Annotated in this window: 56 protein-coding genes, 2 tRNA genes and 1 CRISPR repeat array (1 of these 59 cut by a window edge); of the genes, 40 read left to right on the top strand and 18 right to left on the bottom strand. The window is 57.8% G+C overall.

Annotated elements, in window-relative coordinates:
• The 8 genes in view from B149_RS0104340 to B149_RS0104305 are tightly spaced (at most 43 nt apart) and all read left to right on the top strand, a layout consistent with a single transcriptional unit that may run on beyond the window.
• Positions 1–1,002 carry the 3' portion of a lipoprotein-releasing ABC transporter permease subunit gene (locus B149_RS0104340; protein WP_018123943.1) on the top strand. The gene continues 228 nt to the left of window position 1, outside the view, so the window shows 1,002 of its 1,230 coding nt (coding positions 229–1,230); its start codon lies beyond the left edge, outside the window; its stop codon occupies positions 1,000–1,002.
• Positions 995–1,678 carry an ABC transporter ATP-binding protein gene (locus tag B149_RS0104335; RefSeq protein WP_018123942.1) on the top strand — a complete coding sequence of 228 codons (684 nt, stop codon included), beginning with the start codon at positions 995–997 and terminating at the stop codon, positions 1,676–1,678. The genes B149_RS0104340 and B149_RS0104335 overlap by 8 nt, the downstream gene beginning before the upstream one ends.
• A 43-nt stretch (positions 1,679–1,721) precedes the next feature.
• Entirely contained in the window at positions 1,722–4,388 is a 2,667-nt protein-coding gene (gene bamA / locus B149_RS0104330) for an outer membrane protein assembly factor BamA (protein ID WP_245533189.1), read from the top strand.
• Positions 4,389–4,420: 32 nt separating this feature from the next.
• Positions 4,421–4,948: an OmpH/Skp family outer membrane protein gene (locus B149_RS0104325; RefSeq protein ID WP_018123940.1), complete on the top strand. Its 528-nt coding sequence runs from the start codon at positions 4,421–4,423 to the stop codon at positions 4,946–4,948.
• Positions 4,949–4,952: 4 nt separating this feature from the next.
• On the top strand, positions 4,953–5,993 hold the full coding sequence (gene lpxD / locus B149_RS0104320) for a UDP-3-O-(3-hydroxymyristoyl)glucosamine N-acyltransferase (protein WP_018123939.1): 1,041 nt from the start codon (positions 4,953–4,955) through the stop codon (positions 5,991–5,993).
• On the top strand, positions 5,986–6,447 hold the full coding sequence (gene fabZ / locus B149_RS0104315; protein WP_018123938.1) for a 3-hydroxyacyl-ACP dehydratase FabZ: 462 nt from the start codon (positions 5,986–5,988) through the stop codon (positions 6,445–6,447). The genes lpxD and fabZ overlap by 8 nt, the downstream gene beginning before the upstream one ends.
• Positions 6,448–7,260: an acyl-ACP--UDP-N-acetylglucosamine O-acyltransferase gene (gene lpxA, locus B149_RS0104310; RefSeq protein ID WP_018123937.1), complete on the top strand. Its 813-nt coding sequence runs from the start codon at positions 6,448–6,450 to the stop codon at positions 7,258–7,260.
• Positions 7,261–7,297: 37 nt separating this feature from the next.
• Positions 7,298–8,134 carry an LpxI family protein gene (locus B149_RS0104305; protein ID WP_018123936.1) on the top strand — a complete coding sequence of 279 codons (837 nt, stop codon included), beginning with the start codon at positions 7,298–7,300 and terminating at the stop codon, positions 8,132–8,134.
• A gap of 84 nt (positions 8,135–8,218) precedes the next feature.
• Here the strand turns inward: B149_RS0104305 and B149_RS18965 are convergent, their stop codons facing one another.
• Genes B149_RS18965 through B149_RS16420 form a run of 5 tightly spaced genes read right to left on the bottom strand, consistent with a single transcriptional unit; the run spans position 8,219 to position 10,835 of the window.
• Positions 8,219–8,452, bottom strand: a complete 234-nt coding sequence (locus tag B149_RS18965; RefSeq protein ID WP_083909147.1) for an FmdB family zinc ribbon protein — start codon at positions 8,450–8,452, stop codon at positions 8,219–8,221.
• Positions 8,453–8,463: 11 nt separating this feature from the next.
• Positions 8,464–8,829 (bottom strand): CGGC domain-containing protein, encoded by a 366-nt coding sequence (locus tag B149_RS0104300; RefSeq protein WP_018123935.1) that lies wholly within the window; start codon positions 8,827–8,829, stop codon positions 8,464–8,466.
• A gap of 26 nt (positions 8,830–8,855) precedes the next feature.
• Positions 8,856–9,716 (bottom strand): ATP-binding protein, encoded by an 861-nt coding sequence (locus tag B149_RS0104295; RefSeq protein WP_018123934.1) that lies wholly within the window; start codon positions 9,714–9,716, stop codon positions 8,856–8,858.
• Positions 9,713–10,582: an ATP-binding protein gene (locus tag B149_RS0104290; RefSeq protein ID WP_018123933.1), complete on the bottom strand. Its 870-nt coding sequence runs from the start codon at positions 10,580–10,582 to the stop codon at positions 9,713–9,715. The genes B149_RS0104295 and B149_RS0104290 overlap by 4 nt, the downstream gene beginning before the upstream one ends.
• Complete coding sequence (locus B149_RS16420; RefSeq protein ID WP_018123932.1) at positions 10,557–10,835, bottom strand: hypothetical protein; 279 nt, start codon at positions 10,833–10,835, stop codon at positions 10,557–10,559. The genes B149_RS0104290 and B149_RS16420 overlap by 26 nt, the downstream gene beginning before the upstream one ends.
• 208 nt (positions 10,836–11,043) lie before the next feature.
• Between B149_RS16420 and B149_RS0104280 the strand changes: the two genes are divergently transcribed.
• From B149_RS0104280 to B149_RS0104270, 3 genes are read left to right on the top strand one after another with little or no spacing between them, the layout of a single operon-like run.
• Positions 11,044–11,892 (top strand): damage-control phosphatase ARMT1 family protein, encoded by an 849-nt coding sequence (locus B149_RS0104280; RefSeq protein WP_018123931.1) that lies wholly within the window; start codon positions 11,044–11,046, stop codon positions 11,890–11,892.
• Positions 11,893–11,916: 24 nt separating this feature from the next.
• Positions 11,917–15,003: an AsmA family protein gene (locus B149_RS0104275; protein WP_026167445.1), complete on the top strand. Its 3,087-nt coding sequence runs from the start codon at positions 11,917–11,919 to the stop codon at positions 15,001–15,003.
• Positions 15,004–15,059: 56 nt separating this feature from the next.
• Positions 15,060–16,481 (top strand): YihY/virulence factor BrkB family protein, encoded by a 1,422-nt coding sequence (locus B149_RS0104270; protein ID WP_018123929.1) that lies wholly within the window; start codon positions 15,060–15,062, stop codon positions 16,479–16,481.
• Here B149_RS0104270 and B149_RS0104265 read toward each other — a convergent pair.
• Genes B149_RS0104265 through nth form a run of 3 tightly spaced genes read right to left on the bottom strand, consistent with a single transcriptional unit; the run spans position 16,475 to position 18,898 of the window.
• Positions 16,475–17,128 carry a YdcF family protein gene (locus B149_RS0104265; RefSeq protein WP_018123928.1) on the bottom strand — a complete coding sequence of 218 codons (654 nt, stop codon included), beginning with the start codon at positions 17,126–17,128 and terminating at the stop codon, positions 16,475–16,477. The two genes, B149_RS0104270 and B149_RS0104265, sit on opposite strands and share 7 nt — an antisense overlap.
• A 6-nt stretch (positions 17,129–17,134) precedes the next feature.
• On the bottom strand, positions 17,135–18,250 hold the full coding sequence (gene tgt, locus B149_RS0104260; protein WP_018123927.1) for a tRNA guanosine(34) transglycosylase Tgt: 1,116 nt from the start codon (positions 18,248–18,250) through the stop codon (positions 17,135–17,137).
• Positions 18,251–18,898: an endonuclease III gene (gene nth / locus B149_RS0104255; RefSeq protein WP_018123926.1), complete on the bottom strand. Its 648-nt coding sequence runs from the start codon at positions 18,896–18,898 to the stop codon at positions 18,251–18,253.
• 139 nt (positions 18,899–19,037) lie between these two features.
• Here nth and cutA point away from each other — a divergent pair, with 139 nt between their 5' ends.
• From cutA to pal, 12 genes are all read left to right on the top strand, one after another.
• Positions 19,038–19,352 (top strand): divalent-cation tolerance protein CutA, encoded by a 315-nt coding sequence (cutA, locus tag B149_RS0104250; protein ID WP_018123925.1) that lies wholly within the window; start codon positions 19,038–19,040, stop codon positions 19,350–19,352.
• A gap of 77 nt (positions 19,353–19,429) precedes the next feature.
• Complete coding sequence (locus B149_RS0104245) at positions 19,430–20,362, top strand: carbohydrate kinase family protein (protein ID WP_018123924.1); 933 nt, start codon at positions 19,430–19,432, stop codon at positions 20,360–20,362.
• 36 nt (positions 20,363–20,398) lie between these two features.
• On the top strand, positions 20,399–21,478 hold the full coding sequence (locus B149_RS0104240; protein WP_018123923.1) for a phosphotransferase family protein: 1,080 nt from the start codon (positions 20,399–20,401) through the stop codon (positions 21,476–21,478).
• Positions 21,479–21,481: 3 nt separating this feature from the next.
• On the top strand, positions 21,482–22,054 hold the full coding sequence (locus B149_RS0104235) for an adenylyl-sulfate kinase (RefSeq protein ID WP_018123922.1): 573 nt from the start codon (positions 21,482–21,484) through the stop codon (positions 22,052–22,054).
• Between the two features lie 97 nt (positions 22,055–22,151).
• Positions 22,152–23,498: a tRNA (N6-isopentenyl adenosine(37)-C2)-methylthiotransferase MiaB gene (gene miaB, locus B149_RS0104230; RefSeq protein WP_026167444.1), complete on the top strand. Its 1,347-nt coding sequence runs from the start codon at positions 22,152–22,154 to the stop codon at positions 23,496–23,498.
• Positions 23,492–23,986 carry a bifunctional nuclease family protein gene (locus B149_RS0104225; protein WP_026167443.1) on the top strand — a complete coding sequence of 165 codons (495 nt, stop codon included), beginning with the start codon at positions 23,492–23,494 and terminating at the stop codon, positions 23,984–23,986. The genes miaB and B149_RS0104225 overlap by 7 nt, the downstream gene beginning before the upstream one ends.
• A 12-nt stretch (positions 23,987–23,998) precedes the next feature.
• Entirely contained in the window at positions 23,999–24,649 is a 651-nt protein-coding gene (locus B149_RS0104220) for a histidinol phosphate phosphatase domain-containing protein (RefSeq protein WP_018123919.1), read from the top strand.
• A gap of 52 nt (positions 24,650–24,701) precedes the next feature.
• Entirely contained in the window at positions 24,702–25,391 is a 690-nt protein-coding gene (locus tag B149_RS0104215) for a MotA/TolQ/ExbB proton channel family protein (protein WP_018123918.1), read from the top strand.
• A 9-nt stretch (positions 25,392–25,400) separates the two neighbouring features.
• Positions 25,401–25,817, top strand: coding sequence for a protein TolR (gene tolR, locus B149_RS0104210; protein WP_018123917.1), 417 nt, complete (start codon positions 25,401–25,403; stop codon positions 25,815–25,817).
• Between the two features lie 24 nt (positions 25,818–25,841).
• Positions 25,842–26,768, top strand: a complete 927-nt coding sequence (locus tag B149_RS0104205; protein ID WP_083909156.1) for a TonB family protein — start codon at positions 25,842–25,844, stop codon at positions 26,766–26,768.
• A 7-nt stretch (positions 26,769–26,775) separates the two neighbouring features.
• The gene (locus B149_RS0104200; protein ID WP_018123915.1) at positions 26,776–28,077 is read left to right on the top strand and encodes a PD40 domain-containing protein; all 1,302 of its coding nucleotides are present in this window, start codon (positions 26,776–26,778) and stop codon (positions 28,075–28,077) included.
• Between the two features lie 112 nt (positions 28,078–28,189).
• The gene (gene pal / locus B149_RS0104195; RefSeq protein WP_018123914.1) at positions 28,190–28,750 is read left to right on the top strand and encodes a peptidoglycan-associated lipoprotein Pal; all 561 of its coding nucleotides are present in this window, start codon (positions 28,190–28,192) and stop codon (positions 28,748–28,750) included.
• Positions 28,751–29,069: 319 nt separating this feature from the next.
• On the opposite strand, the gene B149_RS0104190 is transcribed toward pal, so the two are convergent.
• The 7 genes from B149_RS0104190 to B149_RS0104160 form a co-directional block, all read right to left on the bottom strand.
• Positions 29,070–31,589: a diguanylate cyclase gene (locus tag B149_RS0104190; RefSeq protein ID WP_018123913.1), complete on the bottom strand. Its 2,520-nt coding sequence runs from the start codon at positions 31,587–31,589 to the stop codon at positions 29,070–29,072.
• A gap of 715 nt (positions 31,590–32,304) precedes the next feature.
• Positions 32,305–32,781 (bottom strand): phosphatidylglycerophosphatase A family protein, encoded by a 477-nt coding sequence (locus tag B149_RS0104185; RefSeq protein ID WP_018123912.1) that lies wholly within the window; start codon positions 32,779–32,781, stop codon positions 32,305–32,307.
• Between the two features lie 78 nt (positions 32,782–32,859).
• Complete coding sequence (locus tag B149_RS0104180; protein WP_018123911.1) at positions 32,860–33,444, bottom strand: DJ-1/PfpI family protein; 585 nt, start codon at positions 33,442–33,444, stop codon at positions 32,860–32,862.
• Positions 33,445–33,575: 131 nt separating this feature from the next.
• Complete coding sequence (locus tag B149_RS0104175; protein ID WP_018123910.1) at positions 33,576–34,133, bottom strand: hypothetical protein; 558 nt, start codon at positions 34,131–34,133, stop codon at positions 33,576–33,578.
• Between the two features lie 168 nt (positions 34,134–34,301).
• Positions 34,302–34,829 carry a GNAT family N-acetyltransferase gene (locus B149_RS0104170; RefSeq protein ID WP_018123909.1) on the bottom strand — a complete coding sequence of 176 codons (528 nt, stop codon included), beginning with the start codon at positions 34,827–34,829 and terminating at the stop codon, positions 34,302–34,304.
• 93 nt (positions 34,830–34,922) lie between these two features.
• Complete coding sequence (locus B149_RS18825; protein WP_018123908.1) at positions 34,923–35,204, bottom strand: hypothetical protein; 282 nt, start codon at positions 35,202–35,204, stop codon at positions 34,923–34,925.
• Positions 35,205–35,275: 71 nt separating this feature from the next.
• Positions 35,276–35,890, bottom strand: coding sequence for a Maf family protein (locus B149_RS0104160; protein ID WP_156816740.1), 615 nt, complete (start codon positions 35,888–35,890; stop codon positions 35,276–35,278).
• Between the two features lie 171 nt (positions 35,891–36,061).
• Here B149_RS0104160 and B149_RS0104155 point away from each other — a divergent pair, with 171 nt between their 5' ends.
• From B149_RS0104155 to B149_RS0104105, 11 genes are all read left to right on the top strand, one after another.
• Positions 36,062–36,763 carry an OmpA/MotB family protein gene (locus B149_RS0104155; RefSeq protein ID WP_018123906.1) on the top strand — a complete coding sequence of 234 codons (702 nt, stop codon included), beginning with the start codon at positions 36,062–36,064 and terminating at the stop codon, positions 36,761–36,763.
• 13 nt (positions 36,764–36,776) lie between these two features.
• Positions 36,777–37,673: a motility protein A gene (locus B149_RS0104150; protein WP_018123905.1), complete on the top strand. Its 897-nt coding sequence runs from the start codon at positions 36,777–36,779 to the stop codon at positions 37,671–37,673.
• Positions 37,674–37,819: 146 nt separating this feature from the next.
• Complete coding sequence (locus B149_RS0104145; protein ID WP_018123904.1) at positions 37,820–38,782, top strand: glucokinase; 963 nt, start codon at positions 37,820–37,822, stop codon at positions 38,780–38,782.
• 2 nt (positions 38,783–38,784) lie between these two features.
• Positions 38,785–40,254: a dihydrolipoyl dehydrogenase family protein gene (locus B149_RS0104140; RefSeq protein ID WP_018123903.1), complete on the top strand. Its 1,470-nt coding sequence runs from the start codon at positions 38,785–38,787 to the stop codon at positions 40,252–40,254.
• 39 nt (positions 40,255–40,293) lie between these two features.
• Positions 40,294–40,773 (top strand): xanthine phosphoribosyltransferase, encoded by a 480-nt coding sequence (gene gpt, locus B149_RS0104135; protein WP_018123902.1) that lies wholly within the window; start codon positions 40,294–40,296, stop codon positions 40,771–40,773.
• A 99-nt stretch (positions 40,774–40,872) separates the two neighbouring features.
• Entirely contained in the window at positions 40,873–42,009 is a 1,137-nt protein-coding gene (locus tag B149_RS0104130) for a BMP family ABC transporter substrate-binding protein (RefSeq protein WP_018123901.1), read from the top strand.
• An 18-nt stretch (positions 42,010–42,027) separates the two neighbouring features.
• On the top strand, positions 42,028–43,107 hold the full coding sequence (locus B149_RS0104125; RefSeq protein WP_018123900.1) for an ABC transporter permease: 1,080 nt from the start codon (positions 42,028–42,030) through the stop codon (positions 43,105–43,107).
• Between the two features lie 6 nt (positions 43,108–43,113).
• Positions 43,114–44,031 (top strand): ABC transporter permease, encoded by a 918-nt coding sequence (locus tag B149_RS0104120; protein WP_018123899.1) that lies wholly within the window; start codon positions 43,114–43,116, stop codon positions 44,029–44,031.
• A 3-nt stretch (positions 44,032–44,034) separates the two neighbouring features.
• The gene (locus B149_RS0104115) at positions 44,035–45,570 is read left to right on the top strand and encodes an ABC transporter ATP-binding protein (RefSeq protein ID WP_018123898.1); all 1,536 of its coding nucleotides are present in this window, start codon (positions 44,035–44,037) and stop codon (positions 45,568–45,570) included.
• Between the two features lie 66 nt (positions 45,571–45,636).
• Positions 45,637–46,389, top strand: coding sequence for a basic amino acid ABC transporter substrate-binding protein (locus tag B149_RS0104110; protein ID WP_018123897.1), 753 nt, complete (start codon positions 45,637–45,639; stop codon positions 46,387–46,389).
• A 73-nt stretch (positions 46,390–46,462) separates the two neighbouring features.
• A complete protein-coding gene (locus B149_RS0104105; protein WP_018123896.1) occupies positions 46,463–47,170 on the top strand; it encodes an amino acid ABC transporter permease in 708 nt (235 codons plus the stop codon).
• A gap of 52 nt (positions 47,171–47,222) precedes the next feature.
• Here B149_RS0104105 and B149_RS0104100 read toward each other — a convergent pair whose 3' ends face one another.
• The gene (locus tag B149_RS0104100) at positions 47,223–49,298 is read right to left on the bottom strand and encodes a thioredoxin domain-containing protein (protein WP_018123895.1); all 2,076 of its coding nucleotides are present in this window, start codon (positions 49,296–49,298) and stop codon (positions 47,223–47,225) included.
• Positions 49,299–49,554: 256 nt separating this feature from the next.
• On the opposite strand from B149_RS0104100, the gene der reads away from it, so the two are divergent.
• Together der and B149_RS0104090 are read left to right on the top strand one after the other, a co-directional pair.
• The gene (gene der, locus B149_RS0104095; RefSeq protein ID WP_018123894.1) at positions 49,555–51,042 is read left to right on the top strand and encodes a ribosome biogenesis GTPase Der; all 1,488 of its coding nucleotides are present in this window, start codon (positions 49,555–49,557) and stop codon (positions 51,040–51,042) included.
• A gap of 83 nt (positions 51,043–51,125) precedes the next feature.
• Positions 51,126–51,216, top strand: a tRNA-Ser gene (locus B149_RS0104090).
• A 370-nt stretch (positions 51,217–51,586) separates the two neighbouring features.
• Here B149_RS0104090 and B149_RS16410 read toward each other — a convergent pair.
• A complete protein-coding gene (locus B149_RS16410; RefSeq protein WP_018123892.1) occupies positions 51,587–52,405 on the bottom strand; it encodes a hypothetical protein in 819 nt (272 codons plus the stop codon).
• 218 nt (positions 52,406–52,623) lie between these two features.
• Between B149_RS16410 and thiM the strand changes: the two genes are divergently transcribed.
• From thiM to B149_RS0104065, 3 genes are all read left to right on the top strand, one after another.
• Entirely contained in the window at positions 52,624–53,424 is an 801-nt protein-coding gene (thiM, locus tag B149_RS0104075) for a hydroxyethylthiazole kinase (protein WP_026167440.1), read from the top strand.
• Positions 53,424–54,065, top strand: a complete 642-nt coding sequence (thiE, locus tag B149_RS0104070; protein ID WP_018123890.1) for a thiamine phosphate synthase — start codon at positions 53,424–53,426, stop codon at positions 54,063–54,065. Before thiM ends, thiE begins: the two co-directional genes overlap by 1 nt.
• 89 nt (positions 54,066–54,154) lie before the next feature.
• Positions 54,155–55,162 (top strand): PilZ domain-containing protein, encoded by a 1,008-nt coding sequence (locus B149_RS0104065; protein ID WP_018123889.1) that lies wholly within the window; start codon positions 54,155–54,157, stop codon positions 55,160–55,162.
• Positions 55,163–55,166: 4 nt separating this feature from the next.
• Here the strand turns inward: B149_RS0104065 and B149_RS0104060 are convergent, their stop codons facing one another.
• Entirely contained in the window at positions 55,167–55,601 is a 435-nt protein-coding gene (locus B149_RS0104060) for a Fur family transcriptional regulator (RefSeq protein ID WP_026167439.1), read from the bottom strand.
• Between the two features lie 124 nt (positions 55,602–55,725).
• On the opposite strand from B149_RS0104060, the gene B149_RS0104055 reads away from it, so the two are divergent.
• A tRNA-Ser gene (locus B149_RS0104055) sits at positions 55,726–55,817 on the top strand.
• 252 nt (positions 55,818–56,069) lie between these two features.
• A CRISPR array of direct repeats spans positions 56,070–56,940; the repeat unit is 28 nt; unit sequence TTTCTGAGCTGCCTACGCGGCAGTGAAC.
• Positions 56,941–56,947 lie beyond the last annotated feature (7 nt).

The following is a 56,947-nucleotide window of genomic DNA, read 5'->3' as shown; positions in this document are numbered from 1 at the left end:
CAGACTCTTGCGGACCGTGCCTCCGCAGTGGAGGGAGTTACCGGCGTCAGTCCCTTCGTTTATTCCGAAGTGATGCTGTCCAACCGCAACGGCGTCAAAGGTGTCGTGCTTCGCGGTATTGATCCCGAATCTTCCGACGGGGTGATCAGCCTTGATACGGACCTTGTCGCGGGGTCCATGGACAATCTTGAAATGGAGAACGAACTGCCGGGAATCATCGTGGGCTATCAGATGGCCCGCAGACTCGGCCTCGACGTGGGGGGAGCGGTGAACATGCTCTCGCCTTCCGGACGTTCCGGTGCCGCGGGTTTTCAGCCGAAGGTCAAGCGGTTCCGTGTGGCCGGAATTTTCAAGACCGGCATGTTTGAATACGATTCATCCCTCGGTTACATGACCATCGACGCCGCCCGCGATCTGCTCGGTTACAAGAGCGATATCGTTTCCGGCCTTGAGATCAGCGTTGACAACGTGGACAAGGCTCCCCAGATTGCTGAAAAAATCGAACAGTCCATTGGCTCGTTCGGTTTGCTCGTTCGCAACTGGCAGGAGATGAACGCCAATCTTTTCGCTGCATTGAAACTGGAAAAAACCGCTATGTTCATCATTCTCGTGATGATCGTGCTTGTCGGTTCGTTCAGCATCGTCAATACGCTGGTCATGCTGGTCATGCAAAAGACCCGGGATATCGCAGTGCTCATGTCCATGGGGGCGGAGTCTGCCGGTATCCGCAGGATTTTCATGATGCAAGGGACGCTCATCGGTTTCATCGGGACAGCGCTTGGCTTCGGCCTCGGGGTTCCGGTCAGCCTGCTGCTCAAAAAGTATCAGTTCATCAAGCTGCCCAGCAACGTGTATCCCGTTGACTATCTTCCGGTTCGGCTGGAGGCGCTGGACCTTACCATCATCGGTGTTTCCGCCATGCTCCTTTGCTTCCTGTCCACCATTTATCCGGCACGACGTGCCGCGTCCCTGAATCCGAGCGAGGCACTGCGCTATGAGTAGCGGTCCTGTCTATCGTCTTGAAGGCGTGAGCAAGGAGTTCGAAGGGCCCGCGGGAACCGTGCATGTCCTGAAGAACATCGACCTGACCGTCGAGACAGGGGAGTGTGTGGCCGTGGTGGGAGCTTCGGGGTCCGGAAAGACTTCACTGCTGCACATCATGGGCACGCTTGACGATGCCTCCGGCGGGGTTGTCCGGTTTAACGGAGAGGATATCACGGGGATGGACAACCGTCGCCGAGCTCGTTTCAGAAATATCGAAATAGGTTTCATTTTTCAGTTTCATCACTTGCTGCCCGAGTTTTCCACGCTGGAAAACGTGGCAATGCCCGGCATCATCGCCGGGGAGCCGCGGGCGAAATGCCTTGAGCTTGCGGATGCCGCCCTGAACGACGTCGGGCTGGAGCATCGCAAGGGGCACAAGGTGACGACTCTTTCCGGGGGTGAGCGGCAAAGGGCCGCCATTGCCCGTGCCATATTGATGCGCCCCAAGGTCGTGCTCGCGGATGAGCCCACCGGAAGTCTGGACGAAGAGTCCGGTACGATGGTAGGGGAGTTGTTGGTCTCGCTGGCCAGGGACCATGGCACCACGCTCGTCGTGGTGACCCACAACCGCGATCTGGCCGGACTGATGCAAAAGCGTCATGAACTGCGTTCCGGAGAACTCTATGCCTGCTAAGTCTGCGCGTTCTTATTTTTCCTGTATTCTTGGAATTTTTATCTTGCTGCTTTTTGCTGCCTCTGCTTTTGCGCAGGAGCCGCAGGGCGTTCAGGAGGACATTTCGGTTGCCGTAATGCCCTTTAGCATCAACGCCAGCGAAGACCTGCAATATCTTCAGGAGAGTTTTCCCGAACTGCTGGGTGAACGCCTCAGGGAGGCCGGTTTTCAGGTTCCCAAACAGGACCGCATCCGTACTCTCCTTGCTGAAAATCCCGGCCTTGAAGGCGCTCAGGGCGGCCGTGAGCTGGCCATGCTCGCCGGTGCCGGCTTCGCCGTATACGGCGATTTTTCTCAGTTCGGAGAGACTTTCGTCATCGACGCAAAAGTTGTCGATGCTTTCGGCGATAAACAGCCGGTTTCCATTCAGGTTCAGAAAAGCGGGGTCTTGAACCTGCTGCCCGCCGTTGACGAACTCGTCAATCGCATGCGTTCCATCCTGCTGAGGCAGGACGTGGTTGCGGAGATCGAGGTGCGCGGCAACAAGATTTTGGACAAGGAAGTCGTGCTCATGCGTCTTCCCATCCGCGAGGGCGACATCCTGACCGCTTCCGTGGTCAACAAGTCTCTCAAAAGCATTTACGACCTCGGCTACTTCGACGACGTCAAGGTTATCCTCGACGATCTCCCGGAAGGCAAGAAAGTCATCTTCCAGGTCCGTGAGAAGCCCCGCGTGGACAGTATCACGGTGCGCGGAGCCGATGACATGACCGAGGACATTCTGGAGGCCGTGGTCACCAAGAAAGGTGCGGTGGTCAACCCCAAGGTGCTGGCGCAGGATATGAAGACGATCCGCGACATGTACCGTAAGGAAGGCTACTACAAGGCCAAGATCACCCATGAACTGCAAAGCAACGATCAGGGGCTCGCGCGGTTGACTTTCGTTGTCGAGCCCGGCCCGGAACTGTACGTCGAGGAAATCGTCATTGACGGCGCCAAGCAGGTTGATCCTGACGACGTCAAGGAAGTCCTTGCGCTTCAGGAGCGCGGCTTCCTGTCCTGGTTTACTGATTCCGGCGTTCTGCGCGAAGACATGCTTGAACGTGACGCTGCGGCCATAATGGCCTTTTACAGCAACCACGGATTCCTGCAGGCCAAGGTCGGCAAGCCGGACATTGAGGTCATGGATGATGGCCTGCGCATCGTCTATCGAGTGTGGGAAGGCCCGCGCTTCAAGATGGGAGAGACCCGTTTCAAGGGCGACCTCATCGACACGCCCGAAAAGCTGAAAAGCGTCACCGGTGTGGACAACCTCGCAGTGGACAACGAGTGGTTCAACCGCTCCCTCATCCGTCAGGATGTCCAGAAACTCACCGACTATTACAATAACTATGGATACGCTCATGCCGATGTGGAAGTGCACCTTGAGGACTTCCCCGAGGCCGGGTTGGTGAATGTCGAGTATACCATAGTCAAGCACCAGCGCGTGCATGTGCGCCGTGTGCTGATCGAAGGGAACACCACCACTCGCGACAACGTTATCCTGCGCGAGATGCGTCTTGCCGACGGCGATATGTACAGCGGCCAGAAGATCAACCGTTCAACGCAGCGGTTGAACAACTTGGGCTATTTCGAGACGGTTGACGTTTCCCCCGTTTCCACCGGTAATCCGGACGAGATGGACCTGCTGGTCAAGGTCAAGGACGCTCCCACCGGTAATATAGGCGGTGGTATCGGATATTCCTCGTATGACGGTGTTTTCCTTGCTGGCAAGATTTCCGAAAGGAACCTCTTCGGCAAGGGATACAGGCTTTCGTTCTCCGGTTCCTTCGGCGGAAAGAGCACGGCGTATTCGCTGGATTTCGTCAACCCCTATTTGTACGACACCGACGTGGGCATGTCGCTTAATGCGCATCGGAACTCCACTGACAAGGATGAGTATAAGGTTGACTCCACTGGCGGCGGCGTGGCTTTCTTCTATCCGATTGGTGAGTACACCAACCTGAACTGGAAGTATCAGGCGTCCTACTACGACATTTATGATGTCTCCGAAGACGCTTCCGAAGACACGAAGGATGACGAAGGGTCGCATCTCGTGAGTTCGTTTACCGGCACGGTTTCCCGGTCCACCATCAACTCCCGTCGGTTCCCGTCCGAAGGTACCAAGATGACTGCTTCCATTACAGTCGGTGGCGGACCGCTTGGTGGTACGGACCACTTCATCAAGGAACAGGGTGTCTTTGAGTATTATACCGAACTTTATGAAGATCTTGTCTTCCACGGAAAGGGTCAGATCGGATATCTGCACGACAACATCATGAATGATGACGATCTGCCGACCAACCAGAGGTTCAAGCTGGGCGGCATGGGCAGTGTGCGCGGGTACTCAAACTACAAGATCACCGCACGAGAAGACAACGGCGACACCATCGGCGGTAACAAGCAGCTCTTCACCAACCTTGAGTTGCTTTACCTGCTGAGTGAAGAGTATGGTATTCAGCTCGTCAGTTTCTTCGATGCCGGTAACGTCTGGAAGGAAGATGAGATGTTCTTCGAAGAGGTGAAGAGAATCGAACCCGCTCCGTCCCTCGGACTCTACAAGAGTGTCGGTGTCGGCTTCCGCTGGCTGTCTCCCATGGGACCGATTCGCGTCGAATACGGTCACGGCCTTGACGATCTGCGCCACAGCGGCAACAACAAGGTCGAACTGATGATGGGTCAGAGTTTCTAGAACAAAACCAAGGATTCAAGGAGTATACCACCATGAAAAAAATGATCGCCATTGCACTGCTGATGCTGCTTACCACCGCGGCTTCCGTGCAGGCTGCAGAGATCGCCATCGTTCACTCCATGCGCGCCATCAGCGAAAGCAAGGCTGGCCAGCAGATCAACGATGAGATCAAGAAGAAACAGGCTGCCTACGAATCCGAGGTCAAGGGCCAGCAGCAGAAGGTGCAGTCCCTGCAGAACCGTCTGAAGCAGATGCGTACCCAGTACCAGAGCGGCATGATCAAGGAAGAGCAGTTCCGCAAGACGCAGCAGGAACTGGCCTCCGCCGGTGCCCAGCTGAACGTTCTGGGCGAGATGAGCTCTGTCAACTTCAAGAAGGATGTAAAGAAGCTGCAGGCTCCCATTTACAAGCTTTTCTCCGACGTGCTGGCCGAATATGCCCGTGAAAAGGGCTACGACGCCGTGATTGACGTTGCACGTGGCGGAGTCGCTTACGGCAGCAAGTCCATCGACATCACTGACGTCATCATCAAAGAAATGGACAATCGCTGGAAAAAGTAAAACGATGCGTATAACGGTTTCCGAACTCGCCGAAAAGCTCGGCTTGCCCTGCAAAGGCGGGGAAGTCGAGCTTTCCGGCGTCAATACATTGGAAAAGGCGACTCCGGGTCAGCTTTCGTTTCTGGTTAACCCGAAGTATTCGCACCTGTTGGAGACGACGCAGGCCTCCTGCATCCTTACGCAGGAAAAGCATGCGCAGGACCTGCCATGCGCCATCATCAGCGATAATGTCTATATGGATCTTGCCAAGGTCGTTCACCTTTTCGACAACCCTCAGGGATGTCTCGAAGGGCAGAGTGAACTTGCCTACATTCATCCCGATGCCAAGATTGATGAATCCGCTGTCATCTATCCCTTCGCATTCATCGGCGAAGGAGCGAAGGTCGGAGCGGGCGTCAAGATTTTCTCCGGCGTCTACGTCGGTGAAAACACCGTTGTCGGTGATGACTGCATTCTGTATCCCAACGCGGTCGTCATGGGCGGCATTTCGCTTGGCGACGGAGTTATTCTCCAGCCCGGAGCTGTTGTCGGATCGGATGGCTACGGCTATGCTCAGACGCCCGCCGGTCATATGAAAATCCCGCAGATCGGCACCGTGCAGGTCGGCGACATGGTAGAAATCGGCGCCAACAGCGCCGTGGACCGTGCCGCATTGGATGTCACCACTCTCGGTCGTGGCAGCAAGATCGACAATCTGGTTCAGATCGGCCACAACGTGGAAGTCGGTGAAAACTGCCTGCTCGTTGGGCAGGTGGGAATCGGCGGCAGCTCCAAGGTTGGCGACAATACTATTCTCGCGGGTCAGGTCGGCGTGGCGGACAACGTCAGCATTGGCAAGGATGTGGTTATCGGCGCGCAGGCCGGTGTCGGTTCCTCCGTGCCCGACGGCGCCAAGATGAGCGGCTCTCCGGCCATGCCTTACAACGTTTTTCTCAAATCCATGGGCGTTTGCGCCCCCAAGCTGCCTGAGCTTTTCAAGCGTGTGAAGAAGCTTGAAAAACAACTGGCCGATTTGGAAAAGAATGGAGACAGCAGCGATGACTAAAGCATCGGCTTTTGCGGACATCGGTCGCATCATGGAGATGCTCCCGCACCGGTATCCCTTCCTTCTGGTGGACAGAGTGGTTGAAGTCGAGGACGGCGTGAGCCTCAAGGCCTACAAGAATGTGACCATGAACGAGCCGTTCTTCCAGGGCCATTTTCCGGGGCTGCCCGTCATGCCCGGCGTGCTGATTCTCGAAGCCATGGCTCAGGCCGGCGGCGTTTTTGTCATGCACACCATGAAAGAGCCTGTCGATGACAAGGTCTTTCTTTTCACGGGCATGAATAAGGTCAAGTTCCGTCGTCCGGTAGTTCCCGGAGACCGCCTTGACCTGCATGTCGAATACACCAAGCACAAACTGAACATCTGGCGCATGCGCGGTACCGCCCTTGTTGACGGCGAAGTTGCCGCCGAGGGTGAGTTCTCCGCCGCCGTGGCAGATAAAAAGGATATGTAAGTGGCAACTCAGATACACCCGACCGCCGTCATCGACTCCACCGCCCGCATCGGCGAAGACGTGACGGTGGGCCCTTATTGCGTCGTTGAAGCCAACGCCACCGTCGGGGACGGCTGCAGGCTCGAACCCTATGCGCTCATCAAGACGAACGTCTCCATGGGGGCTGGCAACCACGTCCACTCTAACGCCGTGATCGGCGGTGATCCCCAGCATCTGGGATACAAGGGCGAGGAAACCTATCTGCGCATCGGCGACAACAATATCTTCCGTGAAGGCGTGACCATTCACCGCGGTACCACTCAGGGCGGTGGGGAGACGGTCATCGGCTCCGAATGTCTGATCATGGCTTACGCCCACGTTGCGCACGACTGTCGCGTGTCCGACAATGTCATCATGGCCAACGCCGTGCTGCTTGCCGGCCATGTAGAAGTGGGCCGAAATGTCATCATCAGCGGCATGTCCGCCGTGCAGCAGTTTGTTCGCATCGGCGATTACGCCTTCCTCGGCGGCGCCAGCGGCTACAAGCTTGATGTGCCTCCGTTCATGCTGGCTCACGGCGCTCGCGGCAGACTTTACGGCCCCAATCTCATAGGGCTCCGCCGCAACGGCTTTGACTCCACGTCCTGCAAGGCCCTGAAAAAGGCCTACAAGATCATCTTCCGTTCCGGAATGACCAAGGACAAAGCGTTTGAAGCCGTCGAGCGTGATGTTGAAGACAACGAAATGGTTCGCCGTCTCGTCACTTTCATCCGTGAGAGCAAAAATGGCGTGACTTCTGCCTCCACCCGCAACGGCAACGGCGACGACAGCTAGTCATTTCCTTGCCCCTCAGGTCCAATAAGACAAAACCATGTCCGTCAAACCAGCTACCATAGGATTGATCGCCGGCGGCAAGCAGTTTCCGTTGCTTGTGGCTCGCGGCGTGAAAGACCACGGTCACAAGCTTGTGGCGGTGGGCTTTACCGGTCATTCCAATATGGAAGTTGCTCAGTTCGCCGACGAATGGCGCGAACTCAAGCTGGGCAAGCTTGGTAAACTGATCCGGTTTTTCAAGGATCAGGGCGTTGAGCGTGTCGTGATGGCGGGAACGATCAACAAACCTCGTGCCATGGATGTAGGCCTCTTGGACATGCGAGCCATGAAGCTGGTCTTCAGCCTTGGCAGCAAAGGTGATTCTTCCATTCTCGGCGCTCTTGCCGCAGAGTTTGAGAAAGAAGGTATGTCTGTTTCCCCGGCACATGAGCTGGTCCCGGAGCTTCTTACTCCCAAGGGAGTGCTGACTTCCAGAAAACCCACGGAGCGCGAACGGGATGACCTGAATATGGGATGGAAGCTCGCCAAACAGCTCGGACGCATGGACATAGGCCAATGCTTGGTGCTTCGCGAGGGAATTGTTGCCGCCGTGGAAGCGCTTGAGGGGACCGACAGCGCCATTGAGCGTGGTTGTTCTCTCGGTGGTGAAGGATGTGTGGTGGTCAAGGTGTTCAAGCCGGGGCAAGAGGAGCGTATTGATCTTCCCAGCGCCGGAACGGATACCGTCATGCGGCTTGCCGCGGGCAAAGGCGCATGTCTCGGGCTTGAAGCGGGACGGAGTCTGTTCTTCGATCAGGAGGAAGCCGTTCGCATTGCGGATGAAAACGGCATCTGCATTGTTGGACTGAGCGCCGATGAGATGGATGAATCCTGATCGGCACGCATGAATGATTCATTCAAAAGGCCTTCTCCTTTAATGGGGAAGGCCTTTTTGTTGATTTGTGTGCATTTTTCGATGTCATCTCTTGTCGCAGCAGGAACCGGGCGTACATCCTTTGTTTGCGGGGTGTTCTCCGCAGCAGCCGTGTCCGGCTGAATCTGGCGTGCGAGACATGTTGCCTTTGGCTGGCATGGCGATTCTGCGTTGGGATTGTGCCCCACAGCGCGGGCACTCCGGGGCGGTAACGTCAGGTTTTGACAATTCTTCGAATATCGCGTTGCATTCCGAACACTGGTATTCGTAAAGAGGCATGGAGTCCCCCTTTAGCCGAAAATATTGTTCGGCATATACGGGTGCGTCCCTTCAATTACGTCGATTCCGGCCTTGTCGCGGATTTTTCCGACGATTTCCCCAGCGTGGGGGCAGTGGTCAGTGATGCAGGGCGCTATGTGGATTTTGGTTGGCATATCGCCCATGGGGGCGTTCCAGAGTTTGACCTGAGCCATGCGGGTCACGATGCCGGACCCCGGACATCCACCGCAGCTGAGAAGACCCATAAGCTCGGCTTCTTCGTCCACGTAGGCTTCGAATTCGCCTTCTCCGCGGTTGAAACCGACCATACAGCGCGAGCATCCGATGCAAACGTCATCCATGGTGTTGCGGCACCCGATGATCAATATCTTTTCCATGTCTCCTCCCGTGGCGTTTCCGGTCTTCAGACCATGAATTGCTTTATCTCTTCCCAAATGTTTCGAGTTGTTAAGCCGAACCCTTCCGGATCGTATTCGACGACTGTCATTCTTTCGGACTGTGCCCGGTTGAATGCCGCATCGTATGGATAGGAACCTACTACCGGGATTCCGGATGCTTCACAGAAGCCGATGATGCATTCTTCCAGTTCCGGATTCACGCCACGCTTGTTGATGACGCAGGCCGAGGGAAGCCGGAAGTGCTTGAGCAGCTCCGCCACGCGTTCAAGGTCGTGAATGGCCGAAACCGTCGGTTCTGCCACAAGCAGGCAGGCATCGGCCCCGGTGAGTGAGGCAATGACCGGACAGCCCACCCCTGGTGAACCGTCCACGATGACGAACTCCGCCCCGTCGCGTTCTGCAATCTCAGCCGAAGTACGCCTGACATCCGTCACCAGTTTACCCGAGTTTTCCTCACCGATGCCGAGTTCGGCATGGACCATGGGACCGAAGCGTGTCCTGGAGACACGTTTTACACCGCACCAGCGAGGATGCATGCTGACCGCGCCGGATGGACAAATGAACTCGCACACGCCGCAGCCTTCACAGTTTTCCTTGATAGGTTGAAAGTCGGTGGAAACCGCATTGAAACGGCAATTATCAAGACACAGGCCGCACTGGGTGCAGAGGTCGGCATCAAAGACCGGGGTTTCGCCGCTGTAGAAGTCCTCCTCTTTGTCGATTTCCGGATCCAGAACGAGGTGCAGATCCGCGGCATCCACGTCGCAGTCTGCCAGAACTGCGTTTTCAGCTACTGCGGCCAGTGCGGCGGTGATGCTGGTCTTGCCGGTTCCGCCTTTGCCGCTTATGACAACGAGTTGTTTCATACCGCACCTCCCGCTTTGGACTCTATGCGCTCGGCAATCGCGGTGAAAGCCTGCTCAAGCTCGGGGCTGGCGTCGTAAAGCATCTCGCCGCGGGAATAGGTTTCGGCCGCCTCGATCGAATGGGGGACGGTTCCGAGCAGATCGATACCGTTTTCGCGAAGGTGGGCGTGAGCGTCGATCCCCATGCCATCACGGTTGATTACTGCCCCGAACGGAATGTCGAGCTTGCGAAGCAGTTTCACGGCAATGCCGAGATCGTGGAGCCCGAAAGGGGTGGGTTCCGTGACGAGTACGGCAAAATCCACGTTCTCCAGCGACTGGACAACGGGGCATGATGCGCCGGGAGGGCAATCCAGCAGAACAATGTCCGCGTTCGATGCGTCTTCAGTTGCACGCTCCTTGAGTTCGCGAATGAGCGGGGGGGCCATGGCTTCGCCGATGCGCATGAGTCCTTTGTGGAAAGTGAGACCGGGCAATTGTCCCCGATACGCATGCCCCACCGCGCGAGTTCCTTCGGATATGGCGTCCGCAGGGCAGGCCAGTTTGCAGAGGCCGCATCCATGGCACATTTCGGTAAACGGCATCACGCTGCCTGCCATCCAGATAAGCGCCTTGAAACGGCACAGTTCCACGCATTTGCGGCACTCTTCGCCGAGGCAGGCGTCATCGTCAAAAACAGGAACCGGCATGTGCACCTCGGTTCCATCGTCCATTTCCGGCTTGAGAAAAAGGTGAGCGTTGGGCTCTTCCACGTCACAGTCCACAAAGGCGACCTTCCGACCCTGCCTCATGTGATGCAGGGCCAGATTGGTGGCCACCGTGGTTTTACCTGTTCCGCCCTTACCACTGGCGACGGCGATTCGCATTGTTCCTCTGGTTGTTGTCGTTCATGCAGGAGCCGTCACGGCGTCTGAGTCGTACGTTCCGTGATTCCCGCGCAGCGGTGTTTTCGCGCTTGCGGTCTTTGCCGCTTCCGTCGCCTCGTCCCTGACCGGAACCCTGTCCGCCGAAGGAGCCGTCCCGACGTCCGCGCCCCTTGCCGCGACCGCCGCAGGAACCGTCACCGCGACCGCAGCCGCGTCCATTGCCGTTTCCTTGTCTGTTATTCATTCTTTGCATTTCTTTACCTCCTGTTTCACTATATGGTGAGCATGGGATGTGCCATTTTTTATTTAGCTGAAATAACTGTATTATTTTGTGTGAGAGTGTGAGGGTAGGACGCAGATTTCGCCTCGTTTCCGGCTTGGTGGGCGAAAGCTGCCATGGCATGGAGCGTTGCCAAGCCCTCAGGAATATGCAACATCCTGCTGAGACAGGAGAAAGACATTTGCTGACATCCATAGACTGCATGCCGTGCTTTATGCGTATGGCGGTGGCGGGCGCGCGCATCGCCGCTCCGGACCGTCCGGATATTCATGAACGAATCGTGCGCAAATGGTCGGCCATGCTTCCTGAACTTGATTTCGAGCTGTGTCCGCCGTCAGTTGCCAGTATGCTCAATGAGCTGGTGTTGACGGAGACCGGTTGCGGTGATGTCTTCGCGAAGGACAAGGTGGACTCCAACAGGCGGGTGATGGAGGTGCTGCCCGATGTGAAGCGTCTGGTGGATACGTCCGAGAATCCCTTGGCCACGGCGCTTGAGGCCGCCATCATAGGTAATTACATAGATCGTGGACTGGACCACGCCTTTGACTGGCGCGAAGAACTTGCCTGCCTCGAAAGCAGTATCGACGATACGCAGGTGCGTGACTTCGCCAGTCGCTGCGTGGATGGAGCCAGCGTGCTCATCCTCGGGGACAACGCCGGAGAGATTGCCCTGGATACTCTGTTGGTGGATCGCCTCAAGCAGGTCGGATGCCGCGTGACCTATGCCGTGCGCTCCAAGCCCGTCCTCAATGATGCGCTTCTGGCCGATGCACGCATGGTCGGCATGACCGAACGCTGCGAAGTGGTAGAGAGCGGGGTAGACACCCCCGGCACCGTGCTTGAGCGTTGCAGCCCCGACTTCCTGTACAAGATGCGCAGAGCCGATGTCATTCTCAGCAAGGGGCAGGGCAACTTCGAGGCGCTTTTCGACCGCTGGGAGGATGTCTTCTTCGCTTTCAAGGCCAAGTGCGAGCGCGTCGCCGAAGAAACGGGACGCCCCCTCGGTTGCTCCGTCTTTATGAAACGGTAGGGACCTTTTTCCGGAATACCCCACATGAAACGGTTACTGCGCATAACATCCATGGCCCTGCTGCTGGCACTTCTCCTTCTTGGAGCGGGCGCATGGCGCGTCAGCGGCTGGCTCAACAGCCAGGCGTTCCGTACGGAGATGGAAGAGGTCCTCGGCAACCTCGTGCGACGCGAGACTACCATTGAAGGCGCGGTGGATCTCATGTTCTACCCATGGCTCGGCGTGGCTGTCGAAGAAGTGCGGGTCAAGAACCTGCCGCAGTTCGACGGGGATCTCGCTACGTTCGGCAGGCTTATGTTCAGGGTGCGCCTGTTGCCGCTGTTGCAGGGTGAGGTCGAAGTGGACACTGTTGAAGCGGACCACGTGGACCTGAATATGATCCGCGACGCTGAGCGTGCGGGCAACTGGGAGCATATCGCCCCTGAGCAGGGTCAGGATTTGGAAGACGCGGCGGATGACCGGTTCTTCGACTTTCGTCTTGTCAGTATCCGCGGAGTTACCGTCAGGGATGCGGACGTGGTGATCGAGGACCGCGTCAGCGGCAGGGAATTTCATGTCGAGGGCTTGCGGATCAAGACCGGGAAATACGTTCCCGGCGGGATGCTCGCCTACGATATTGCCGGCTCATTCGGTTTTGAGGACATGACCGTCGAGACCACCATCAAGGGCAAGATTGATACTGCCCTAGGGGGCGACAAGGCGCATACGGAACTGCTCAGGGATTCCGTTGTGGACCTCGTGGCAAAGGGAGGAATTCTTCCAACTGGCGAGTCGGCACGGATGACTTTTGCGTTGGATATGGACCCGGCAGCCAAAAACCTCGTCATCAGCCGTTTGGAGTTTTCCGTATTTGACATGCGGATGTCCGGCAACCTGAACGTGTCCAAGCCTCTTGATTCACCCTCGTACAGTGGCCGGATTTTTCTGCACACCTTCAGTCCGGCCAAGCTGTTGTCGAAGCTGGCTCCGGACTTCGACCTCTCGAAGACTGACGGGCTTAGGCGCATGAGCCTGAAGGCGAACATAAAAGGCAATTCGGAAAGCGTGGCATTTCACGGCCTCGACGCCGACCTCGACGGCATGAAGGTGGCAGGCAAGGCCGAACATGTTTTCCGAGGTGCCTCTACATTTTCTCTTGAGGCGGGCGATGTTGATCTGGACCTCTACCTGCCGCTTTTCCTCTCCGGCGAACCCTGGAAGTGGGGTGATTTCGGGCTTGCTTTTTTCCGAAGCCTGAATGCATCCGGGACGCTCAAGGCCGACTCTCTGCGCATCAAGGGCCGTGACTTTTCTTCGTTGAAAGGGACGCTCAAGGCTTCCGATGGTCACGTGCAGGCCGTGACGGCCGGCGCGTTTGCTTCCGGACAGCTTGATGCATCGCTCGACGCCGTGGTGGGCACCAATGAAGTTACCGGGAATCCGACGCTTTCACTGCAGTTGCATGCGCATGGTGATGACCTTGACGTCGATGCTTTGCATGATTTTAAGTCGCTTGACCCTGAAGGGAAAATCTCTGCCAAGGCGCATGTCACGCTATCCCATCGGGACTGCCCGCCAACAGCCCGCTCCATCCTTGGGCTCAGGGGGATGCAGGCTGAGGTCTCGACCTCATGGTCTGCCATGACCTTGCGCGCGAGTGAGGGCGAGCCTATGGAGTTCGGTCCCATGAGTGTGGACTGTTCCCTCAAGCCGAAACGCGCAGACGGTGCCGAATTCCCGTACGAGATGAGCCTCAGAGTGCGCGGTGGTCTGGACTCCCCAAGGCTTGAAGGGGATGCGAGGCTTTCCGGTCCGGTGCTCCTCGGGCCGGAGTTGGAGTATCTCGTATTGCCGAACCTTTCGGCATCCACCCGCTTGGGCGGATTCCTCATGCCAGGAAAGAAACGTGGCGTCCTGAAGGGACGTTTCGACTGGGACTCCCGGAAAGACCGTATCGGCGTGCGCTCCTTTGAGGTCAAGGCCATGGGGGCGACCGTGAGGCTGGACGGTTCGGTTCAGCATCCTTTCGACGAGAAGCGAACGGCGCAAGGCTCCTTTGACATCCGGGACTTCAACCTGAAACGCACTCTTGAATTGTACGGCATTGAGCTCATTCGCTTTCAGAAGCCCACAGCCCTGACTGCTGCGCGGCTGGCAGGGAACTTCACCCTCAACGGCCTGCGGGCCAAGCTCACGAAGCTCGACGGCGTTTTCGATGGTGCCACTGTGGCTGGAACCATCGTCGTGCCTTCCATTCTGGAGAACGGGTTCGAGGTGGCGCTCAAGGGCGGTGATGTGGATGTTGACCAGTATTTTGCGCATGAGCGGGAGATTGACCCACGGGACTACCGCAACCGTGAGCTACCGGAGGATGAGCCAACGGTCATGCCTCTTGATTCATTGAAACACATCAATGTTCGCGGTCGGGTTGTGGCGGACTCGGTGAAGTTCTGCGATGCGCTTATCGCTCCGGCCGAGGTGGATATAGATTCATGGGACGGCAATATCCGCATCAAGAGAGCCAGCGGAGGCTTCTATGGAGGACGACTGAATGGTTCGTGGGCGGCCAGAGTGGGGGACGACGAGGTCACCACCCATGTGAACGTGGTCCTCAAGAATTTTGAAGGCGCACCCTTCATGCGGGATATAGCGGGCAAGAGTTATGTTGCCGGGCAGAGCTGGCTGGAGGCCGACCTGTCCGGACACGGGCTTACCGATGAACAGATTCTGCGTACCCTCAAGGGAACTCTGGCTACGAACATTCGCGACGGGTCCTATAAATTTTCCGGCTGGGACAGTGAGAAGCGGGAGAACGCCAGAACGAGTTTCAACAATGGCAAGATTCTGCTCGATGTGAACAAGGGTGTCTTCAGCACCAAGACGTTTCTGGTCCAGTCGCCTGTCATGACAGCCGATGGCGATGGCTGGTTCGATCTGGCCGAAGACCGCATCGAACTTGCAATCAAGGCCACGTTCGTGGCGGTTCCGGGGATCACGGTCAAGTTGGAAGGCAAGCTGTCTGACCCCAAGGTTTCCATGCCGCCCGAAACCATGCTCACCGACACGGTGCGCAACATCCTCGGTTTGCCGAAGAAGTCTTTCAAGTTCCTGCGCGATCTATTTTTCTTCTGATCTTGCCGCGTTGCCGCAGGGCGTATATCATGGCCGCAAATTCACCGGAGTCTTAGATGAATGTGGAAATAGTCCGAAAGACCAAAGGCCTTCGCAAACATCTCACCACCGGGCTGTGGGAGAGGGAGAGCGGCGATGAGCCATGGCTGCTTCGCAAGATACGTCTTGTGATGCGGTGCACCTACCTCGTTTTCCATAGCTTTTTCAAGGATCAGTGCATCATCCGCGCTGCTGCGCTGACGTTCACGACCATCCTGTCCTTCGTGCCGTTTCTGGCCGTGGCGTTTTCCATTTCCAAGGGATTCGGTTTGCAGAACGCGGGCTTTATTCGCGAAATGCTCATGCGCGTGACCACCGGCAAGGTCGAGGTGGTGGACAAGATCATCGGTTACATCAACAACACCAACGTGCAGACGCTTGGCTGGGTGGGCGTGGCGACGCTCCTGTTCACGGTTTTTTCACTCATCGGCACCATCGAGAAGGCCTTCAATACCATCTGGCGCGTCGAGAAGGGCCGTACGCCGTGGCGCAAGGTGGCGGATTTTTTCCCGGTCATTCTCATTTGCCCGATCTTCCTGCTGGTCGCCTCAAGCTTCAACGTCAGTCTGCAAAAGCAGGACGTGATTCAGGGGCTGCTTTCAATATCCGCCATCAGCTACCTAGAGGCCGGACTGCTCAAGCTGGCTCCGCTCCTGTTCATACTCATCGCCTTTGCGTTCATGTACGCCTTCGTGCCGTTTACCAAGGTCAGGATGTCCAGCGCGCTGCTCGGCGGTCTCGTGGGCGCGGTGTTGTGGCAGAGCGCACAGTGGGTCTACATCAACTGGCAGATCGGTGCGGCCAAGTACAACGCCATTTACGGCAGTTTCGCCCAGTTTCCGCTGCTGCTCATGTGGCTCTACATCAGCTGGGTTATCGTGCTGCTTGGCGCCGAGGTGAGCTACGCATGGCAGAACGTCGGGACTTTCGTGAAGCAGCGATATTTCGGCAAGGCCAGTCCTGTCGAGCGACAGAAGATTGCGTTGGTCATGCTNTCCATGATCGTGAAGCGTTTTGAGAGCGGCGAGCCGTTGCCGTGTGCCGAAGATGTTTCGGACCATCTGCTGGCTCCGTTGCCGCTGGTGGAGGAATTGGGAGACCTTTTCATCGAGGCCGGACTGCTCGTGCCCGTGCAACGCGGTGATTGCGAAGTCTATGGCCCGGCTCGACGACTCGACGGTATTCGCGTGGATGAAGTGGTGCGCATCGTGAACACCGATGCCGGGCAGCGGACGGGAAGCAGTTTTTCCGGTCACTTCAGCTTTGTCGGTGAGTTGTTCTCATCATTGGGCAACGCCGTGCGCGAAAGCGAGCACAACCTTACGCTTGCCGAGTGCGCGGAAAAAATGGCGCCCGCCATGGAGCGGCGTCCACCGAAGCGGGAAGATGTTAAGGCAGAAGATGCGGCCGGTGAGAAGGCAGCCGAAGTGGCTCAGTGAGCAGCGGCTTCGTCGGAGCGGAAGGCCCCGCCAAGCCAGTAGTGCACGAGCTTGGCCGCTTCCATGACGATGTCCTGTGCCGAACGCTGATCCGTCCACCATTTTTCGGGAAACGATCCTTCCGGAGTGACCGTCATGATGATTTCGCAGTTCGGCAGCACGTCTTCGAGAATGATCTGCGCGCGTCTTGCGTGATACGGGGAGGTCACCACGAGTAACGTGGCGTCCTGACCGTTCAGGTAGGCGCGAAGGGCCTCGGCCTCTTCCACGGTGCTGATGTGTCCGTCACCGAACACATCCGTGTTTTGCGGTGAGATTCCCATTTCTTTCAGCACCGCCCAGCAGAACTCAAGGTGGCCCATGCGCGGCCAGCCCATGGAGAATTTGAGCTTGTCCAGTCGCGTTTTGGGCCATTCGGCCGCATCGCTGAGCAGGATGGTGGGGGCGTATCCCTTCTTGTAAAGGTCTGCGGCCTGCATCAGCCGGATGTAGTCTCCGGCCAGCGGTACGATGTAATCGGCCTTGCGCGGTTTTTCGTCGAGCTGGAGCCAGTGGCCCATGAGGAGGAAACCCGTCGCGCCCGCGACCACTGCCGCGAGCGTGACGATTCCAAGAGCCCTGAGCAACCAGTCCACGATGCGCCGCATATCCGCCTACTTGCCGTACGCCGCTTCGTAGCGGGCCTTGAGCTGTTTGAATGTGCCGTTCTCGATGCTCTCGCGCACCTCGCGCATGAGGTTCAGATAGAAGTGCACGTTGTGATACGTGTTCAGGCGATAGGAGAGCAGCTCCCGCGCATGGTAGAGGTGACGCAGATAGGCACGCGAGAAGTTGCGGCAGGTGTAGCAGGTGCACTCCGGATCCACCGGGGAGTCGTCCTCGCGATGGGTGGCCTTCTTGATGTTGATCTTGCCCTGCGATGTGAAGAGCGTGCCGTTTCTGGCGTTTCGGGTGGGCAGCACGCAGTCGAACATGTCAACGCCCGCGCTCACGCCTTCAAGCAGGTCGAGCGGGGTACCGACGCCCATGAGATAGCGCGGCTTGTCCTGCGGCATGAGCGGCGCCAGATGATGTACCAGATCGTACATCATGGGGATGGGTTCTCCCACGGACAATCCGCCGATGGCGAAACCTTCGAAGGGAATGTCGCGCAGCTGTTCAAGGCTGCGTTCGCGCAGGTCCTTGTGGAAGCCGCCCTGAATGATGCCGAACATGAGCTGGTCGCCGCTGCCGACGGGATAGTGGTCTCGGCAGCGTTTGGCCCAGCGGGTGGTCATCTCAAGCGACTTCTCGGTGTAAGCCCGGTCATGTTTGAAGCCCACGCATTCGTCCAGCACCATCATGATGTCGGAGCCGATGTTTTTCTGGATGTCGATGACCTTTTCCGGGCTGAAGAAGTGCTTGGAGCCGTCGAGATAGGACCGGAATTCCACGCCTTTTTCCGAGAGCTTACGGATGCCTTCGAGGCTGAAGACCTGAAAGCCGCCGGAGTCCGTGAGGATGGGACGGTCCCAGCTGGAGAAACCGTGCAGGCCGCCGTGGCGCGCCAGCAAGTCATCGCCGGGTCGGAGGTAGAGGTGGTAGGTGTTGCCGAGGATGATCTTGGCGTCCATCTCCACCAGATCACCGGGGCTCAGGCTTTTGACCGTCCCCTGCGTGCCCACGGGCATGAATATGGGGGTGGGAATCTCGCCGTGGGCGGTGACGAGCGTTCCTCTTCTTGCGGAACCGTCCTTTTTGTGGACGGTGAAGGTTCCGGGCTTGTTCATTTATGTGGCTCCCTGTTCCACGCCCTTTTTCGGGCAGATGTCGCTAAGTTCGCAGATTGGGCATTTCGGCTTGCGGGCGTTGCAGACCTCGCGGCCGAAGTAGACGAGAAAATGATTGATCTCCCCCCACATCTTATTGGGATAGAGCTGCATGAGATCTTTTTCGATGCGCACGGGATCGGTATGCGTCGTGAGGCCGAGCCTATAACTGAGGCGCTTGACGTGCGTGTCAACGGCCACACCTTCGTGGATGTCGAAGGCGTTGGAAAGCACGATGTTCGCGGTCTTGCGCGCCACGCCGGGCAGCGTGATCAGATCCGCCATGGTCCGGGGCACCTCGCCGTCGTATTCCTCGACGATTCTGGTGGCTGCGGCCTTGAGGTTCTTGGCTTTGTTGCGGAAAAAACCGGTGGAGCGCACCGCTTCTTCGAGTTCTGTCACATCGGCCCGTGCCACGGACGGGATATCCGGCCAGCGCTCAAACAGGTGCGGGGTGACCTTGTTGACGCGTTCGTCCGTGCACTGGGCGGCCAGAACGGTGGCCACAAGCAGCTGCCACGCATCCGTCCAGTCCAGCGCCGGTTCCGGTTCGGGATAGCGGCGCTCAAGGCGCGCGTGGATTTCGAGAGCTTTTTCCTTCTTTTTCACGACGGGTATCTCCTTATGCGGAAGCTTCAAGTAGCACCGCCGGGCGCGCTAGACAAGTGTGCGCATTCGTTGCATGCGCTGCCGGATCGTGTATTATCCCCGTCATAAATCGACACGAAGTATGCAAGGAGTAACCGAAATGTCCCAATCTCTCGTATACATCACCGCTCCGTCCATGGAGGATGCCAAGCGCATCGGCGAAAAGCTCATCGAAGAACGCCTCGCGGCCTGCGTCAACGTCATACCGGGCATGAAATCCATGTACCACTGGAAAGGCAAGGTCGAAACCGATGACGAGATCGTGGTCATCGCCAAGACCACGTCCGATCTGGTGCATCGCCTCAGCCAGAAGGTGGTGGACCTGCACCCCGACGAGGTGCCCTGCGTGGTGGCCGTGCCCGTGGCCGGGGGCAATCAGGCATTCCTTCGTTGGATCGGCGAAGAGACCGCATAGCCCGCAAATCGGGGTGCGTTGACCTTCTCCGGATCGGGGGGTAGTGTCCCTTCATCCAAAAAATCTACGGAGGAACAATGGATTTATACCTGACGGGCTCGTTGGCCTATGACCGGATCATGACCTTCCCCGGCAAGTTTTCCGACCACATTCTGCCGGACAAGATTCACATCCTCAACGTCTGCTTTCTCGTGGACGGGCTGCAGGAAAAATTCGGCGGAACGGCCGGCAATATCGCCTACTCGCTGGCGCTGCTGGGCGAAAAACCCATCATTCTCAGTCAGGTCGGTAAGGACTTTTCCCAGTACGACGAACGTCTGAACGAGCTGGGCCTTTCCGTGGAAGGCATCCGCACAGTCGACCACGAATTCACCGCCGGTGCCTACATCACCACGGACATGAGCGACAATCAGATCACCGGATTCAACCCCGGCGCCATGAAGCACTCCTGCTCCTACGATCTTTCGCGCATCGACCCTGCGGACGCCGTGGGCATCATCTCCCCGGGCTGCGTGGAGGATATGAAGTCTCACCCCAAGCACTACCGCGACAACGGCATTCCTTACATTTTCGACCCGGGGCAGCAGATTACCGCCATGACCGGCGACGAACTCAAGGAAGCTCTGACGGGTGCGGACATCCTGATTACCAACGACTACGAGTTGCAGCTCATCATGAACGCCACCGGCCTTCAGCGCGAGGACATCCTTTCCCGCGTGAACAACCTGGTTACCACGCTGGGCGAAAACGGCTGTACTGTGGTAGAGGATGGTAAGGAAACTCAAGTTCCCGCGGCAAAGGCGGGCAAGGTTGTGGATCCCACCGGCGCGGGCGACGCGTTCCGCGCGGGCATGCTCAAGGGCATCGCCGACAATCGCAGTCTCGAAGACGCGTGCAGGATGGGCGCTGTGGCAGCCTGCTACTGCGTCGAGCAGAGCGGCACTCAGGAACACCGGTACACCCCGGATGAGTTCGCCGCACGATATGAGGAGAACTTCGGCCCCATGTAGTCCGCGACGTTCTCCTCGAAACCAGGGGAGGACGACATGAACGGAATCGACAGGGACCGGATCGAACAATATCTTGAAAAGGCTTTTGGTCAGGGAGCCAGACTGCTGGCTGCCGGTGACCTCGGCAATCTGGACGAGCAGGGGATGAAGGGCTTCGGCTACGGAAAACCCCTGCTCGTCCGCTTTTCTCTGGACGGCGAGGAGCGCGAAGCGGTCTTCTCCGTCATGAAGGGCGACAAGTACGGCCACCAGTATCTCTGGGATCGCGCCTCCGTACTCATGTTCCAGTACTTCACCTCCGACCGGCTCGAACGGCACGTCCGTCCGCTCGGGCTGGGATACGTCGATGAGGCTGGAGAGCTTGTCCCTGTGCGCGGACTGAAGGAATTCTTCATCGTCAACGAGAAGCTGGAAGGGCATGACTATTTCCTTGATCTAGACCGCATCGCCCGAGAAGGATTGTCCGACGGCGACCTCCATCTTGCCGCGGATTTCGCCCGGTGGCTGGCCCGGGTCCACTCCGAAAAGAAGCAGGACCGCGATCTGTACTGGCGGCGCATCAGAAATCTCATAGGCTCGGACGAGTGTATTCTTGGTCTCATCGACGAGGCATATCCCGAGGACTACGCGGCCTTTCCCCGGCGCCGGTTCGAAGAACTGGAAGCAAAGCTCGTCCGCTGGCGTTGGAAGCTCAAGGAGTATCACCACCGCCTGAGCGCCGTGCACGGGGATTTTCATCCATGGAACGTGCTTGTCAACGGAAGCGATTTCCGTGTTCTGGATCGCAGCCGCGGCGAATGGGGCGAGCCGGGCGGTGACCTTTGCACCATGGCCATCAACTATCTGCTCTGGAGTCTCCGCAGCCACGGCAGGCTGGAGGGCGACTTCAAGAAACTGTACGACACGTATTTCGAGACCTACATTTCCGAAACGGGGGATACCGAAGTGTTCGACGTCATGGCCCCGTTCATTGTCTTCCGGGCTCTCGTCATTGCATCGCCCGAGTGGTACCCTGATCATGCCCCGGAGGTGCGACGCGGCCTGTTCAACCTTATGGAAAACGTGCTGGACGAGGAAACCTTCGACTGGGCGGACGTGAACCGCTACATGGAGTGACGGATGGCTGGCTGGGCCGTATGGTTTACGGGGCTGCCGGGCAGCGGAAAGAGCACGCTGGCTCGCAGCGCGGCTGAAACCCTTCGCAATCAAGGTCTGGACGTGGTGTACTTGGAAATGGACGCCCGCCGCCGAGAGTATTTCCCTGACCCGAAGTATACAGAGCAGGAGCGTCGGCAGGCCTACGCCATGTTCGCCGACGAGGCCGCCGAGCTTTGCGATCGTGGGCGCAACGTCATCATGGACGCGACAGGGCATCGCATCTCATTTCGGCAGCGGGCCCGTGGACGCCTCGACTGGTTCGCCGAAATCCATGTGGGCTGTGACGTGGAGGAAGCCATGCGCCGGGAGTCGGAGCGTCCGCAGGGCAAGGTCAAGGCCGACCTGTACCGTAAGGCACTGGAAAGACGGCGAACCGGCAGGGGCTTCGAAGGACTGGGCGAAGTCGTCGGCGTGGATGTCCCCTTCGAGCAGGACCCGGCGGCCGAGCTGTCCTTCGATAATACGGCCCTCAGCCGTGAGGAAGCCTTGCGCAAGGTAATGCACTTTCTGGACAGATGGCTCGACAGGGATTAGGGGACGGGTGACCGGTGATCGTCACCGGAAAGTAACACCAGTTTCCACCGGAGCGCTTTCCACGCTTTCAAGGTTCGCATAGGATCAGACCACCGCCATGAAATTTCATATAATTACTTTTGGTTGCCAGATGAATGTCCACGACTCCCAGTGGCTTGCCCGGGCGCTTGAAGCCCGGGGCTGGGAAGAAGCCGCCGAGGACGAGGCCACCGTGTACATTCTCAACACGTGCAGCGTTCGCGATAAACCCGAGCAGAAGGTTTACAGCGAGCTTGGGCGCATCGCCCGTCACGCCAAGCGAGATTCGCGTATGTTCGCCGCCGTGGGGGGATGTGTGGCCCAGCAGGTGGGGCCGGAATTTTTCAACCGGTTCCCGTTCGTGCGGCTCGTGTTCGGCACGGATGGCATTGCCAATACCCCCAATGCGCTTGAGCGACTCGCCGAGGGGGCGGAGGATCGGGTGAAGCTGCTCGATTTCATGGATATCTATCCCGAGCGAGACGCTGCCGTGGACGAGAGCACCACGCTGCCCGAAACTCGACAGGCCTTTGTGAACATCATGCAGGGCTGTGATAATTTCTGCGCCTACTGCATAGTGCCGTACACCCGTGGCAGACAGAAGTCCCGGCACCCCGATGCGGTGGTGGAAGAGTGTCGCGCCCTTGCCGCCAACGGCGTGCGTGAGCTGACGCTGCTCGGGCAGAACGTCAACAGCTTCGGCATGGACTCCGGCGGGGTGGACGTCAGTTTTGCCGAGCTGCTGCGGCGCGTGGCGGCCATTGAGGGTATTGACCGGCTACGGTTCACCACATCGCACCCCAAGGATATCGCCGACGAAGTCATCGAGGCGTTCGGAGAACTCGACAACCTCTGCCCGTCCCTGCATCTGCCCATGCAGGCCGGGTCGGACGCCGTACTCAAGGCCATGCGCCGCAAGTACGACATGGAGCGCTATCTGGACATTGTGGACCGCCTGCGTCAGGCCCGGCCCGATATCTGCCTGACCACCGACCTCATCGTCGGATTTCCGGGCGAGACAGAGCAGGATTTTGAGCGTACCCTCGAAATGGTGGAGCGCGTCGGATTCGAATCCAGTTTTTCCTTCAAGTATTCCGACCGCCCGGGCACCGCGTCCGTGAACATGGAACCCAAGGTGGACCCGACGGAAGCGCAGTCCCGGCTGGAACGGTTGCAGGAATTGCAGAATGCTATTACTAAACAAAGTCTAAAGAAACTCGTAGGCCTCCCGGCCGAGGTCCTCGTGGAGGGCCGCAGCCGCAAGCAGGAAGGCGACGGGGTGTCGTGGCGCGGCCGCGATGCCGCCGGACGGGTTGTCAATTTCACCAGTCGGCGCGAGAGTCTTACGGGCAGGATAGTTCCCGTACGGATCGTCGAGGCCAAAAAGCACTCCCTGACGGGGGAAAGGACCGGTGAGCCATGGTAGCAATGAAGATTTTCGGACTGGCACTCGATGAAAAGGGTCAGGCACCTATCATCATCCTTGAGGACGAGGCATCCGAGCGCGGCCTTCCCATCTGGATAGGCGCCATGGAGGCCATGTCCATTTCCATGGCGTTGAACAAGGTCCCGTTCCCGCGTCCCATGACGCACGATCTGCTGATCAACTCCCTTGAAGCTCTCGGCGGCAAGCTGGAGAGCATTGAAGTGACCAGGATGGTGGAAGGGACCTTTTTTGCCGAGCTGATAGTGAAGCGCGCCGACGAGGTCATCCGTATCGACTGTCGCCCGTCGGACGCGGTGGCGCTGGCCGTCCGCACCGAGGCCGAGATCAGCGCGGCCCCCGAAGTGCTGGACGAGGCGGGCATTCCCATGGATGGCCTGCGTGACAAGGTGGTGCCGAGCACCGAAGCGAGCAGCTGGCAGGATCTGCTGGAAAATCTCGACGAAGACGACGTCAAATACAAGATGTAGAAAGGTGGCGAGATGATCGATCTGCACATGCACACGGTGTTCAGCGACGGGGAACTCATACCTTCGGAGCTGGTTCGCCGAGCCTCGGTGGCCGGATACAAGGCCGTGGGCATCACCGATCACGCGGACCTCAGTAACTACAAGACCATCATTGAAAACGTGAGCCGCTTCGCCAAGGAGCACGGCCATTTTTTCGACATGACGGTCATTGCGGGAGTTGAGATCACCCACGTCCCGCCGAGCCTTATACCGGACATGACGCTCAAGGCCCGTGAGGAAGGGGCTTCGCTGGTGGTGGTGCACGGCGAAACCATTGTGGAACCCGTGGCGCCGGGGACCAACCTCGCCGCCATCGAAGCCGGGGTGGACATCCTCGCGCATCCGGGCCTCATCACCGAAGAGGAAGTGGCCCTCGCCGCAGAAAAGGGCGTGCATCTCGAAATCACCACGCGTGGCGGTCACAGCTACACCAACGGACGGGTTGCCGAACTGGCTCGCCGCCATGGCGCCAAGCTGGTGATCGACAACGACGCCCATTCCCCGCGCGATCTCGTGGGGCCGGAGATGCGTCGCGCCATCGCTCTCGGGGCTGGGCTCACGCCGCAGGAAATCGAAGCTGCGGAAAGCAATTCTTGGGAAATCGTGCAGCGGCTGATGAAGTAGCCGCCGCTTACTGGACGCGGGCGCGGCCCGCAAACGCCTACGGGGTAACGGAATGGACATTCTTGGCGAAAACAACATGCTGCAAATGGTCATGGGCGCAACGCTGGCGGTCAAGGGCGTCATGCTCCTGCTCGCCGCCATGTCCCTTTGGAGTTGGACCATCATCTTTTACAAAGCCTTCAGCATCCTCTCGGCCCGCCGCAGGGTGCTGGCAGGGTACGAGTCCTTCATCGTCGCCGAAGACCTCGCCACCGGGATCAAGACCCTCGGGGGCAAGAACTCGCCGCTGGCAAAGGTCAGCTCCATGGCGGTCAAGGAATTTCGCAAGCTGGAAAAGGCCGAACTGGATCGTGACCGCAAACGCATGCTGGTCAAGGACACGCTGCGCCGCGTGCTGCGGCAGGGTATCAGCGCCGAAATGCGCCGCCTGACACGCAACCTGCCGTTTCTGGCGACCTGCGCCAATGCCGCGCCCTTCATCGGGCTGTTCGGCACGGTCTGGGGCATCATGCACTCCTTCCACTCCATCGGTCTTCAACAGTCCGCGGCGCTTGCAACCGTGGCCCCGGGCATCTCCGAGGCGCTCATCGCCACCGCCATCGGTCTGGGCGTGGCGATCCCGGCCACCATCGGTTACAACTTCTTCCTCGGAAAGCTCTCCGAAGTGGAAACCGGCATGATCGACTTCGCAGGCGCCTTCCTGAACCGCGCCGAGCGCGAGATCGCCTGGACCGGCAAATAGGAGGCCGTCATGGCTCTCAAGACCGGAAACGGCTACCTTGCGGAAATCAACGTCACGCCCTTCGTGGACGTGATGCTGGTTCTGCTCATCATATTCATGGTCACCGCCCCGCTCATGACGCAGGGGGTGGAGGTGGACCTGCCGCAGACGCGTTCCGTGCGCAATTTGCCGCAGGACAAAGATCATCTGGTCCTGAGCGTCAAGGCCGACGGGACCATCATGCTCGACAAATACGAAGTGCCCGAAGGCGAACTGGGCGATTTCCTTCAGCGTCTGGTGGCTTCGCAGAACAAGCAGCTTTTTCTGCGCGCTGACAAGAGCGTGGCTTACGGCGTGGTGGTGGACGTGATGGGTGAAGTCAAGGCTGCGGGCATCGACAAGCTCGGCATTGTGGCCGAGGAAAAGAAGGATGGAACGAAACGCTAGCCCTTCGGGTTGCGTGATCATATCATGAGATATTTCGGCTTTCTTCTTTCTTTCCTGCTGCACGCGGGGCTTCTGGCGGTCGTGGTCTTCTGGGCTGATGTTCCCGACAGGAAGCTTGAACTGGACCGTCCTGCCTACACGGTGGATCTGGTGCAGCTCGCGCCCGCGCCTCCGCCCCCGCCCGGCGAAAAGTCTCCGAGCAAGAGCGATGCGACTCCGGCCAAGCCGGAACCAAAACAGGTGGCCCAACCTGTCATGCAGGTTGAAAAGCAGCCGATGCAGTCTTCGGTCGAGCCTGTGAAGCCAGCTCGCAAACCTGAGCCGAAGCCGGAGGCCAAGCCCATCAGCGAGAAGACCAAGGAAAAAAAGGTCGTCGTCAAGAAGAAGGAAAAGCCGGAGCCGGAAAAAAAGGCCGAGCCGCTCAAGAAGCCTGAAAAAAAGGCCGAGCCCAAGCCGGAGCCGAAACCGGCCCCCAAACCGAAACCCAAGCCGAAGCCGAAAAAAACTTCCGATGAACTGCTTGCCGATGCGCTCAGCGACGTGAAGCAGGGCGTTCAGGCCGAGGATGATCAGGTCGCGGCTCAACTCGACGACGAACTCGCCGCACTCCGGCAGGAGCAGGGCGGCGAGATTTATTCTCACGGCGGCACACCCGGCGGCGCCGGGTCCGGGCTGGCCGAAGTCTACGCCATGATCGTGGCCTCGGCCATCAAGGAGAACTGGCGCTATCCGTCTTTTGCTGGTGACGCCAACCTGCTTGCCAGCGTAGAGCTTACCATCGGCGACGACGGCACCATTGTTTCATCTGAAATCCTTGAAAGCTCGGGCAATATCGAATTCGACAATTCCACCCTGCGAGCCATCCGCGAAACCGAGCGGGTCGAGCCGCCGAGCAGGGAGCAGGACAAGGTCATAGTTATCAATTTCAACAGCCAGGACCTCAACCAGTAGGGACGACATGAAACGACTCATCACCATATGCGCCGCGCTGGCCATGACACTGGTTCTCGCCGCCGCGGCAACAGCGCAGGAAACGCTTACCGTGGACATCTTCGGTCCCGGTCAGCGCAAGGTAAACATGGTCATTCTGCCGCCCAGAGCACTGCAGGACGATCTGCCGCCCATGGCGCAGACCTTTGAACAGACCGTGGAGAACAACCTTTCCTACCTCCCGTTTCTGGAGGAGACTCCCATGGATCAGCTCCTTGGGGGCGACCCCAGCACCGGAGTGAAATCCACCGAGATCGATTTCCGCCCGCTGCAGCTTGCCAAGATTGACCTCGTCATGACCTCCGGCTGGAACAGCAACGGCCTTGAGGTTCGCGTTTATGATACCTTCGGCCGGCGCATGATCATCGGCAAGGCCTATGGCCGTGTGACGCAGGACAATATCGTGGATATCGCGGATCGCTTCAGTTCGGCGTTTGTGGACGCCCTCACAGGCAAGAAGGCTTTCTTCGATTCCCCGCTGGCCTTCGTGCGTCAACTCGGAAAGAGTAAGGAAATCTACACCGTCCTGCCGCAGGGACGCGAACTGACCCGCATCACCACCATGGGCGGATTCAACCTCGGCCCGGCATGGTCTCCGGACGGAAGCAGGCTGGCCTTTACCCACATCGGCGAAAAGAGCCATTACCTCGGTGTTTACGAGAAGAATACCGGCAAGACCGAGCTGTACACCGATAAGCTCGGGCAGTCCGTCATCAGCCCGGAATTCATGCCCGGTGGCGGCCTCGCGGTGACCCTCAACCGTCACGGCCATGCGGATATCTACAAGCTCGATTCTGCCTTCAAGCCCCAGCGCGCCCTCGTTAAGAGCTCGTTCATCGACGTTTCCCCCAGCTTTGACCGCACCGGCAGGCACATGGTCTTCACCTCTGGTCGTGCAGGGAATCCGCATATCTACATGATGGATCTGCAGACCGGAAAGATCCGCCGTATCACGTTGGACGGCACCTACAACACGCACCCCTGCCTCAGTCCCGACGGACGCTACATCGCCTACAACCGACGCACCGGAAGCGGACACCGCATTTTTGTGCACGATCTGGAAACGTCGCGCGAACGGCAGGTCAGTTTCGGCCCGGGAAGCGACGAATATCCAGCTTTCGGGCCGGATGGTTACTTTATTGCCTTCGCGTCCAACAGAAGTGGCCAATATCGGCTGTATCTGACCACAAGACACGGAGACGCGGCCAAAATGATCAAGACCGGCTCCGGAGCGGCCTTCGCCCCGGCCTGGGATACAGCGTTGCAATAGTGTAACGGATTATTCCGGGGGTTGATTTTTGCACAGTAAAGGGTAAATGATTCAAGTATTACCCAATCAGGATGTTTCACGCCGCACAAGCGGCCCGGCTCAAGGAGTGGAGATGAATACCAGACTGACCCTCATCATGACGATGATCCTTTGTTTCGCAATCACCGTTGGAGCCGGTTGCTCCACCAAAAGCGGTTCAAGCGTGCCCCCCGGGGCCACGGAAGTGAAAGTCGAGGACGACACCCCCGACGTTCAGCCCGAGCCCGAACCGCCCGTAGTGGAAGAGGATCAGTATGATCAGGCAGCCATTCGCGAAGCCCAGAAACAGCAGGCCGTAGAAGAACTGCAGTTCATGATTCATTTCGCCTTCGACTCCTATGAGCTCTCTGAGCAGGCCCGTGACCTGCTCGCCATCAAGGCCCGCCTCATGAAGGAATACCCCGGCATGACCATGGTCATCGAAGGCTATTGCGATGAACGCGGCACAGAAGAGTACAACCTCGCCCTCGGCGAAAAACGCGCCCGCGCAGCTTTCGAGCATCTCGTCATCCTCGGCGTGGAACCCGAACGTCTTAGCATCGTCAGCTTCGGCGAAGAACGCCCCATCGACCCCGGTCATAACGAAACCGCATGGGCCAAGAACCGTCGCGACGAATTCAAGATCTCCTATTAGCTGATCTGACATCCCGAAATGAAAAGCCCCGTGCTGTTTGCACGGGGCTTTTTTATGACTTGGCATTCCTGAGGATATCCCGAGGTCTCAGGCGGGTGGGATCATAGGCATCAGTATGCCCATATTTTCTGCAGTTTGTCGGATGATGAGGCAGTGAATATTCGGGTAAACAGCTGCATTAGGTAAGGCCGCAACCTGTGTATGCAGGTCTTGGCTCTAGCTGGCGTCAAAACACGAGACTATCGAGTCGTCGTAAAGTGCCACTTTTGGACCAGAGTTAATGGCCACAGATCCAGGAACTGTTTCCGGTTTCTCTTAATCATTCCATGCTCGCGGTGTATATTTCCAATCGGTTGCGACCGTTCTCCTTAGCTGTGTAGAGTGCCAGATCAGCATGTTTAAGCAGGACATCCACGTCCGTGGCGGTGTCGTCCAGCACAGCGAGACCAAGGCTGACCGTGAAATCCACTTTTCCTCCGTCCGGGAGAGTCACAAATGCTTCCTCTAAAGCCGCATGAAGCCGGTTTGCCACCAGTATGGCCCCATTTTGATCGGTTTCCGGAAGTCCGACGGCGAATTCTTCTCCGCCGATACGTCCGATAATGTCCACATCACGCAAGACATCTTTTGCAGTCGCAGCGATGGCCTTGAGCACCATGTCCCCCACATCGTGGCCATATGTGTCATTGATCGTCTTGAATTTGTCCGCGTCGAACATGATCATTGAAAAAGGTCTTGAATAACGGATGCTTCTCTCTATTTCGCGTGTAACCAGTTCGATGAAATAACGACAGTTGTGAAGCTTTGTCATGTCGTCCGTGGTGGCCATGCGACGCAGTTGCTTTTCCAACTCTCTGGACTCGGTGACGTCCCAGTTGACTCCAATCAAGTATTTGGGGTTGCCGTCCGAATCTTTTTCGGTCAATGCTGCCGCCTTGATGTACCGAACCTCTCCATTGGGCCAGATCACGCGAAATTCCGACTCCCAAAAACCTGTCTCCTCGGTTGCCTGCTGCAATGACTGCTCTGCGCCCTGCAGGTCTTCAGGATGCAACCGGCTCTGCCACGCTTCATAGACGCCCTTGAATTCACCGGGCTCCACACTGTAAAGCCGAAACATCTGTTCATCCCAACTTAGTGAATCGGTTTGCAGATTCCACTCCCAAACACCAATTTCTCCTGCTTTTGAAGCCAGAGTCAGGCGGTCCGCATAGTGACGAAGCTCCTGTTCGAGTCGCTTGCGTTCCGTAACGTCACGCAAGCTGCCCACAGCCATATAAGAGTTTCCCAGTTTGAAGGACGTGACGGAACGCTCGACGTGAAAAATCTCGCCGTTTTTGCGGATTGCAGGCATTTCCATGACTGATCCTACAATTGGACCCTCACCGGTTTTGGCGAACGCCCCCATGCCTTTACGTATCTGATGATGATATTCCTTTGGGGCAATGAGCGGATGAAGGGGGGTGCCTATGACTTCCTCTGCTTTCCAGCCGAACATCTCTTCAGCTGCTGGGTTCCAAAATGAAATGGTGTCGTTGACGTCCACAACAATTATGGCATCGTAGGAAGCCTCGGATATAGCCCTCATTTTTTCTTCGCTGGCGCGTAGCGCCTCTTCGGCGCGTACTCGTTCTGTGACGTCAAGAACGGTTCCTACGGCGTGCGTCGGGGTCTTTCCGCCGTCGACGCAGACGGTTTCACCGCGCTCCTGAACGTGACGAACCTCTCCGTCAGGATGGATAATTCGATGATCCACCGAATACCCTGCGCATGTATCCGTAGACGATTGAAATGCCTCAAGGACCTCCTGTCTGTCTTCCGGATGAATCAAATCCATGACTCTTTCAAGGGTGGGGATGAAAGAGTCGCCATCCACTCCAAAAATGCGGTAGGTTTCATCCGACCACCATATATTGCCATCCAAGTGATTCAGGCTCCAGCTGCCGAGGTGGGCGATGTACTGGGCTTGATTCAAATTTTGTTGAATTGTCTGGATGGTGTGATCTCGCTTCACGGAACGATACAAGCCAACGCTGACGACCACCAACATCAGGCCTAGAAGAGCGTGTACAATAGATGCAAGAGGAGGTGTGCTTGTCCACCCCCCGCGCGGCACAGCGGCGATGACCCAGTTTCCAGACGGAAACGTAACGGGCATGTACACAGCATCTTCGGCAGTGAAGAGCTGTGGATCGCCGAAAAAGACAGCACCGCTCTCTCCCAAACCGTCAACGCCGCGAATCGCGATATCCAGGCTGGAAGTGTCGATGCTCACTGTGTCAAAAAGGTTGTCAATATCGATAACCGCGGAAACAATGCCCCAAAACTCTGCTTTTCCTTCAGGTTCGAGATAAACCGGAGCGCGCCCAATGAGCCCGGTGCCCCCCTGAAGCAATTTAAGGGGGCCTGCAATGACCATTTCCTTGGTCATCCTGGCCTTTCTGGCCTGCGCCCATTGGTTTGGCAAATTTCGATAGTCAACCCCGAGTATCTTTCGGTTGCCTTCCAGCGGGTACACAAAGCGCATCACGAAGTCGGGCGCAGCTGCGAGATTCTTCAAGAGGTTGTCTCCGGTCAGCACGCCCTTTGCGTATCTGGCAAACTCTTCCTGAGTCAGGTCAGGAGTAATGGCGATGTAATTGGCCGTCCCCTGAACAAGAAGCAAGTTCTTCGTGATTTCTTTCTCCAGCTGGGCTCTGAATGCGGCAAGTTGCAGCGAAGTCTCCACCCTTTGGTCGTTCAAATGGCGTCTGGAAAGCTGGCTTACCAGAAAGATGTCCAAAGCCAGAATGCAGATGGCGAAAATGGCGATCCGGAATACTATTTTTTTTATCAACATGACCTCCAGTGATCTGCATCTGGACTTCTGGATTCGTGAAGAGTGATCATAACAGAATCAACAAATGTGATCGGCGCTCGCTTGCTTGTCATCGCAAAAATGGGTTTCAGCTTATGCATATTTAGCCGCATCTACAATCGAAATAGGCTACAGACCCAGTTGAGTGTACCGATGAATACCAGCTTACTACTCAGTAAATTCTCCTAATTTCATGTTCTTTTCAAGCGATTGAGCACGATGAGTGATTATAGTTTCACAAATCCGCTGCTTTGAGGTGTGAAAGATTGCCGTCCTGACTGTTTTCGCGGTTATTGTTCAAGAGAGCATACTCGGGTGTGTCCATAAACGACATCCCATAGTTTCCAAGGGGGCTCGCCGGTGGCATACCCTATTCGCTTTAGGTGTAGGTTTCGGCCTTTTGGCCGTCCTTCTTTTATGCTTGGCAAAAAGAAGGCAAAAAATGCGCTAGTGCGTGGTTTATCGGGAGTTCTGGAAGGGGAGGGTGGGCGATGGAGGAGTTCCGTTTGATGAAACTCTGCTAACGGAGTTCGTCAGCCAAGACGCACAGAACATAAATTCCTGTCAGCGGGGTTGCAGCTTGGACGCGGATTGTGCGGTCGCATGGACTCGGCTGCTGCAACCCCGCTGACAACTTAGGGATTCCAAAGGGGGGCCGCCCCTTTGGTCCGCCCGAAGGGCCCGTCGGAGACTCTTCCTACAGCAGGATATAGTTAAACAATCCCAGACAGAATGCGGCGTAGATGCCTGCTGCGACGTCATCGATCATGACCCCGAGTCCGCCTTCAAAGGCTGTTTCGAGATTTTTTACAGGCCATGGCTTGAGGATATCGAAGAGTCGGAAAAAGCCGAAGCCGAGCAGGTAGAGTAACGGTGACAGTTCGGGGAACAGGCAGTAGGTGGCCCAGAGGCCGAGCAGTTCGTCTATGACGATGCTGCCGGGGTCTTTTGTGGCGGTGATGCGTTCGGTTCTGGTGGCGGCCCATGTGCCGATGCCGAGGATTATGAGCAGTATGGCCAGCCGTCCGGGGATGTTGAGGGGCATGAAGAGGGCGGGGGCCAGCAGCATGGCGGCAAGGGATCCCCAGGTGCCGGGGGCGGGCTTGAGGTAGCCGCTGTAGCCGACTGTGGATATGAAGAGTGCGAGGCGGTTTTTTATCTGTTCGTTTTGCATGGGGTCGGGTTTACTCGTTGGGTGACGGTTGGGCAAGCATGGAAGTGAAAAGGGGCACCTGAGGTGCCCCTGATTGGTCTAGGCTTCGATCTTGGTACCGAGCAGTTCGAGGAATTTGCGAATCCATTCGGGATGCGCGGGCCATGCGGCGGCGGTGACGAGGTTGCCGTCCACGTAGGCGTCGCTGAAGGTTTCATTCTGGCTGATCCAGCAGCCACCGGCAACTTCGATTTCCGGTTTGACGGCGGGATAGGCCATACCGGAGCGGTCTTTCATGACGCCAGCGGCCACGAGGATCTGCTGGCCATGGCATACGGAGGCGACGGGCTTGTCGGTTTCGAAGAAGTGGCGGGTAAATTCGAGCACTTTTTCGTTGAGACGCAGGTATTCGGGGGCTCGGCCGCCGGGGATGACGAGAGCGTCGTAGTCGGCAGGGTTCACCTTGTCGAAGTCGAAGGTGAGCATGAAGTTGTGGCCGCGTTTTTCGGTGTAGGTCTGGTCGCCTTCAAAGTCGTGAATGGAGGTCTTCACGGTATCCCCGGACTTTTTGTCGGGGCAAACGGCGTGTACTTCGTGGCCGACCATGGTCAGCATCTGGAAGGGGACCATAACTTCGTAGTCTTCGACGAAATCGCCGACGAGCATGAGAATCTTCTTGGCCATTTTGTTAGCTCCTTGTCGTTTGGTTCAGAGAACGCGGGAAGTATAGCGTATTTTTTTGCCGATGCAACCAATGAGAACGCCCCGGTCGCGATGAATCGTGACCGGGGCGGGAAGATCGGAATGCGGGCCTGTTAGCCGAAGGTGCGTTTGAAGAGGTCTTCGATGGCTTTGCGACCGTTTTCTTCAAGGAAGCGCGTTCCGGTACCGCAGAAGTGGCGGTGGCCGATGACTGGTTCGGCGCATTCGTCCCATTCGCCTTTGTCGTGGTTCCAGCTGAACCAGCCGTCGCGGACCTGGCCGAAGGCGTACAGGGGTTTGTTGCAGATCTTGGCGAACTCGGCACCCCATCCGGTGCCGCCCTTGATGGTTCCGTCCTCGCGCAGGGTGCCGACAACGAAAACTTCGTGGCTGCTATCGACCTGATACATGATGGTCTGCAGGACGGAGCGCATCAGCTTGGCATTGGTGAATTTTCGGTGCAGCAGGTTGGAGACGTAGTGCAGGCTGACGTCCTTACGTGCGAGTTCCTCCGGGGTGAGCGGGCGCAGTCCGCGTGTACGGGCGGGGGAGTGTCCGTCGAAAGTGAAGTTGACCTCGTTCAGACCGTACTGTTCCGCCATTTCGCCGAAGAAGGCTTCCGCGCCGTTGGCACCGCCGCTGAACAGGGTATATTCCTTGGGATCTGCCACGTCATGCTCCTTGTCGAGGTTTGTATGAACCCGGACGCGTTTCGCAATACTGTGCGAAAGAACGTCCTGCCAGCCTTTCTGGTTCGATGCGTGGACCGACCGTTTATCTGGATCGTTCGCTCCGAATTCGCATTGTCCTGAGGATTAACACAATTTGTCTGCCCGGCGTCAAGTATTCCTTGCAACGGAACCGGCGAAGCTTGCCGAAACCGGCAGGGCCATCTCGTACCAGCGGGCCCCGCCGTGCGTGCTGGCGGAAAGGCCTCTGTTGCAAAAGCCCAGCCGTTCGTAGAAGTCAATGAGATCATCCTTGCACAGCAGCAGGACGCTCTTTCTGGACTGTTTGCGAGCCTCGGTGATGAACTCGCGCATGAGTGATGCGGCGATGCCTCTGCCTTGATACGCCGGGAGTACGCTCAGGCTGAAGATGACCACGTTGCACCCATCGTTGCAATGTCCAACCAGTTTCTTGAACGCTTCATCGGTGATGTCGTTTTTGTGGGTGGCGCCGCTGTTGATCTGGCCTATGATCATTCCGTTGCGTTCAGCGACAAGAAAGCCTTGAGGAAATCGTTCAATGCGGGTGCGAATGCCGTCTTCGTCCGCGGCCTCGTCGGGCGGAAAGCAGGCCTGTTCAACAGTGTGGCAGCCTGTAAGGTCGTCGGGGCGGACGGTGCGGATGGTTATCTCGTTCATCTGTGCTTCCAGTGTATAGTCACGTGCGGCCTTTGTGTCTGAAGGGCGTTGCACTTGTCGGTGGGATTACCGTGGGGGAACAACGCCGCCGGTCTAGTTCCGTTTTCCGGAGCGACAGGCTGATTCTTTGGAGAAATGCTTTTTGTAGGGGAGCATCCAGAACAGGCAGGACACAACCCAGACTACGCTTCCTATCAAAGAAAGCACGTCGCCATTTCGTATGCTGGAAACGATGAAAAACAGGCCGGACAGACTGAAGCCCGAGAGAGCCAGCAGTTCAAACTTCCATTCCGTGTTTTTTTCAGCCGTTTTTTCCGGAGCGGGCTCGTGAGGATGGTTTGTATTGCGCAAGCGGGCGGCGGGCTTTTTCTCCATTTCGCATTTCTCCGTGTGTTGCTTTGAAACGAGTCAGCGGAACTGTACGCGCCGGTGGGGATCTGCCCGATCTAGCGGGATGTGAGCACGTCGTACTTCAGCAGTACATCCAGCAATTCCGCCAGAGGCAAGCCGACGACGTTGGTGTACGAACCGGAAATCTCCGTTACCAGAAAAGTGCCGATGCCCTGAATGGCGTAGGCCCCGGCCTTGTCACCGGGTTCGCCCGTAGCAATGTAGGAGAGCAGTTCCTCGCGGGAGGACGAGCGCATGCAGACTTCGGTTTCGGCTGCGAAGGTCACGGGATCTCTGTCCGGGAACACCACCGCCACGCCGGTGACCACCTGGTGCGTCTGCCCGGAGAGCGCCGTGAGCATTCGCAGGGCGTCGGTGTCGTCCACCGGCTTGCCCATGATCTCGCCTTCCAGAGCCACTACAGTGTCCGAACCAATAACTACGGCCTGGGAGTGGCGTCCGGCCACCTCGTGCGCCTTGGCTTCGGCCATTCGAACCGCGTACGCCGCCGGGGATTCGCCTGCTTCCGGACTGGGTTCATCGGCGTCGCTGGGGGCAACCGAAAATTCGATGCCCAGATTTTCCAGCAGTTCGCGCCGTCTGGGGGATGCCGAGCCGAGAATGATCGTCTTTTCCGCCCTGAACGGGCCGGGATGCTGATTGTTTTCCATGCGCGCTTCATTACCGGAAACATGAGCGGAGTCAATGCGCCGGCAGTGTCGGAAAACCGCCGCTGAGATCATTGTCGATGCTTCCCTTTGACTTATTGTCAGTAGTTTTAGGCTGTTGTTGTTTTGGCAGAATATTTGCTTCAGTCCGGGTGAAAAACCAGCGGAGTACAGATGAAGGAATATTTCTCCGACATGAAGGGCGATCCTCTGGAAGCTTCTGCCTTGCAGGAGCAGGGAGGGGATTGGGCCACATCCTGGGCGGACCTGATGATGGTCATGTTCGTTCTTTTCACCGTGCTGTTCGTGTATGCGGGCAACAAGGCGGAACTCAAGGTCCTGTTCAGTCCCGACACAGCCGAGCGGGCAAAGGAGACCAACTCCATCGACCCGTTGCTTGGTCTTATCGGCAACTTGAGCGGGCTGGCCGACTCGTCCAATGCGGTCAATGGTCCCGCAGGTTATCAGGGCGAAGTGGTCTTCAAAGCTCGCGATAATGCCGTGACCGTGTTGCGTGAAGGGGATTCCATGCGTGTGATCATGCGCGGGGACATCTTTTTCGCTCCCGGCGGTGAATCGTTGCTGAGCGGGGCGGACGAATACCTCGACGAGATCGGCAGCATTCTGCGCACCACCCAGGGAAACGTCATGGTTGTTGGGTATGCCGCCGCAACGGAACTCGAAGGAAAGAGCGGGTTCAGCCTGTCAGCAGGAAGGGCGGAGTCCGTCGCGGAACGATTGATCGGACGCTACGGGATGCGACCTGAACGCATCGCCGTGACCGGGCGAGGGGCGCATTCCCCCGACGTGCCCGCATATCTGGAAGATAGCGCGGATCTGAATCGCCGCGTGGAAATCATAATGGTGACGAGATAGGGAGGAAGCATACATGAACATGAAAAGCGCATTGATTACCGGCGTGTGCCTGCTCGTCTTCCTCGGGAGTTTTCTGCTTTCGGGGAGCGCGACAGTCTACCTGAATCTCGCCGCCTTCATGGTGGTGAGTTCCGGGGTCGCGGCCGCGATGATGCTCGGCAATCCGCTCTCGCGCCTGCGGGAGGCGTTCTCCGCTGCGGCCCGTTCCTATTCCGCGGACTCGGCCACGCACGGAGAAATCGTCAGGACTCTGTTGGACCTTTCCGTCAAGAGCAAGATAGATGGTTTGCTCTCGCTGGAAAAAAAGGAGCACGAGGCCACCAGTTCTTTTCTCAAGAGCGGTTTGATACTGCTCGTGGACAATTATTCCGAAGAGGAAATGCGCGACTGCCTGAGCGCGGAGATGCATTTCTTCAAGCTGCGACAGGAACGCTGTGAGCGTGTTTTCCGCACCATGGCGCGCCTCGCTCCGGCCTTCGGGGTAGCGGGCAGCGTTATAGGTCTTGTGGGGATGCTCATGGGCCTAAACGACACTGCCGCGATTTTGACGCACATTCCCGTCGCGCTCATTTCCACCCTGTACGGATTGGTCATCGGCAACCTGTTTTTTGCTCCCGTGGCCGACAGGATCAACGATGCCACGCGCAATGAACTGCTGAATCAGAAGCTTATTCTCGAAGGTGTGGTGGCCATCGCCAAGGAACAGAACCCGTACAAGCTTGAGCGCAAGCTTGCCTCCTTCCTGCCGCCCGAAGAGCGCAGCGGCAACGTGGAAGTTCTGCGTGGAATCACCCGCAAGTATATCCAGAGACGCAAGCAGGAGGCTGCCGAAGCCGAACAGATGGAGCCGGAAGAATCCCGCTCCGAAAAGAGGAGTGGGAATGACGAGCCTCTAGCCGAGGCCGTCTAACACTCTTCTTGAAATCGGCTCCGCACTGTTGACCATTACGGCCCGTCGTCCTGAACGACGGGCCGTTTTTGTTTCATGCAGACGCTGACGTTTCATTATCTGCCGGAAGTTTCGCTTTCTGGCCGGATATGCTAATCGGGTAGTTCATGCAGAAAACCAGTTTCAAGAGTGTCTTCGTTGCCGATGTGGGCGGTACTTCCGCCAGATTCGGCCTTTTCCGCGGGGATGCGGCAGGGGCCGAGCTGGTTCGTGCGCAGCGGATGCCGGTGGTTGAGGCGGAATCGTTCTCCGAGTTGTTGGGCAAGGCCGCGGGAATGGGATTTCCCGCAGGGCCGGATGAAGTTGATGCAGCGGTTTTCGCAGTTCCCGGTCCCGTGCGGGGCGAGAAGGCTGTTTTGCCCAACATCCCTTGGGATGCCGATCTTCACGACGCTGGCCCGTGGTCTGGACGGTGTCGATTGATCAATGATTTCGAAGCGCAGGCCCGGGCCTGTATGACGCCCCTGATGCAACGTGCGGAGCTTCTCCATACCGGAGACCCTGATCCCGCCGGAACACTTGCGGTCATTGGCGCTGGAACCGGCTTGGGACACGCTGCCATTCTACAGTATCCTGAAGGGTGGTTGCCCATGCTTTCCGAAGCGGGACATGCGGTGTTTCCTTTGCTCGACGAAGAGGAACTCTGGTTCTCCGAGTTCGTCAGGCGACGCGGTGGACGCTGTCCAAGCGTGGGGGACGACATGGTCAGCGGAAACGGTCTGGCGTTGTTGCACGAGTTTTTGACGGGAGAAACCGTCACCCCGGAACAGGCAGGGGAGCGGCTGGACCCGGACGGTCCTGTGGCTGAAACGTTTTCCAAGTTCTATGGGCGCGCCTGCCGCAACTGGGTGCTTTCATCCAACGCCACGGGCGGACTGGTCATCTGCGGCGGGGTGGCCTCGCATAGCCCCGAACTGGTGCGTTCCGTTGCCTTTCAGGAGAGCTTTTTCGGGCGGGACGATTATACGCAGTACATGCGAGCCATCCGGGTGCGCCTTAACGCCGACCCGCTTGCGGGCTTGCATGGTGCGGCTCAGGCGGCGTTTCATCTTTTGCAGAGTGGAGATTGAGAATGGCGGACCGCGACTACGATATCGGCATACTAGGCGGTGGCGCGGCTGGCCTTACCGTGGCTTCCGGCGCAGCCCAGCTTGGCGTGAAGGTTCTGTTGATCGAACGAGAGGAAAAGCTGGGCGGTGACTGTCTTCATTATGGATGCGTCCCGAGCAAGACGCTCATCAAGAGCGCCAAAGTCTACCATCAGATGAAGAATGGGCAAAAGTGGGGGCTGCCCGGCGTGAATCCGCCGCCTGTGGATATGCGGTCGGTCTCGGATCGCATTCGTTCGGTCATAGACCGGATTCAGGAGCATGATTCCGAAGAGCGTTTCTGCTCGCTCGGTGTGAAGGTGGACTATGGCGAGGCGAGCTTCGTGGATGAACATACCGTCGATTACGGCAAGGGGCCTGTCACGGCTGATCGCTGGGTCATTGCCACAGGCTCTTCTCCTTCCGCGCCGTCGGTTACCGGGCTGGATCGCGTGCCGTACTGGACCAACAAGGATATTTTTTCGCTTCAGGAACTCCCGGCTTCCCTGACCGTGCTCGGCGGCGGCCCCATTGCCTGCGAGATGGCTCAGGCCTTTGCCCGGCTCGGCACGTACGTCACCGTCATTCAGCGCAGTGACCGAATTCTGACCCGCGAGGACGCGGACATGGCAGCCTTTGTAAAGGGCTCCATGGAACGTGACGGGGTCCGCTTCGAACTCGGAACGTCCTTGAAGGAAGTTCTTCACGGCGATGCCGGGTTCGAGGTCGTATACGAGCAGGGTGGCGACGAATTCTCACTGCACTCGGAGCGGCTGTTGGTCGCGCTCGGGCGAAGGCCGAACATAGGGGGGCTCAATCTGGAAAAGGTCGGGGTGGAGTTCGACCGCAAAGGTGTTCTCGTGGATGACCGAATGCGCACCGCCGTCAAGCATATATACGCGGCCGGGGACGTTACCGGCAGAAATCAGTTCACTCATGCGGCCGGGTATGAAGGTGGCATCGTCATTTCGAATGCGGTTTTCCGGCTGCCGCGTAAGGCGGATTACAAATGGCTGCCGCACTGCACATACACCGATCCGGAGCTTGCCTCTGTCGGCATGAACGAGGAGCGGGCCAAGGCGGCGGGGATTGAATATTCGGTGCGCCGTGAGTGGTTCTCGGGCAACGACAGGGCTCTTGCAGAAGGCGAAGAGGAAGGCTGTCTCAAACTGTTGCTGGACAAAAAGGGCAGGCCGGTCGGCGTTCAGATATGCGGTGCGCACGCGGGCGAACTTTCAGGAGAGTGGGTGGCTGCGCTCAACGGCAAGGTGGGGCTGACCGATCTTGCAGGGGCGGTACACCCGTATCCCACACTGACCGAGATCACCAAACGTATCGGCGGCAGCGTTCTTTCCGAGAAACTTTTTTCCGATACCGTGCGCAAGACGCTGCATTTCATTTTTGATTACAAGGGGCGTGCCTGCGCTCTTGATAATCAGAGCAAAAAAGAATAATAACCCCCCTTTCCGATAATCATACGGGGGAGAACGAGCGTGTCCAACAGCGAGAGATACAAGAAAATGTTCCCGGTTTCCTGGGAACAGTTGCACCGGGATTGCCGAGCCTTGTCGTGGCGTCTTGTGGAGCATGGCCCCTGGAAGGGCATCATCGCCATTACGCGCGGAGGACTCGTCCCGGCCGCCATTATCGCTCGCGAGCTGGACATCAGGCTCGTGGACACCATCTGTCTCGCCAGCTACGACTGGCAGAGTCAGGGCGAAGCCAATATCATTAAGAATGTCCAGAACGACGGGGAAGGCTGGCTGCTGATCGACGATCTGGTCGACACCGGCAAGACCGCGAAGATAGCTCGCGACATGGTGCCCAATGCGCACTTTGCCACAGTCTACGCGAAACCCGAAGGCCGCCCTCTGGTCGAGACTTTCATCACGGAAGTCAGTCAGGATACTTGGATTCTTTTCCCTTGGGATTCTCAACCTCAGTTCATTCAACCCATCGTGACGCTCGACTAGTTCAATGCAGGATGAAAGTCCCGGCGGTGTGGCGTGATGCATTGCGCAAAACCGGCTGCTGGGCTATTGCCAGTATACAATCTCAAATGGAGGGGTTCCATGAAACGTTTTGCGAGGTTCTTTGCCGTTGCCGCCTGTGCGGTGATGCTGCTGGCTCTTGCCGCCTGTGGCGGTGGTGAGCAGAAGGCCGAGGAAAAGCCCGCCGAAAAGGCCGAAAAGGCCGCATCGGCAGAGAAGGAAGACCAGCTCAAGGTCGGTTTCGTTTACGTCTCCCCCGTCGGTGACGCAGGCTACTCCTACTCTCACGACCTGGGCCGCAAGGCCGTGGCTGAAATGCCGGGCGTGAAGACTTCCTTCGTCGAATCCGTCATGGAAGGCGCCGACTCCGAGCGCGTCATCCGCAACATGGCCAACAACGGCTTTGACCTGGTCTTCACCACCAGCTTCGGCTACATGGATCCGACCAAGCGCGTCGCCAAGGAATTCCCTGACGTTGCCTTCATGCACTGCTCCGGCTTCAAGAAGGCCGAGAATATGAGCAACTACTTCGGCCGCATGTATCAGGCCCGCTACCTCACCGGCCTCGTCGCCGGCTCCATGACCGAAGGAAACAAGATCGGCTACGTTGCCGCTTTCCCCATTCCGGAAGTCATCCGCGGCATCAACGCCTTCACCCTCGGTGTGCGTGAAGCCAATCCCGAAGCACAGGTCCGCGTGGTCTGGACCAAGACCTGGTATGACCCGGCCCTCGAAAAGGACGCCGCCATTTCTCTGCTGGACGTGGGCTGCGACGTCATCGCTCAGCATCAGGACTCCCCCGGCCCGCAGGAAGCCGCTCAGGAACGCGGCAAGTACTCCGTGGGATACAACTCCGACATGTCCGCCTTTGCACCCAAGGCTCACCTGACCGCCGCCATCTGGAACTGGGCTCCCGTCTACAAGGAGACCGTCAAGAAGGTTCAGGAAGGCACCTGGGAAGGCAACCAGTCCCTGTGGTGGGGCATGGAGACCGGTGTTGTGGACGTGGCCCCCATGGGCGACATGGTCCCGGCCGAAGTCAAGAAGCTTGTTGAAGAAAAGAAAGCCGAACTCGAAGGCGGCAAGGATATCGTCTTCACCGGCCCCATCAAAAACCAGAAGGGCGAAGTCGTGATCCCCGAGGGTGAAAAGGCCGATGACGGCCAGCTCCTTGGCATGAACTACTTCGTCGAAGGCGTTATCGGTAACACCGAGTAACGACCATCAAGTACGCTTATGACGCTTGGACTCAAGCTGAAAAAGCGCGATGAACCCTGGAAGTGGGGCGCCCCGGTAATCCTCGTGGGCGCCCTGCTCTTTTCCTTCCTTATCAGTGCACTGCTGCTGGAAGGTCAGGGTCAGAACGCTTTGGAAGGCCTCAGTATTCTATGGAGCGGCGCTTTCGGAAGCGCCTACGCATTTCAGGGAACCTTCCTGAAGGCGGTGCCCATCTTCATGTGTTCCCTCGGCGTTGCCGTGGCCTTTCGCATGCAGATATGGAACATCGGGGCCGAAGGGCAGTTCGCTCTCGGCGCCATCGGCGCGACGTGGATGGCCCTGAGCTTTCCCGACATGCCGTGGTACGGCCAGCTGCCGCTCATGTTCTTCATGGCCTTTCTGTTCGGGGCGTTCTGGGCCTTCATACCGGCCTTCCTGCGTCTCAAGCTGCACGTCAACGAGATCATCTCCACCCTGATGCTCAACTACATTGCCATCCTGCTGCTTGAGTATCTCGTTTTCGGCGTGTGGCGTGACCCGTCCAGCTTCGGCTTCCCAATGACCGCAGAGTTCTCGCCTGGCGGCGTCATCGCCGGTATTGCCGGAACCCGGTACCACTGGGGCATAATTTTCTGCGCCATCGTCGGCGTGTTGCTCTGGGCCTTCATGCGTTTCACCCGCATGGGCTTCGAGCTCAAGGCGAGCGGGGAAGGCCCTCGTGTGGCCCGGTATGCGGGCATGCCGTATGGCTTCCTCGTCATCTTCGTCATGTGCGTCTCAGGCGGACTGGCGGGATGGGCGGGGTGCATTGAAACATCCGCCATCCTCGGCAGACTCCAGCCGAGCCTTATGGTCGGCTACGGCTATACTGCCATTGTCGTGGCATGGCTTGCCAGACTGGAGCCGCGCAATATCGCATTCGCCTCGCTGCTTTTGGCCGCGCTGCGCGTCGGCGTCGAGAACATGCAGTTGCAGATGCAGATTCCTGCGGCCTTTGGTGAAATCATGGAGGGCGTTATCCTGCTCTCCGTTCTCGCCGGACAGTTTTTCCTGAGCTACAGTCTGGAGCGGGTGTCCGACTCCGCGCAGGAGGCATAGACAGACATGACCGAATTGATCATCCCCCTGTTGGCAGCCACCGTGCAGTCCGGAACCCCCGTGCTTTTTGCCACGCTTGGCGAAATGTTCACGGAGAAAGGTGGTGTCCTCAACCTTGGCGTGGAAGGTATGTTGAGCGTGGCGGCGCTTGCCGCGTTTCTGACCGCCTACTTGACCGGTTCTCCGTGGCTGGGATTTCTCGTTGGCGGAGCGGCCGGAGCCTGCATGGCCCTGCTGCATGCCGTGGTCTGCATCAGCTTCCTCGGCAATCAGGTTGTTTCCGGCCTTGCCCTGACCATTTTCGGGTTGGGGTTGACCAAATTCCTCGGCACGCCCTACATCGGCCAGACCGCGCCCGGTTTCTCCAAATTCGCGTTCCCCGTTCTGTCCTCCATTCCCTACATCGGAGACATCTTCTTCAGGCAGGACGCGTTGGTCTACGTGTCGTTCATCGTCCCGTTCATTTTCTGGTTCTTCTTCAGGCGCACGAGCCTCGGTATGGCGGTCACCGCTACTGGAGAATACCCGCAGGCCGCAGCCGCAGCCGGACTCAAGCCCATGCTGCTTCGCTATTTCGCCGTCTGTACCGGCGGGTTCCTCGTGGGACTCGGCGGCGGATACCTTTCGCTGGCGTACACGCATCTGTGGACCAATGGTCTCTCCGGCGGGCGTGGCTGGATCGCCGTTGCGCTCGTCATTTTCGCGTTCTGGCGTCCGGGCCGCGCAGTCATCGGCGCCTATCTTTTCGGCGGTGTCATGGCCTTTCAACTTCGGCTTCAGGCCTCCGGCACCAACCTGCCGTCGTCGCTTCTGCTCATGCTTCCCTACGCGTTGACCATCATCGTGCTCGTGCTTTCCGCCTTCCGGGGCAGGGGAACCGAGGCGCCCGCCGCGCTGGGAACCAACATCGAACCCGAGGGCTAGGCCGTGGAAAGCAAGTACCCGTCCCGCGACCGCAAGCCGTTCTCCGAGCTTGGCGAAACGCCCGCCGTCCGGCTGGTGAATCTCACCAAGCGTTTCGGCAAAGTGGTCGCCAACGACAGCATCAATCTCGACATTCACGCCGGGCGCATCAAGGCGCTTCTGGGCGAAAACGGCGCGGGCAAATCCACCATGATGAGCATGCTCGCCGGTCGCTACAAGCCCGACGACGGCTACATCGAGATCGACGGAGAGCCCGTTTCCTTTTCTTCATCCAAGGATGCGCTGGATGCCGGAATCGGCATGGTTTACCAGCACTTCATGCTCGTGGAATCGATGACCGTGGCGGAGAACGTCCTGCTCGGTCAGGAAGGCAAGTTCTTCGTTGATCCCAAGGAGATGGTTGAGCGCGTCAGCGGCATTGCCGAGCAGTACGGACTGGACATCAATCCGGCGGCACGCATTTGCGACCTTTCCATGGGTGAGAAACAGCGCGTCGAGATTCTCAAGCTCCTGTACCGTGAATCGCGTATTCTGATTTTCGACGAGCCCACCGCCGTCCTCACTCCCGAGGAGACCGTTCGCCTGTTTGAGGCGCTCTGGAAGATGGCGGATCAGGGCAAATCCATTGTTTTCATCAGCCACAAGCTGGAAGAGGTCATCGCGCTGGCAGACGAGATCGCTATCCTGCGTCGCGGCCGCATCGAAGGCGTGGTTGACCCGGCCTCCATTGAATCCAAGGCAGATTTGGCCCGTCGCATGGTGGGCAAGGAAGTGCTCCTGGAGATCGACCGTGAACCCATGGAGCCCGGCGAGGAAGTGCTCGACGTGCGCAATCTCACCGGCATGGGGCTGGAGGATGTGAATTTCAACATCCGTCAGGGCGAGGTGCTGGCCATCGTTGGCGTGGCGGGCAACGGCCAGAAGGCGCTCATCGAGGCCATCTGCGGCCTGCGGAAGCCACCGCGCGATACCATCTTCATCAACCGCAAGCCTTGGCGCAAGTTCTTTGCGGAATCCACGTGGAAACGCTCGCTTTCCTACATCCCCGAAGACCGTCTCGGCCTTGCCACGCTGAGGAATCACAACCTCGTGGACAACCTGCTGCTGACCACCCGCAAGGGTTTTGCCTTCGGGCCGTGGCTGGACAAGAAGAAGGCCGCCACCAAGGCCAAGGACCTCATCAAGAAATTCGACATCCGGCCGCCGAAGATTACGGCGCTGGCGTGGCAGCTCTCCGGCGGCAACCTCCAGAAGACCGTTCTTGCCCGTGAGCTTTTCCGCGAACCGGTTCTTATCGTCGCGGAGCAGCCCTCGCAGGGGCTGGATGTCTCCGCTACGGAAGAGGTCTGGAAAAGCCTGCTGGAAGTCCGGGAAATGGCGGGGGTTCTGCTTGTGACAGGCGACCTGAACGAAGCATTACAGCTTGCCGACAGGGTTGCGGTCATATATAGAGGCCGAATTCTGGGTATGTTGCCCACGGGTGACGAAAAGACTCCGGGAAGGATCGGGCCGCTCATGGCTGGCCTGAGTGAAGAATAGTGCAAGGGCCGGACTTTGTTCGGCTTCTGGTCGGAAACGGTTAGTATTCAACCAAGGAGGAGAGGCATGAAAAGAATGTTCAAAATGCTGGTGGCCGTCATGGCCATGGTCATGGTGCTCGGCGTCGCGGCCGCCAACGCCGAAGGCATGCTGGAGCGCGTGAAGGAAGCCGGTGTGGTCACCGTCGGCAACAGCCCCGACTACCCGCCGTACGAAAACATGGACGGCGACAAGCGCGTCGGTTTCGACATCGACCTCATGGAAGCCATCGCCGACAAGATGGGCATCGAGATCGAATGGCGGACCATGGGCTTTGATACCATTATTTCCGCTGTGACCATGGGTCAGGTTGACCTCGGTTGCTCCGGCTTCGGCATCACCGAAGACCGCAAGCGCAGCGTTGATTTCACCGATCCGTACTACCGCTCCGGTCAGGGCATCGTGACCCGTAAGGGCGCTGACATCAAGGCCGGCAAGGATCTCGCCGGAAAGCGCGTGGCCGCCCAGCTCGGCACCACCTGCGTGGAAGCCGCCCGCAAGGTTGACGGCGCCGAAGTCGTGGAACCGGAAACCTGGTCCGTTGCCTTCATGATGCTCAAGACCGAAGCCGTGGACGCCGTCGTCGCCGACATCCCGGTTGCGGAAGAATACGCCAAGAAGCAGGGTTTCGTGATCGCTCCGGAGCCGCTGACCGAAGAGCTCAACGCCATCATCGTGCCCAAGGGCAACCCCGAGATGGTCAAGGCGCTCAACGCCGCTCTCGCCGAGCTCCGTGAGGACGGCACTCACGCCAAGCTCGTCGAAAAATGGATGAAGTAAGCTAGCGCATGACGCAACGGCCGGAAGGATACGTCCTTCCGGCCTTTTCGCGTCCAAGCTCCCGGGGGAGACCGTGGACTTTTCTCTTGTATTCGAACATTACGATCTATTTCTCAAAGGCGCGCTGAACACGCTGAAGATCACCCTCGGCGCGCTTTCGCTCGGCCTTGTGCTCGGCACGCTTGCCGGTACCAGCCGCATAAGCCGCAACGTGTTCATGCGCTACGCTGCGGATACCTACATTCAGGTCATTCGCGGCACCCCCATGCTGCTGCAGATCTACTTTTTCTTCTTCGGCCTGCCCCAGCTGTTCATGGTCCTCTTTGACGTCAGGCTGCCGCAGGATCCGCTGTGGCTCGGGATGCTGGCTCTGGGTATCAACTCGGGCGCCTACACGGCCGAAATCATCCGCGCCGGCATTCTCTCCATCGACCGCGGTCAGATGGAAGCTGCGCGCTGTTCCGGTCTGACGCATCAGCAGGCCATGATTTCCGTCATTCTGCCGCAGGCGTTCAGACGCATGATTCCGCCTCTTTGCAACGAGCTCATCGTGCTGCTCAAGGACTCCTCGCTGGTGTCCGTGGTCGGCTTCGGCGAGCTGATGTACACCTCCAAGGTGCTCGGGGCGAAATACTACACCTTCGTGCCGTTCCTGTTCGGCGCAGGCGTCATCTACCTCACCTGCACCTTCACCTTCGCCAAGATCCTCGACTACGTGGAGCGAAGGCTTAACGCAGGCAGCTCAAGGGACGACGATAAACAGATCGTCGACCTCGGTTAAAACGAAAGCCCCCGGTTCTCCGGGGGCTTTTTGTTTCCATGTTCAATCATCGTCAATCTGCCGATTTGGAAAGTTGCTCTCGCAGATCTTCGGGCGATGTGACGGGGCGTCGGCAGGATTTGTCGATGCAGACCCATGCCGCCGCCTCGGCGCCCATCCCTTCCAGCTCCAGCTTGTAAGGAGCCGGATCGGGGAGGGCGGTCGGAAGGTCGGGCTCATCGATCGGTACGAAGATTACCGTGGTGGACATGGGACGGACCGGGGCGAGGGATTTCAGAAGCTCTCGCGTAGCCTCCGAATCGGTTTTGCCCGCCACGACGATGTCGGTTTCGGCGTGTTGCATCAGTTCCAGCGCGCCGACCATGTGGACCAGTGCCTGAGGCTGCTGTTCCAGAATGCCGGAGAAAGCCGTGGCGCAACGCGTGGCGGCATCCCTGAGCGCCTGCATCCTCAGCATCCTGCTCAGGCGATAGAGCGTGTGTACGGCCACGGAATTGCCGCAAGGCAGAGCGCCGTCGTAGCTGTCCTTCTGACGAACCAGAACAGTTTCCGAATCCTTGGAACTCAGGTGGAACCCGCCGCGTTCCTCGTCCTCGAATGAATCGATCATGTTACGGGCCACCAACAGCGCCTGTTCGAGCATACGGTTGTCGAACGTGGCATCGTGAAGCTCCAGAAGCCCCCAGAGCATGTAGGCGTGGTCGTCGAGAGTGCCGGGTGCATTCATGACGCCCTCTCGGTAGCCGTGCCGAAGCGCGCCGTTGCCGTCGGAAAGTGTGTCGAGCACGAACTCGGCGGCTTTTTTTGCTGCGTCAGTGTATTCCGGCTGCCCCAGAACCCTGCCGCCACGAGCCAGCGCCGCTATCATGAGTCCGTTCATATCGGTGAGAATCTTGTCGTCGAGGTGCGGCCTGATGCGTTTTTCTCGCTCGGTGAAGAGTTTTTTTCGCGCGAATTCCAGCAGTTCGGCGGGCACCGGTGATACATCGCTTTCATGCGGGATATTGCGCCCCGTCAGCTCTCCTGTGGCTTCGTCGCGGAAGTTTCCTTCCTGCAATATGTTGTAGTGCTTGCAAAACGCTGCGGACTCTTCGGGTGACAGGACTGACTCGATTTCCTTCAGTGTCCAGGTGTGAAAGAGTCCCTCCTCACCTTCGCTGTCCGCATCTTCCGCAGTGTGAAATCCACCGGAGGGGTCGCGCAGGNCACGCAGTACGTAGGTGAAGATGCGTCGCGCGGTTTCCGCAAACTCGTCATTGCCACTGATCTGATAGGCTTCCAGATACGCCAGCGCGAGCATGGCCTGATCGTAGAGCATCTTCTCGAAGTGAGGCAGCAGCCACATGCGGTCCGTGGCATAACGATGAAAACCAAAGCCTACGTGATCCCAGACGCCGCCGCGACGCATGGCGGCCAGCGTCTCGAACGCCATGGATGCGGGTTCCTTCGAGCCTGTCAGCCGTCCATGGCGCAGGAGAAAGAGGAGATTGTGCGGGGAGGGGAACTTGGGCGCGGAGCCGAATCCGCCGTACTGGCTGTCGAATCCGCTGCTCAGTGAGCCGTGGACCAGTCTTGCGAGTCTGCGGCCATCGGGGAGTCCGTCCGAGGAAGGGGCCGGTGTGCTGATGGAAACAAGGTTCTCCGTGATATTTTCGGAGACGTCCATAACCTTTTGTCGGTCGGTTTTCCATGCGTCGGTTATTCGGGGGATGAGTTCGTCCAGGCCGAGCCTGCCACCTCGTGCGGAAGGGGGGATGTACGTGGCGGCGAAGAAGGGTTTTCTGTCCGGCGTGAGCACCACGTTCAGCGGCCAACCGCCGGAGCCGGTCAGCAGGTTGCAGACCGTCATGTAGACTGAATCCACATCCGGGCGTTCCTCACGGTCCACCTTGACGCAGATGAAGGCCTCGTTCAGAAGCCGGGCGATGTCCTCGTCCTCGAAGCTTTCCCGCTCCATGACATGGCACCAGTGGCAGGTGGAATAGCCGATGGAGACCAGCACGGGCTTGTCCTCGCGCCGGGCGCGCTCGAATGCATCATCGCCCCATGGAAGCCAATCGACCGGATTGTGTGCGTGCTGGAGAAGGTAGGGGCTTTTTTCGTGAATCAGGGCGTTGGTGTATTGCATGATAGCCTCGGCTTGATGGGTTTTCTTTTCAGACTGCCTGTTTCAGCGGTCAAGTCAAGGCGGTTTGCCGATTTTGGGTGGGGCGAAACGGAGTGTGGGATGTATTGGACTCGACAAGGCAAAGTAAGTAAGCTACACAGCGCGCCGCACATGGTGCGAATTTCGGGGCCGGCGGCCTCGTCAGACAATATTTCACAGGCTCCCCGTCGGCCCGTCGGCCGTATTCATCCGCCTGTCAGGGGAAGCGAGGATTTTCATGCTAGCAACAGTTGCACTGGTCGGACGGCCAAACGTAGGTAAAAGCACGCTTTTCAACCGCCTGCTGCGCAGGTCGGTGGCCATCACGCACGACCTCCCCGGCGTCACGCGCGACCGCATCTTCGAGGAATGCCAGATCAAGGGCGTCCGTTTCGGTCTGGTGGACACGGGCGGCATGGTGCTGGAGTCCGAAGCCACTCCCGAGCTGTCCAAGGATTTTGAGAACGAGATATTCGAGCAGGCGCGCGAAGCCATCCTCGAAGCCAACGCCATCGTGCTGGTGGTTGACGGCAAGGAAGGCATGACACCGCTTGACGAGCAGGCCGCAGAGTTTGTCCGCAAAAGCGGCAAGCCGGTGCTGCTGCTGATCAACAAGGTCGATGGTTCGGAAGTCGAGGCGAACATGTGCGCCGACTTCTATTCCCTCGGCCTCGACATGCTGCCGGTCTCCGCGGCTCACGGCTACAAGCTCAACGAAGCCCGCGAGCGCGTGGCGGAAATGGTGCTTGATCTCGGTCTTCCCGATGAGGAGGAAGACGACGTCGAGCGCGGTGTGCGAATCACCATGCTCGGCAGGCCCAACGCGGGCAAGTCCTCCATGGTCAATGCCATTATCGGCCAGAAACGGCTCATCGTCAGCGATGTTGCCGGGACCACGCGCGACAGCATCGACGTGACCTTCGAGCAGGGCGGCAAGCGGTACACGTTCGTGGATACGGCCGGAGTGCGGCGCCGCACCAACATCACGGAGCAGCTGGAGCATGTGAGCGTGCTCAGGGCACTCAAAAACTCCCGCCGTTCCGACGTGACCGTGCTGGTCATCGACGGCACCGACCGCGTCTCGCGGCAGGACAAGCGGCTGATCGAGTTTCTCGTGCGCGAGAAGGTCCCGTTTATGGTCGCCGTGAACAAGGTTGACCTCATCGAGCGCTCGCAAAGCACCTACGTCATGGATCTTTTCCGCAAGGAACTGCGCATCGTGCCGCATGTGCCGGTGTTCATGACCTCTACGCTCAAGAAAGTGGGTGTGGGCAAGATTCTTCCGTTGGCCGAGAGCATGAAGGCCGAATGCGCCGTTCGCGTCGGCACCGGCGCGCTGAACAGGGCGCTGGAGTCGGTCATTCAGCAGCATCAGCCGCCCGTGGTCAAGCGCAGGCGTCCCAAGTTTTACTACATCACGCAGGCGGACGAGGAAATCCCCACCTTTGTCTTCTTCGTCAACGACCATACCATCGTCAAGGAATCGTACATGCGGTACCTTGAGAATCAGCTTCGCAAGCTGTTCGGCATCCAGCACGCGCCCGTGCGCGTCTATTGCCGGTCCAGCCATGAGAAGAAGGGCGGCGAAAAGCGCCGCGGCATGACTTCCATCGGCAAGCGCGGCCCCGGCAAAGGCCTTCGCTATGGTGCCAAGACCCGCAAGCAGGAAAAGGAAACCGAGACCACGCTGCGCCGTCGCCATCAGGACAAAAAGGAAAGAAAATAGTACAAAAATCCTCACTTTCCTTGACACTGCAAGGGGGGAAAGTGTAGATGCTTGTGCCTCGACGCATTGAGGCGTCCAAACGCGGAGAAGTGGCCGAGTTGGCTGAAGGCGCACGCCTGCTAAGCGTGTAACGGGGTAACTCGTTCGGGGGTTCAAATCCCCCCTTCTCCGCCAGAGATTCCAGGGGCTTACGATGAAAATCGTAGGCCCTTTTTTCGTGCCTGAAAGTGCTTGTGGGACCACGTGTGGGACCACTTTCCTGAAATTCGTGCACGGGAAGGCTTTTTGTTTTGTTTCAGTTGCCCAATAAAGGAGGGTGGTAGGGGACAGAGATGAGGAAGCAGAAGGTTGAAATACAAAGGCTGTGACAAGGCAAGTAGTCACAAAGCGCCTCTGTCATTGTAGGTGAATGGTTCCCCCCTCTCTTGAGCAAAGTCTCTTTTCTGGCAACGATCTTTTTGCCTATTCGGTATTTCTCGCCCCGCAGGTCCAGTCTGATTCAAAATGAACGAACCATCATCGTTCAGGTAGAGATGCTGTAGCTTCATGAAGGCGTCCTGAGACGGATCACTGTTCGATTTTCCGGTTTGATCAGCTCGAAAGTTTCTTCAAGATGATCGTTGAGTATCTTCTTGAGCAGTCCGGTTTCTTTGGCCTGCGTCAGGCAGCGGTGGAAGACGTCGCGCAGTTCGGCATATTTCGGACTGAGGTAAAGGATCATTTCGCGCTCGTATTCAAGGATGAGGTGAGGATCGAGCGTCACGTGTTGTCCGTATGTTTCCAGTTCAGTGAGAATTTCGGGCAATCCTCTTGGAAAATAATCCACATTCCGATTCGTGTTGCCCACGAGTCGATAGAGCAATTTTGTATTCGCAACTTCATACGCTTCAAGGCCGTTGGCAGACCATACCTCGCAATCGAACCAGCCCATGCCGAGACCGGCGACTGCTTCCATGTTTTTGAGTTCCTTGATGCTTTTTACCCCTTCGAATATGTCGGGATGGCTTTTGGGAACCAGAAGCACTCTTCTTCCCATCATACCATCCAGAAGTCCGACTGGGATCGGGATATACTTGCTGTCGCGTTCCGCCGTGCGGAGCAGGAAAGCGCCGGTCAGTTTTCCCTGTTCCAGCATCAGCTCCATGCGTTTGGGAGGCGTTTGCGGCGCGCGGGTGATCACCAGCTTTTCCCCTCCGAATTCAAATGCCCGTTCCACAACGTTATGCAAGAGCAGGTGGCTGCCGCCATCAAAAGTCGGCAAAACGGCATGGTGGTGGTCGCGCGCATGAGCCGTACGGTTGACAGTCACCACGGCTGCCAGCAATAGTGCTAAATGAAAAACCGTTTTTTGTTTGAAGAGCATGGCCTTACCTCGTGTGATATTTCGGTCAAAAACGCGTATGGCATAGGAAATAAGACGCTGTTTAGCAATGATATGTGGCGGAAATTCGGTAAGAAGTTCCTTTTTTGCGGCTTTTGACGCCACAAGGAGCCGGGGGACATCAGTTGCCTTGCGGATGCAATCGCGGTAAACGAGAACATTCGGAAATCAATTGCAAAAGCACTATGGATCAAATGGAAATGAACAAAAGCACAATTTGCGAGAATCTGGAAAAACTTCGTGAAGCTGGACCGTTGGTGACGAGTATCACCAACTATGTCGTGACCAACTCCACGGCGAACGCGCTGCTGGCCATCGGTGCTTCTCCGATCATGACGCACGCGGTAGAGGAAGTTGAAGAACTCATGGCTTTCAGTGGTGCGCTGGTCATCAATCTGGGCACCGTCGCTCGGACCTATGCCGAAGCCATGCCCGTGGCATGGGCCGCAGCCAACAAAAACAACGTTCCCGTGGTTCTCGATCCCGTCGGCGCCGGAGCCACCAAGCTTCGGACCGAGCTTCCCGTCGGAATGCTGAAGGAATATCGTCCGGCGATCATTCGCGGTAATGCGTCCGAGATCATGACGCTTGCCGGCCAGTCCGGTTCGGCAAAGGGTGTGGACAGCACTCAGGGGGCCGAATCCGCAGAAGAAGCGGCGCGGGATCTTGCCAAGACGCATGGTTGCACCGTTGTGGTCAGCGGTGAGACGGATATCGTCACGGACGGCGAGCGGCTGGTACGCATTGGCGGTGGCTCTCCGCTCATGCCTCGTGTGACGGGCCTTGGCTGCACCTGCACGGCTCTTTGCGGAGCCTTCTGCGCCGTGGCCGATTCCGCTTTCGACGCAGCGGTTTCCGCCATGACAGTCATGGCCGTGTGCGGAAAACGCGCCGCCAACAGTTCGGACGGTCCCGGCACCCTGCAACTGCACATTTACGACGAGCTCTACAATCTCGGCATCTCCACGCTTGAGGCCGAAATGGAAGTGAGCGAGGACTGATGCGCGAGGTTGATTACGGCGTTTATCTCGTCACCGACCGGAACTTGTGCCTTGGCAGACCACTCATGGACGTGGTGCTTGAGGCCGTTTCCGGCGGTGCCGGGATAGTGCAGTTGCGGGAGAAGGACGCGGACACCCGTGAATTCGTCGAACTCGCCTGCGCAATGAAGGCTGAACTTGAAGGGCGGGATGTGCCCCTTCTTATAAATGACCGCATCGATGTTGCATTGGCCTGCGGGGCGGATGGCGTTCACATCGGACAGAGCGATATGCCGTATGAACTCGCTCGCCGTATGCTGGGCCCCGATGCCATCATAGGCTTGTCCGTGGAAACCATGGAGCAGGTTTACGAGGCCGAAGCACTGGATGTGGATTATCTCGGCGTGAGTCCGATTTTCGCCACGGGTACAAAAACCGACACCGGCAGACCGTGGGGGCTGGACGGGTTGAAGGAAATCCGCTCACGCTCTCGGCATCCTCTTGTGGGCATAGGTGCACTTGGCGTTCACAATGTCGCAGAAGCCATCCGTGCGGGGGCGGACGGGGTGGCGGTTGTTTCCGCACTTTGTTCGGCTCCTTCGCCGCATGAGGCGGCCAGAGAACTGGCACGAGCTGTGAGGCAGGCCCGTCGTTCTCTCTGAGTCGATATCGGCTCAGTTCTGGCTAGCACGGGCGCGACACATGAGATGCACCGTGAATCGGCGGCAGAGTCGCTATAGCAAGGAAAACCATGTTTGATCCCGTGATGCAGCTCGACTACCTGCGAGACGTTCAGCAGACGTTTGCGCACGGTTCGGGAAGATATGACCTGTTCGAGGTCTTTTTCACCATCCTAAAATACGTGGTGCCTGTGGTCACGGTTGTCGCTGCGTGGCGGTATCGCAGTTATCTGCAATACCTTTTTATGGCTTTTGTCTCCCGCGTCGTTCACGGCCCTCGTCACACCGACATCGAAAAATATCTGACCGCAAAGGGCGTGATGCTGGAAGTCCATTTTCTGGACCCCAGCGGAATCGGTCCGATGCTGTGCCACGCTCGGATATCCTCGGTTTTTTCCGGAAGACTGGACATGGACCTGATTCAGGTGCGTCCAACTGCGCGGAATCTGAAAGGACAGCAGGTCATCTGCCTTTGCAAACCGTTTTCCTACAAGGGTGAAAAATACAATTCTTTCGTGAGTCACATTGCCTATGCCGGGCGCAAAGGCGGGGCGTTGCGTAAGTTGGTGCTCCTTGCCCCGGTCCGCTACCGCTTCACGATCCGTCGAAAGCATACCCGGCAGCGGGTAACGCGGCAGGACATGTTCCGCATCAAGGCATGGGACGGCAGGAAGCGTTCGAATTTCTGGCAACAGCGCCCGGACATCCAGACACTCACGCAGAGCACGCGCAATCCGCACAAGATGCAGTTGCGCGTCGGCAACATCTCTCCGGGCGGCATACGCCTTTATGTGGACAATCCGAAGCAGAGCGAACTGCCACCGCTCAAGGAAGGGTATACGCTGGTCCTGCGCATCAGCATTCGCCAGCCAAAGACGAAGAAATTCGTTTACTTCACGGTACTGGGGACGATTCGCAGTCGCTTCAGGGGCAAAGGTGGGAGTGTCGGTCTCGGAATTCAGTTCACCGCCATGGCGGAGAAAAACGCGGGTGAGGGCACCGGGTATTCATGGCGGACCATCAAGGAAGAGGTCGGCCCTCTGGCCCGCTTGTTGGCGGACCTGCGAAGCAGCAAGTAGCTTTTTAGCGTTTACCCCGGCAGTCGGGGCAGAGGCCGTAGAGATACATTTTGTGGTGCGAGAGCTTGAAACCGTGCTCCTCCGCGATGGTTTCCTGCCGCTTTTCAATCATGGGATCCATGATTTCGATATTCTTGCCGCAGGCTTCGCAGATGAGGTGGTCGTGGTGTTCTTTGCCCCAGGCCACTTCGTAGCGGGCGACACCGTCGGCGAAGTCGAGTGATTCGATGATGCCTGCTTCGGCCAGCAGCTTGAGCGTGCGGTAGACGGTGGCCTGTCCCACGGAGCTGTCACGTTTGCGCACCTTGTCGTAAATCTCCTCGGGGGAGAGGTGCTGCGTCTGCTCCAGAATGCACTCAAGAATGAGTCCGCGTTGCGGGGTCATTTTGAGATTCTCGTCACTGAGATATTGCGTGAAGGCTTCTTGTGGCGTTTTCATTCGAATCAATAGGTTTTAATTGTTGAATATGCTTCTCAATACGGGAAGAATCACTTTCGTGTCAATCAATCTTGAGGGTGCTTGACAGAATTGCGGAAGTGCATAAGATATCGAGCTTTGCAGCGGCGGGGTGTCCGAGTCCGGCTTATGGAGGCGGTCTTGAAAACCGTTGGCCTTTCACGAGGCCCGTGGGTTCGAATCCTACCCCCGCCGCCAATTGACAGAACCGCCACGTTCAATGTGGTCCGAAAGCCCCCGATTTTTCGGGGGTTTTTTTGTTTTTCGGGGTTGGATACGAAGGGCTGTCCCTGCTGAACGGGTCTCGGTGTGTCATTTGTTGGCGTTGCCGTGCTCCCTGCACATGTTTTAAAGATATCAACTAGGTCGGCCATACAAAGCTGTATTAGGGTTTTGCGTCAGGCCTTATTGCACTACTCGTTTTTATTGACCCTTCATATGGAGGGAGTTTTTCTGAGCTGCCTACGCGGCAGTGAACCCAAGAGCCTGCGCGCCGCAGTCATTGCCCGCTTTCTGAGCTGCCTACGCGGCAGTGAACGGATACGGTTCCACCCTGCGCGACTGGGTCATTTTCTGAGCTGCCTACGCGGCAGTGAACCGTGGGCGATGCCATGGAGCGTGCGGAATGGATTTCTGAGCTGCCTACGCGGCAGTGAACACAGACTCTTGCCAACATAAAAGCGGCAATCTTTTCTGAGCTGCCTACGCGGCAGTGAACCGTACTCGGTGGCCTGCCCCCTCGCTCGGGCGTTTTCTGAGCTGCCTACGCGGCAGTGAACCCACCTTTCTCGTTGATGGAAAGGGTGGATCGTTTCTGAGCTGCCTACGCGGCAGTGAACTTGATGCCGCAGACTATGGAACAGTTTTCAACTTTTCTGAGCTGCCTACGCGGCAGTGAACGAATCCATATCCCGCGTTGTCAGAAAGCTCGTTTTCTGAGCTGCCTACGCGGCAGTGAACATCCACGTGATGTTCGTCAGCGACCTCAAACATTTCTGAGCTGCCTACGCGGCAGTGAACTCCATCGAAAAGGCCAGCGCGATGGACGTGGATTTCTGAGCTGCCTACGCGGCAGTGAACCAAGAAAGCCCGCAATGACTTCGCCCTGAACATTTTCTGAGCTGCCTACGCGGCTGTGAACCGCGGGAGGCCATGCCGCGCCGCAGGGTTTCATTTCTGAGCTGCCTACGCGGCAGTGAACTGGTCTCGCGGCTGTGATGTCCGGTGACCGCTTTTCTGAGCTGCCTACGCGGCAGTGAACTCGTTGATCTGCTGGACCAGCTCGGAGTTGCCTTTCTGAGCTGCCTACGCGGCAGTGAACACAAAAC

This window comes from Desulfovibrio oxyclinae DSM 11498 (assembly GCF_000375485.1).
GTDB lineage: Bacteria > Desulfobacterota > Desulfovibrionia > Desulfovibrionales > Desulfovibrionaceae > Pseudodesulfovibrio > Pseudodesulfovibrio oxyclinae.
Note: the sequence above shows the minus strand (reverse complement) of the source record. Positions and strands in the feature narration are given on the sequence as shown.

Coding starts and splice junctions, on each gene's coding strand:
- thiM (WP_026167440.1), top strand. CDS start 52,624: ATGAACAAAAGCACAATTTGCGAGAATCTGGAAAAACTTCGTGAAGCT.
- B149_RS0104265 (WP_018123928.1), bottom strand. CDS start 17,128: ATGCGGCGCATCGTGGACTGGTTGCTCAGGGCTCTTGGAATCGTCACG.
- lpxD (WP_018123939.1), top strand. CDS start 4,953: ATGCGTATAACGGTTTCCGAACTCGCCGAAAAGCTCGGCTTGCCCTGC.
- B149_RS0104215 (WP_018123918.1), top strand. CDS start 24,702: ATGGACATTCTTGGCGAAAACAACATGCTGCAAATGGTCATGGGCGCA.
- tolR (WP_018123917.1), top strand. CDS start 25,401: ATGGCTCTCAAGACCGGAAACGGCTACCTTGCGGAAATCAACGTCACG.
- B149_RS18825 (WP_018123908.1), bottom strand. CDS start 35,204: ATGGAGAAAAAGCCCGCCGCCCGCTTGCGCAATACAAACCATCCTCAC.
- B149_RS0104155 (WP_018123906.1), top strand. CDS start 36,062: ATGAAGGAATATTTCTCCGACATGAAGGGCGATCCTCTGGAAGCTTCT.
- miaB (WP_026167444.1), top strand. CDS start 22,152: ATGAAATTTCATATAATTACTTTTGGTTGCCAGATGAATGTCCACGAC.
- B149_RS0104060 (WP_026167439.1), bottom strand. CDS start 55,601: ATGAAAACGCCACAAGAAGCCTTCACGCAATATCTCAGTGACGAGAAT.
- B149_RS0104205 (WP_083909156.1), top strand. CDS start 25,842: ATGAGATATTTCGGCTTTCTTCTTTCTTTCCTGCTGCACGCGGGGCTT.
- B149_RS0104145 (WP_018123904.1), top strand. CDS start 37,820: ATGCAGAAAACCAGTTTCAAGAGTGTCTTCGTTGCCGATGTGGGCGGT.
- B149_RS0104200 (WP_018123915.1), top strand. CDS start 26,776: ATGAAACGACTCATCACCATATGCGCCGCGCTGGCCATGACACTGGTT.
- B149_RS16410 (WP_018123892.1), bottom strand. CDS start 52,405: ATGCTCTTCAAACAAAAAACGGTTTTTCATTTAGCACTATTGCTGGCA.
- B149_RS0104305 (WP_018123936.1), top strand. CDS start 7,298: ATGTCCGTCAAACCAGCTACCATAGGATTGATCGCCGGCGGCAAGCAG.
- B149_RS0104240 (WP_018123923.1), top strand. CDS start 20,399: ATGAACGGAATCGACAGGGACCGGATCGAACAATATCTTGAAAAGGCT.
- B149_RS0104110 (WP_018123897.1), top strand. CDS start 45,637: ATGAAAAGAATGTTCAAAATGCTGGTGGCCGTCATGGCCATGGTCATG.
- B149_RS0104290 (WP_018123933.1), bottom strand. CDS start 10,582: ATGCGAATCGCCGTCGCCAGTGGTAAGGGCGGAACAGGTAAAACCACG.
- B149_RS0104170 (WP_018123909.1), bottom strand. CDS start 34,829: ATGAACGAGATAACCATCCGCACCGTCCGCCCCGACGACCTTACAGGC.
- B149_RS0104220 (WP_018123919.1), top strand. CDS start 23,999: ATGATCGATCTGCACATGCACACGGTGTTCAGCGACGGGGAACTCATA.
- B149_RS18965 (WP_083909147.1), bottom strand. CDS start 8,452: ATGCCTCTTTACGAATACCAGTGTTCGGAATGCAACGCGATATTCGAA.
- B149_RS0104300 (WP_018123935.1), bottom strand. CDS start 8,829: ATGGAAAAGATATTGATCATCGGGTGCCGCAACACCATGGATGACGTT.
- B149_RS0104140 (WP_018123903.1), top strand. CDS start 38,785: ATGGCGGACCGCGACTACGATATCGGCATACTAGGCGGTGGCGCGGCT.
- tgt (WP_018123927.1), bottom strand. CDS start 18,250: ATGAACAAGCCCGGAACCTTCACCGTCCACAAAAAGGACGGTTCCGCA.
- B149_RS0104065 (WP_018123889.1), top strand. CDS start 54,155: ATGTTTGATCCCGTGATGCAGCTCGACTACCTGCGAGACGTTCAGCAG.
- B149_RS0104125 (WP_018123900.1), top strand. CDS start 42,028: ATGACGCTTGGACTCAAGCTGAAAAAGCGCGATGAACCCTGGAAGTGG.
- der (WP_018123894.1), top strand. CDS start 49,555: ATGCTAGCAACAGTTGCACTGGTCGGACGGCCAAACGTAGGTAAAAGC.
- B149_RS0104295 (WP_018123934.1), bottom strand. CDS start 9,716: ATGAAACAACTCGTTGTCATAAGCGGCAAAGGCGGAACCGGCAAGACC.
- B149_RS0104235 (WP_018123922.1), top strand. CDS start 21,482: ATGGCTGGCTGGGCCGTATGGTTTACGGGGCTGCCGGGCAGCGGAAAG.
- B149_RS0104190 (WP_018123913.1), bottom strand. CDS start 31,589: ATGTTGATAAAAAAAATAGTATTCCGGATCGCCATTTTCGCCATCTGC.
- fabZ (WP_018123938.1), top strand. CDS start 5,986: ATGACTAAAGCATCGGCTTTTGCGGACATCGGTCGCATCATGGAGATG.
- pal (WP_018123914.1), top strand. CDS start 28,190: ATGAATACCAGACTGACCCTCATCATGACGATGATCCTTTGTTTCGCA.
- B149_RS0104150 (WP_018123905.1), top strand. CDS start 36,777: ATGAACATGAAAAGCGCATTGATTACCGGCGTGTGCCTGCTCGTCTTC.
- thiE (WP_018123890.1), top strand. CDS start 53,424: ATGCGCGAGGTTGATTACGGCGTTTATCTCGTCACCGACCGGAACTTG.
- B149_RS0104130 (WP_018123901.1), top strand. CDS start 40,873: ATGAAACGTTTTGCGAGGTTCTTTGCCGTTGCCGCCTGTGCGGTGATG.
- cutA (WP_018123925.1), top strand. CDS start 19,038: ATGTCCCAATCTCTCGTATACATCACCGCTCCGTCCATGGAGGATGCC.
- B149_RS0104225 (WP_026167443.1), top strand. CDS start 23,492: ATGGTAGCAATGAAGATTTTCGGACTGGCACTCGATGAAAAGGGTCAG.
- B149_RS0104275 (WP_026167445.1), top strand. CDS start 11,917: ATGAAACGGTTACTGCGCATAACATCCATGGCCCTGCTGCTGGCACTT.
- B149_RS0104180 (WP_018123911.1), bottom strand. CDS start 33,444: ATGGCCAAGAAGATTCTCATGCTCGTCGGCGATTTCGTCGAAGACTAC.
- B149_RS0104335 (WP_018123942.1), top strand. CDS start 995: ATGAGTAGCGGTCCTGTCTATCGTCTTGAAGGCGTGAGCAAGGAGTTC.
- B149_RS0104160 (WP_156816740.1), bottom strand. CDS start 35,890: ATGGAAAACAATCAGCATCCCGGCCCGTTCAGGGCGGAAAAGACGATC.
- B149_RS0104325 (WP_018123940.1), top strand. CDS start 4,421: ATGAAAAAAATGATCGCCATTGCACTGCTGATGCTGCTTACCACCGCG.
- B149_RS0104120 (WP_018123899.1), top strand. CDS start 43,114: ATGACCGAATTGATCATCCCCCTGTTGGCAGCCACCGTGCAGTCCGGA.
- B149_RS0104245 (WP_018123924.1), top strand. CDS start 19,430: ATGGATTTATACCTGACGGGCTCGTTGGCCTATGACCGGATCATGACC.
- B149_RS0104185 (WP_018123912.1), bottom strand. CDS start 32,781: ATGCAAAACGAACAGATAAAAAACCGCCTCGCACTCTTCATATCCACA.
- B149_RS16420 (WP_018123932.1), bottom strand. CDS start 10,835: ATGCAAAGAATGAATAACAGACAAGGAAACGGCAATGGACGCGGCTGC.